This window comes from Clostridia bacterium (genome assembly GCA_026414765.1).
Taxonomy (GTDB): domain Bacteria; phylum Bacillota; class Clostridia; order Acetivibrionales; family DSM-27016; genus SKW86.
In genome coordinates this window covers 1-57,671 of sequence record JAOAIJ010000052.1, presented here as the reverse complement: position 1 = coordinate 57,671, position 57,671 = coordinate 1, and the positions used below count along the sequence as shown (strand labels likewise).

The 57,671-nt window shown below is 38.7% G+C and carries 38 protein-coding genes and 1 rRNA gene (1 of these 39 running past the window's edge); 10 read left to right on the top strand and 29 right to left on the bottom strand.

Going from position 1 to position 57,671, the window contains the following annotated elements; genetic code table 11:
- The 3 genes from N3I35_19230 to N3I35_19220 form a co-directional block, all read left to right on the top strand.
- Nucleotides 1-117 carry the 3' portion of a hypothetical protein gene (locus N3I35_19230; GenBank protein MCX8132214.1) on the top strand. The gene continues 99 nt to the left of window position 1, outside the view, so 117 of the gene's 216 nt are visible here — the last part of the coding sequence; its start codon lies off the left edge, out of view; the stop codon is at nt 115-117.
- A gap of 101 nt (nt 118-218) precedes the next feature.
- Nucleotides 219-737 carry a putative toxin-antitoxin system toxin component, PIN family gene (locus N3I35_19225; protein MCX8132213.1) on the top strand — a complete coding sequence of 173 codons (519 nt, stop codon included), beginning with the start codon at nt 219-221 and terminating at the stop codon, nt 735-737.
- Between the two features lie 28 nt (nt 738-765).
- Nucleotides 766-1,446: an IS3 family transposase gene (locus N3I35_19220; GenBank protein MCX8132212.1), complete on the top strand. Its 681-nt coding sequence runs from the start codon at nt 766-768 to the stop codon at nt 1,444-1,446.
- 185 nt (nt 1,447-1,631) lie between these two features.
- Here the strand turns inward: N3I35_19220 and N3I35_19215 are convergent, their stop codons facing one another.
- Nucleotides 1,632-2,096, bottom strand: a complete 465-nt coding sequence (locus N3I35_19215; GenBank protein ID MCX8132211.1) for a hypothetical protein — start codon at nt 2,094-2,096, stop codon at nt 1,632-1,634.
- Nucleotides 2,097-2,301: 205 nt separating this feature from the next.
- Between N3I35_19215 and N3I35_19210 the strand changes: the two genes are divergently transcribed.
- A complete protein-coding gene (locus N3I35_19210) occupies nt 2,302-4,329 on the top strand; it encodes a thioredoxin domain-containing protein (GenBank protein MCX8132210.1) in 2,028 nt (675 codons plus the stop codon).
- Between the two features lie 79 nt (nt 4,330-4,408).
- Here the strand turns inward: N3I35_19210 and N3I35_19205 are convergent, their stop codons facing one another.
- On the bottom strand, nt 4,409-6,529 hold the full coding sequence (locus N3I35_19205) for a hypothetical protein (GenBank protein ID MCX8132209.1): 2,121 nt from the start codon (nt 6,527-6,529) through the stop codon (nt 4,409-4,411).
- Nucleotides 6,530-6,648: 119 nt separating this feature from the next.
- Nucleotides 6,649-10,170, bottom strand: a complete 3,522-nt coding sequence (locus N3I35_19200; protein ID MCX8132208.1) for a diguanylate cyclase — start codon at nt 10,168-10,170, stop codon at nt 6,649-6,651.
- A gap of 324 nt (nt 10,171-10,494) precedes the next feature.
- On the opposite strand from N3I35_19200, the gene N3I35_19195 reads away from it, so the two are divergent.
- The 4 genes from N3I35_19195 to N3I35_19180 all read left to right on the top strand — a co-directional run bounded on the left by N3I35_19195 (nt 10,495) and on the right by N3I35_19180 (nt 13,903).
- Nucleotides 10,495-11,502, top strand: a complete 1,008-nt coding sequence (locus N3I35_19195; GenBank protein ID MCX8132207.1) for an ATP-binding cassette domain-containing protein — start codon at nt 10,495-10,497, stop codon at nt 11,500-11,502.
- Nucleotides 11,499-12,326 carry an ABC-2 family transporter protein gene (locus N3I35_19190; GenBank protein ID MCX8132206.1) on the top strand — a complete coding sequence of 276 codons (828 nt, stop codon included), beginning with the start codon at nt 11,499-11,501 and terminating at the stop codon, nt 12,324-12,326. The genes N3I35_19195 and N3I35_19190 overlap by 4 nt, the downstream gene beginning before the upstream one ends.
- Nucleotides 12,327-12,330: 4 nt before the next feature.
- Entirely contained in the window at nt 12,331-13,122 is a 792-nt protein-coding gene (locus N3I35_19185; protein ID MCX8132205.1) for an ABC-2 family transporter protein, read from the top strand.
- Between the two features lie 136 nt (nt 13,123-13,258).
- Complete coding sequence (locus tag N3I35_19180; protein ID MCX8132204.1) at nt 13,259-13,903, top strand: putative ABC transporter permease; 645 nt, start codon at nt 13,259-13,261, stop codon at nt 13,901-13,903.
- Nucleotides 13,904-13,942: 39 nt separating this feature from the next.
- On the opposite strand, the gene N3I35_19175 is transcribed toward N3I35_19180, so the two are convergent.
- The 5 genes from N3I35_19175 to N3I35_19155 all read right to left on the bottom strand — a co-directional run bounded on the left by N3I35_19175 (nt 13,943) and on the right by N3I35_19155 (nt 18,746).
- Nucleotides 13,943-15,001: an ABC transporter permease gene (locus tag N3I35_19175; protein ID MCX8132203.1), complete on the bottom strand. Its 1,059-nt coding sequence runs from the start codon at nt 14,999-15,001 to the stop codon at nt 13,943-13,945.
- Nucleotides 14,994-15,773, bottom strand: a complete 780-nt coding sequence (locus N3I35_19170; protein MCX8132202.1) for an ABC transporter permease — start codon at nt 15,771-15,773, stop codon at nt 14,994-14,996. Before N3I35_19170 ends, N3I35_19175 begins: the two co-directional genes overlap by 8 nt.
- Before the next feature lie 12 nt (nt 15,774-15,785).
- Entirely contained in the window at nt 15,786-16,721 is a 936-nt protein-coding gene (locus N3I35_19165) for an ABC transporter ATP-binding protein (protein MCX8132201.1), read from the bottom strand.
- Between the two features lie 190 nt (nt 16,722-16,911).
- Nucleotides 16,912-17,562 carry a response regulator transcription factor gene (locus N3I35_19160; protein ID MCX8132200.1) on the bottom strand — a complete coding sequence of 217 codons (651 nt, stop codon included), beginning with the start codon at nt 17,560-17,562 and terminating at the stop codon, nt 16,912-16,914.
- A 41-nt stretch (nt 17,563-17,603) separates the two neighbouring features.
- Nucleotides 17,604-18,746 (bottom strand): sensor histidine kinase, encoded by a 1,143-nt coding sequence (locus N3I35_19155; protein MCX8132199.1) that lies wholly within the window; start codon nt 18,744-18,746, stop codon nt 17,604-17,606.
- Nucleotides 18,747-18,985: 239 nt separating this feature from the next.
- Here N3I35_19155 and N3I35_19150 point away from each other — a divergent pair, with 239 nt between their 5' ends.
- The gene (locus tag N3I35_19150; protein MCX8132198.1) at nt 18,986-19,735 is read left to right on the top strand and encodes a peptidylprolyl isomerase; all 750 of its coding nucleotides are present in this window, start codon (nt 18,986-18,988) and stop codon (nt 19,733-19,735) included.
- A 39-nt stretch (nt 19,736-19,774) separates the two neighbouring features.
- Here the strand turns inward: N3I35_19150 and N3I35_19145 are convergent, their stop codons facing one another.
- From N3I35_19145 to N3I35_19050, 20 genes are all read right to left on the bottom strand, one after another.
- Nucleotides 19,775-21,313, bottom strand: coding sequence for a hypothetical protein (locus N3I35_19145; protein MCX8132197.1), 1,539 nt, complete (start codon nt 21,311-21,313; stop codon nt 19,775-19,777).
- Nucleotide 21,314: 1 nt separating this feature from the next.
- Nucleotides 21,315-22,709 carry a HAMP domain-containing histidine kinase gene (locus N3I35_19140; protein ID MCX8132196.1) on the bottom strand — a complete coding sequence of 465 codons (1,395 nt, stop codon included), beginning with the start codon at nt 22,707-22,709 and terminating at the stop codon, nt 21,315-21,317.
- Entirely contained in the window at nt 22,706-23,407 is a 702-nt protein-coding gene (locus N3I35_19135; GenBank protein MCX8132195.1) for a response regulator transcription factor, read from the bottom strand. Before N3I35_19135 ends, N3I35_19140 begins: the two co-directional genes overlap by 4 nt.
- 161 nt (nt 23,408-23,568) lie before the next feature.
- Nucleotides 23,569-23,874: a hypothetical protein gene (locus N3I35_19130; GenBank protein ID MCX8132194.1), complete on the bottom strand. Its 306-nt coding sequence runs from the start codon at nt 23,872-23,874 to the stop codon at nt 23,569-23,571.
- Nucleotides 23,875-24,041: 167 nt separating this feature from the next.
- Nucleotides 24,042-26,405 (bottom strand): ABC transporter permease, encoded by a 2,364-nt coding sequence (locus tag N3I35_19125; protein ID MCX8132193.1) that lies wholly within the window; start codon nt 26,403-26,405, stop codon nt 24,042-24,044.
- Nucleotide 26,406: 1 nt separating this feature from the next.
- Complete coding sequence (locus N3I35_19120) at nt 26,407-27,165, bottom strand: ABC transporter ATP-binding protein (GenBank protein ID MCX8132192.1); 759 nt, start codon at nt 27,163-27,165, stop codon at nt 26,407-26,409.
- Nucleotides 27,166-27,324: 159 nt separating this feature from the next.
- Nucleotides 27,325-28,752, bottom strand: a complete 1,428-nt coding sequence (locus N3I35_19115; protein MCX8132191.1) for a HAMP domain-containing histidine kinase — start codon at nt 28,750-28,752, stop codon at nt 27,325-27,327.
- Nucleotides 28,749-29,450 (bottom strand): response regulator transcription factor, encoded by a 702-nt coding sequence (locus N3I35_19110; protein ID MCX8132190.1) that lies wholly within the window; start codon nt 29,448-29,450, stop codon nt 28,749-28,751. Before N3I35_19110 ends, N3I35_19115 begins: the two co-directional genes overlap by 4 nt.
- 196 nt (nt 29,451-29,646) lie before the next feature.
- Nucleotides 29,647-30,930 carry a homoserine dehydrogenase gene (locus N3I35_19105; GenBank protein ID MCX8132189.1) on the bottom strand — a complete coding sequence of 428 codons (1,284 nt, stop codon included), beginning with the start codon at nt 30,928-30,930 and terminating at the stop codon, nt 29,647-29,649.
- Between the two features lie 636 nt (nt 30,931-31,566).
- A complete protein-coding gene (locus tag N3I35_19100; GenBank protein ID MCX8132188.1) occupies nt 31,567-31,962 on the bottom strand; it encodes an FMN-binding protein in 396 nt (131 codons plus the stop codon).
- Nucleotides 31,963-32,015: 53 nt separating this feature from the next.
- Nucleotides 32,016-41,336 carry an SDR family oxidoreductase gene (locus N3I35_19095; protein MCX8132187.1) on the bottom strand — a complete coding sequence of 3,107 codons (9,321 nt, stop codon included), beginning with the start codon at nt 41,334-41,336 and terminating at the stop codon, nt 32,016-32,018.
- 57 nt (nt 41,337-41,393) lie between these two features.
- Complete coding sequence (locus N3I35_19090) at nt 41,394-42,560, bottom strand: MFS transporter (protein ID MCX8132186.1); 1,167 nt, start codon at nt 42,558-42,560, stop codon at nt 41,394-41,396.
- Nucleotides 42,561-42,577: 17 nt separating this feature from the next.
- Nucleotides 42,578-48,727: an amino acid adenylation domain-containing protein gene (locus tag N3I35_19085; protein ID MCX8132185.1), complete on the bottom strand. Its 6,150-nt coding sequence runs from the start codon at nt 48,725-48,727 to the stop codon at nt 42,578-42,580.
- 427 nt (nt 48,728-49,154) lie between these two features.
- Entirely contained in the window at nt 49,155-49,844 is a 690-nt protein-coding gene (locus tag N3I35_19080) for a response regulator transcription factor (protein ID MCX8132184.1), read from the bottom strand.
- Nucleotides 49,841-51,316: a HAMP domain-containing histidine kinase gene (locus N3I35_19075; protein MCX8132183.1), complete on the bottom strand. Its 1,476-nt coding sequence runs from the start codon at nt 51,314-51,316 to the stop codon at nt 49,841-49,843. Before N3I35_19075 ends, N3I35_19080 begins: the two co-directional genes overlap by 4 nt.
- 85 nt (nt 51,317-51,401) lie before the next feature.
- On the bottom strand, nt 51,402-52,154 hold the full coding sequence (locus tag N3I35_19070; GenBank protein ID MCX8132182.1) for an ABC transporter permease: 753 nt from the start codon (nt 52,152-52,154) through the stop codon (nt 51,402-51,404).
- Nucleotides 52,154-52,882: an ABC transporter ATP-binding protein gene (locus tag N3I35_19065; protein ID MCX8132181.1), complete on the bottom strand. Its 729-nt coding sequence runs from the start codon at nt 52,880-52,882 to the stop codon at nt 52,154-52,156. Before N3I35_19065 ends, N3I35_19070 begins: the two co-directional genes overlap by 1 nt.
- 75 nt (nt 52,883-52,957) lie before the next feature.
- A complete protein-coding gene (locus tag N3I35_19060; protein ID MCX8132180.1) occupies nt 52,958-53,869 on the bottom strand; it encodes a hypothetical protein in 912 nt (303 codons plus the stop codon).
- A 179-nt stretch (nt 53,870-54,048) separates the two neighbouring features.
- Entirely contained in the window at nt 54,049-54,465 is a 417-nt protein-coding gene (locus N3I35_19055; GenBank protein ID MCX8132179.1) for a secondary thiamine-phosphate synthase enzyme YjbQ, read from the bottom strand.
- 265 nt (nt 54,466-54,730) lie between these two features.
- The gene (locus N3I35_19050; protein ID MCX8132178.1) at nt 54,731-56,368 is read right to left on the bottom strand and encodes a family 14 glycosylhydrolase; all 1,638 of its coding nucleotides are present in this window, start codon (nt 56,366-56,368) and stop codon (nt 54,731-54,733) included.
- Nucleotides 56,369-56,692: 324 nt separating this feature from the next.
- Here N3I35_19050 and N3I35_19045 point away from each other — a divergent pair, with 324 nt between their 5' ends.
- The gene (locus N3I35_19045) at nt 56,693-57,346 is read left to right on the top strand and encodes a CBM21 domain-containing protein (protein MCX8132177.1); all 654 of its coding nucleotides are present in this window, start codon (nt 56,693-56,695) and stop codon (nt 57,344-57,346) included.
- Between the two features lie 84 nt (nt 57,347-57,430).
- Here the strand turns inward: N3I35_19045 and rrf are convergent.
- Nucleotides 57,431-57,547, bottom strand: a 5S ribosomal RNA gene (rrf, locus tag N3I35_19040).
- Nucleotides 57,548-57,671 lie beyond the last annotated feature (124 nt).

The following is a 57,671-nucleotide window of genomic DNA, read 5'->3' as shown; positions in this document are numbered from 1 at the left end:
AAGCTGCTTGACTTCCTTGATACCGTGAATGAAAGGGCTGAAAAGTTCTCCATTTCAATGGATGAAATCACAAAAGAGGTTGAAGAAGTCAGGAGCAACAACCATGGAAAAATATAAAGTCGTAGTTGATACAAATATATTTGTGAGTGCATTCCTCGGAAGTAAAAAATGCAAAACTGATTGTCAGGGACGTATTTACGGGGCAGTATTCACTTATCATGTCCCATGAGCAATTACAGGAAGTAAAGACCGTTTTGCAACGTCCTAAGTTTAGTAAATATATTCATCCCCATGAGCTTGACGAATTTATTAGCCTGTTAAGCTTAAAAACCATCGTACCTTCAAACTACGGAAGGATAAATGACTGTCGAGATGAAAAGGATAATATGATACTGGAAGCAACGGTTTATGGAAATGCCGATTTCATTATAACGGGTGATGAAGATTTACTCATATTAGACCCATACCGTTGGATTAAGATATTAAGTCCTGTCGCATTTAGTAAAATGGCTGAAGAACTTGATACCCACTATTCTACAGTAAGAGACTGGGTAAAGTATTATAAGCAGGATGACAGTAATGCCTTCCCTGGCAGTGGCAACTTGAAACCTGAAGATGAAGAACTTAGAAGGCTTCGTCGTGAGCTTGCAGATCTCAAAGAGGAGAATGAGATATTAAAAAAGCTGCGGCCTACTTTGCGAAAAATCAGAAATAACAAAGTTAAGATTTATCCATGAACACCGCTTCAAATTTCGGATTGCAAAGATGTGTAAGGCCCTTAATGTGTCAAGAAGCGGATATTATGCATATTTGAATAGGCCTGAAAGCAGGCGCAGCCAAGAAAACAAAAAGCTTCTTGAAACTATCAAGCAGATTCATGAGGGCAGTCATAAAATCTATGGTGCACCACAGATTAAGAGGAATTTACCTGATGATCAGAATGTAAGTTTAGGGCGTGTAGCAAGGATTATGCGAGCTAACGGGATTCGTTCAAAGACAGTCAAGAAGTACAAGGCAACTACAAACTCTAAGCACAACCTTCCGGTAGCAGAAAATCTATTAAACCAGTGTTTTACAGCAGAAAAATCAAATCAAAAATGGGTAAGTGATATTACATATATCTGGACTGAGGAAGGCTGGCTATATCTTGCAGGAGTTATGGATCTTTATGGACGGAAGTTGATTGGTTGGTCGATGGACAGCCGTATGAAAACAGAACTTGTAGTATCTGATTTAAAACAAGCTATTGGAAGAACAAGAGCATCAAAGGGATTATTAGTACATTCAGACCGTGGCGTCCAGTATGCTAGCAAGGAATACCAGAAGCTTCTTGAAAAGCACGGTATTATATGCAGTATGAGCCGAAAAGGCAATTGCTATGATAACGCTCCAATGGAATCCTTCTGGGGTAAATTAAAAGGAACCGGCATAATAGCAATTAGGTGAAAGAGTGAGATTGAGAGATTCTCATTGTCTACAATTGCGGAGTAAGGCCACTTTTCAGAAAGCCAATAGACAGGAAGATAAACCTATCTTCCTGTCTATTGGCTATAGCTGACCTGTATTCAAAGAACTTGTCATTGGTTCCACAACGGTCATGGTATCTAAAAAAATATTAAGGTAAAAAATTATTAATCTCCATGCTTTTTATTAAATAATTCGCCTTCTTGCCATTTTTGATATAAATAAATCAAAATTGCTACCCCTGTCATTATAAGGTAGGTTGTAAAGGCCGACAACCAGCCTGTTGCCATTCCGAGTCTTCGTTGAATAGGATACCATCCCCATATATATAATGCGTCCAATATCAGGTTAGTAGCTAAATATAGCCAGAACCTGCCATATGTAAACCTGAAAATCCAAATTGTTATCACTAAATATGCACTGAAAACCCAAGGTACATTTGCAACCTTGTCCCATCCAAAAAGCCCGGATTCTCTCCACCAATTGTAGTAATATGCTGCTTGATAAATAAGTGTATTGATAACTGTTACAAACAAAGCTACAGGCATAAACCTTCGTAAATTGGTTTGTCCGATAAAAATTAATGTGAACCAGGGCACTATAAGTAATGACCACAAGATTATTTGCTGCATGTAGTTAAACCTCCCATTATGGAACTGTATTTTAATATTCTAAAGATTAATTTAGTTTTCTATACATATTAGATTATCAAATTAAACAATTACAACTTTAATTACAATAAATAATGTTTTTTGCTGGTAATCTGATTTTTCGTTAAATCGAACTTTGACAATTGGGGAATAGTAAAATGAATAACTTTTTAGGAGTTGAAAACAAATGAGCGAACATAAATATACAAACAAATTAATTAATGAAAAATCCCCCTACCTGCTCCAGCATGCCCATAATCCAGTAAATTGGTATCCGTGGAGCCAGGAAGCTTTTGACAAGGCAAAACAGGAAGACAAACCGATATTTCTTTCCATAGGTTATAGTACTTGCCATTGGTGCCACGTTATGGAGCGTGAATCCTTTGAGGATGAAGAAGTGGCAGAAGTACTTAACAACCATTTTATATCTATAAAAGTAGACCGCGAGGAACGTCCAGATGTAGATCATATATACATGACTGTATGCCAGGCTCTCACGGGTCACGGCGGATGGCCGCTTACAATTTTTATGACACCCGATAAAAAACCCTTCTATGCAGGCACTTATTTTCCCAAACAAGATAAGATGCGAATGCCCGGACTCCTAACTCTATTAGACAGGGTTATCCATGCCTGGACAAATGACAGGGATGCACTGATACGCTCAGGCGAACAAATTACAGACTCAATAAAGGACGATCACACTAATAATGAAGAAAAAATCCCGGAAAATATAGGTCGTGAAGCTTACTCGGATTTTCGTTCGGATTTCGACAGTATTTATGGAGGGTTTGGTGGAGCACCCAAGTTCCCTACTCCCCACAACCTGTATTTTCTTTTACGTTATTGGTATATGACTAAGGAAAAGCAAGCACTAGAAATGGTAGAAAAGACTCTGGACTCTATGCACAGGGGAGGAATCTACGACCACATAGGATTTGGCTTCAGCAGGTATTCTACCGACAGAAAATGGCTGGTTCCTCACTTTGAGAAAATGCTGTATGATAACGCGCTTTTAGCAATAGCTTATCTGGAGACTTATCAGGCAACCAAGGACACCAGGTATGTAGAAACCGCAAAAGAAATATTCACCTATGTTCTGAGGGACATGACCTCTGCAGAAGGTGGTTTTTATTCTGCAGAAGACGCTGATTCAGAGGGCGAAGAAGGTAAATATTATGTATGGACCCTTGATGAAATTAAAAAAGTCCTTGGTGAGGATTCCGGTAAATACAGCGAGTATTATGGCATAACAGAAAAGGGTAACTTTGAAGGTCTTAATATACCAAACCTTATTGACAGTACAATTCCTGACGAAGATAAGTGGTTGATGGAAATATGCAGACAAAAGCTTTTCGATTATAGGGACACCCGTATACACCCCTATAAGGATGATAAGATATTAACGTCATGGAACGGTATGATGATTGCAGCTTTGGCCATGGGAGGGCGTATCACTGCAGAAAAAAGATATACAGCGGCTGCTGAGAAGGCTGTTGAATTTACCTACTCAAAGCTTGTCAGAAAAGACGGACGATTACTTGCAAGATACCGTGACGGGGAATCAGCCCATCTTGGCTATGTCGACGATTATGCCTTTCTCATATGGGGCTTGATTGAGCTTTATGAGACTACGTACAACCCGGATTATCTAAAGAAGGCGGTAAAACTCAATGATGATCTTTTGAGCCTCTTCTGGGACAACGAAAACGGAGGCCTGTTCATATATGGAAACGACAGTGAACAGTTGATTGTAAGACCAAAGGAAATCTATGACGGTGCAACACCATCGGGAAATTCTGTAGCAACAATGAACTTCCTGCGTCTTGCAAGGCTCACAGGCAATCATCAACTGGAGGACAAAGCCCAGCAGCAGTTTAAAACTTTTGGTGCCAACGTATCCAGAGTACCCAGAGGCTACTCCTTTTTCCTTACAGCGCTGTTATTTGCCCAATCATCAGCTAAGGAGGTTGTATTGGTAAGTGATAAGGAAACACATGATATTGACAAGATGGTAGAAATCATTCGTGAAGAATACAGGCCCTTTATGCTAACTATGGTTTACTCCGATGAATACAAGGAGATAAAAGAACTGGCTCCTTTTATTGAGGATTACAAAGCAATCGGTGGCGGAGCAACAGCTTACGTTTGTGAAAATTTTGCATGCCAGGCACCAACTACTGACATAGGACAGTTTAGGGATATGCTGCAATAACTCACGTGTGCTGTAAATCGAGGTGTTCATCAGGGAAATAGACTTGTTGAACACCTTTACTGTAAAAAAACAGATATACCTATGGGTTTCCACTTTTGGTAAGTTCCAGATATACCGGAATCAGTTTTCCTTCTTTCAGCACATATCCGGTTTTCTGCGTATAGAAGTAGCCTCCTTTGAACAGCTCTGCATTTTCTTTTGTCACAAGTGTCTGCATCCCTGAATTATTTTGCCCAAACTCTACAGACCTCAAATGTAAAGGGACCTCTTTAGAGAATAATTCCTTAGGTTCCCCGTAAAACCTTATAGTATTGTCATTTACAGTAAAACTGATTTTTTTACCAAACTCAGGATAACCAACATCAACCCTTCTCCCACTCACTTTTACCTTTTTGTCAGGCCTTTCCACTGATAATTTAAGAAGCTTGTCAGCTTTATATTCATACGGATAGAATTCTTCATATGGAGCCCAGTCTGCGGGTTTTATTGCAGAACTAACAATTGCAGCTTTTGTTTCATTGTCAACTGAACGAAGCATATTAATTACCGGTTTTGTCCTGATACCACTTTGGGCATTATCAAATAAAACTTCCTCTTTATCACCGATAACAATACTCAAGACAGGACTAATACCAGAATAATCCATATCAATATTCCGTCTGAGGAAAATATTTTCATAAATCTTATCACCGTCCAAATCTTCATGCAATTCCGCAGTATCCAATATCAATCCTTCCTGCGTGAAATCCACGGAAGCATTATTCTTATCAAATCTCAAGCTGGTCCATAGATTATCCTTTTCGCTCCATAGTTTATAGAGTTTTCTGTTGTTTTCAAAATAGAAAATATTGGTCTTCGAATTGTAATGTATGTCGTGTGAATCGCTTGTCCTGATAGTGAAATCATACTCATCGTAAATTTCCTTATCACTGTTCTCTGCAGCATACTCTTCAGCCCAATCGAGAATATATCTGAAAGCATTGAAAAACTTCTCTTCCGCAAGGTAAAAATCAGCTTCATTCTTTGGCTTTATGAATAAATATCTCTCCCCGGCAGTATCAGGATACTGAATCCTCCATGGTTCCACTATGGTTTTCCGGCCTTCAGCAGCAAGCTTTCTTACTCTTTCGAAAGCTTTCTTTGACTGTTCCGGGTTGAACCCCTCTTCTAGCGGAGCCAGACTCTTCGGATATAACTTATTCCACTTCAACGCATCATTGGAGGTGATTATTGTACCAGCATCGCCAACAGCAATATATTTATTTCCATCCCATATAATTTGACTTAAAACCGACCTTGTTATGCGTGGTGCAGGAGTCCACGCCATCCCGTCAGCTGAGGCTAGTATTATCCCCTTTTGGCCTACAGCCACAAACTTATTCCCACCCCAGACAACACCCGAAATATATAGAGTGTAGTAATCATCCACTCTTTCAATCATATCAATCTTTAAACCTTTATCTACCCAGTTTATCCCATCCTCAGACACCATCAAAGCCAGATGGTCTCCAACAGCAACATATCGTTTGCCGCTCCATGCAAGATCAAAAAACATACCCGTACCCAAAGAGTGCGAAACATTAATTTGCCACTTGTTCAGATCTGCAGAAGACAATATGCTGTTGCCGCTCCCTGCAGTGATATATTTTTTCCCATCCCATAAGACGCTTGACATAGAATATGAATATCCTCTATCCGTGTTATTATTTAAAGCTGCATCAGGAAACTCTTTTACAGACCACTTCCTGCCATCAATTGAGACCAGAATACTTCCAAAACTGATTGCAACATACTGCTTGCCATCCCATATAATCCTTTGAATACAAGAATTTGTACCCGACTTTACAGCTTCCCAGCTTTCACCGTTTTCCGAAAGTAACACTGTCCCCTGGTCACCCACTGCTACAAACCGGTTTCTTCCCCATACAATTCCCCATAGCCCCTTATCGGTACCGGACTGTACTTTATTCCATGTGATGCCGTCAGCAGAATTAAGTATTTCACCCATAAAGCCTACAGCAACATAAACACCTTTTTCGCTATACGCTATCCCTTTTAGATCGGCAGTGCTTACTGGGGCCGGATATGGTGTTTGTACCTTCCTCGTTGTAGACTCTGAAGCAATTGAGGGCTCTTGTGTCTGAAAACTGCTGCAGCTTGCCAAGACTAAACATAACAGTATGCCAACAGTATATTTCATTCGATCACCCCCCATTGTTTCTGTTTGATTAATCCATTTAGTGATAACTCATACTAAGCATATCAAATCTTAGAGGGGCAAAGATTAAAGTAAAGTTAAAACTCTGTGTGGAAAGGTTCCTACGCTACAGCAACACGGTTTCTCCCTGCTTTTTTTGCTTCATACAAGGCATTATCTGCCGCTTCGATTATTGTATTCAAACTGCCGGTGGACTCTTTGAGAGAACATAGTCCCAAGCTGACAGTTACCTTTATGTTTTCATCCTTTTCATTCTGTATTCTGTGATATTCAACAGACTTTCTGATTTTTTCCGCAAACTGTAATGCTTCCTCTGCTGTCATACCGGATAGCAGTATTATGAACTCCTCTCCTCCATACCGGCCTATAAGTCCATTATTATTCATACTTTCAATACATAACTGTGCTACGGATTTCAGAACCTGGTCGCCAAAACGGTGGCCATAATTGTCATTTATCTTCTTAAAATTATCTATATCCATCATAATCAGAGAAAGAGGTTGGTGTTCTCTGCAGCTTCTTTCAAACTCATTTTCTGCCAGTTCGAAAAAGTGCCTGCGGTTGAACAATCCTGTAAGGCCATCAGTAGTCGCAAGTTTCCTTATATCTTCAAACAGCTTCGCGTTTTCAAAGGCAATACCTGCCTGACCAGCAAAGTTGAATACAAGCTCTCCCAGGTAATCACTAAAGACATTGACCTGACTGTGTCCCAATGCAATGATACCGGATACCTGATAATTGTAAATCATCGGAATACAGATAAAGGAACGGATGCCTGTATTAAGGACAAAGTCCCGGTAAGCAGCATCATTTTCAGTGTTTCCTATAATTACAGGTTTCTCGCTATCCAAAACCGCTTTAAGAACATGGCTTTCATTTATTTCGAAACCATTTTGCGCATTCTTTTCTGAATCAACCCAGCCCCTGTTTGCAATCACAGCGAACCGTCCCCGATCTTTTAAAACAATCAAGGCCTGTTCGAAAGGAACTATATCCTGTATACTTTCCAGAACACGCTTTGCCACCTCTCCTACTTCCAATGTTGAGGAAAGTGTCCTTGTAAAATCGTTCAACCTTTCTGCCAGCAAGCGGCTTGTCCATTCCATCTCCAATTTGCGTGCATTTGTAATTGAAAACTTTACAGAAGACCGCAATGTCAGCAATGTATTTACGCGCGCCAACAGTTCAGCTTTATCAAAAGGCTTTGCCAAATAGTCATTAGCTCCGGCTTCAAAGCCCGCCGTTATATCCTCCAGTTGGCTTTTTGCAGTAAGCATCAGTACAGGAAGCTCCAAAAGCGAATGCTTTTCTCTAATAATGCGGCAAACCTGGTAGCCTGACATTCTTGGCATCATGATGTCAAGAATCACCAGGTCAAAACCCGGATCTGCTCCATGGATAAGATTAAGAGCCTCTATACCATTACTTACAGCTGTTACCGAATATTCTTTCAGTGAAAGCTGATTTGTTAATACCTGAAGATTAACAGGTTCATCATCAACAATAAGAATCTTATAGGAGTTTTCCGATATCATTGAGTTTGGCGTTACCAAAACATCCTCATGTACATGTATGAGTTCAGGCCGCTTTTTATATCTGTCACTAAAATCATCTTTGGGACTGTATTCCCGTATATCATTGCAAACCGGCAAAGTAAAGTAAAAGGTTGAGCCCGTTCCCGGCTTGCTTTCAAGAAATATTTTGCCACCATGCAATTCTACAAGCAATTTTGTAATATGCAATCCCAATCCCGTTCCTCCGTACTTCCTTGAGACGGAGCTGTCTACTTGCTCAAATGGCTTGAATATATCCTCAAACCTTTCTTCAGGTATACCTATGCCTGTATCGTATATGCCCACTTCTATCATTCCATCCTTCTTCTGTGCAGATACTCCAACCTTCCCGGACTCAGTAAATTTCACTGCGTTTCCAATGAGGTTATGCAAAATTTGCTCCACCCTGCTCTCATCAGCAAATACCAGTGGAATATCTTCAGGAATGTTATTCTGCAGCTCAATAGGCTTTCCTGATGAAAGAGGTTTGGTCAGATTTAATACAAGCTCTGCTACCTGACGCAAGTCTACAGGTTTGTATTGAAGCTCCAAATCATGGTTTTTGAGCCTGGAAAAGTCCAGTATGTCCTTGACCAGATTTGCAAGCCTCTTACCGCTTGAAACAATTATGGACAGGTTATGGACCTGCTGCTTGTTTAACGGTCCCCCAGCACCCTCCAGCATGGATTCGGCTATTCCCAAAATTCCGTTCAATGGGGTTTTCAGTTCATGGGAGGTATTAGCCAAAAAATCATCCTTCATTTTATCAAGCCGTATCAGCCGCTCAGACAGGTCTTCTATACCGCTAAATGCGTGAGAAACCCTTTTAGCCAGTATAACCGCTTGAAAAAACACAAAAACAATAAGTCCGAATGGGGTTAAGGTTATTGTCTGGATGGCTTGCATAGCAGCCAGAATATCATTGACCACAGTGATATAAAATATTGTCATTCCTATAAGCGATACCAGCGCACCTTCCCGCTTCCTTATATATGCAAGTACTATCCAGATAGTGGAAGCTATCACAAGATACAGGACAAATGCCTGGTAAAAAATTATTGTAACCGAATAAATACGAAGCGGAAGCACAATAACCTGAGCTACAAAACATATTGCCATAATCTTGGTAATTGCTACATGGTTTTTGGGAAACTCATGTGGAAAGAGAGTTTTAAAAAGTAACACAAAGAAAAGTGTACATAAATAGAAGCTTATGAATTCAATCTTACGGGCAACCCCCCACCCTACACCATAAAAAATGTCGCTATAGTATATTTCAGAGACAATCAGACTTCTTACTGCAATTGTCAGACATGTAAGGCCGAAGTACAGCATTGCCTTGTCTTTTCTCCTCATCATATAAAAGCATATATAATAGAAAGCAATAATTGCCAAAGAGCCGATAGAAAACAACTCAAGAGCCAGCCATTTTTCTCTGGTCGAATTGACCTGCTGCTGCGATCCGAATACAAAGCCTATCCAAGGTCCTCCCTTATCATACCAGTAGTTGGCTATTTGCATAACCAGCTCTACATTTTTTCCCTTTATCAGAAAAGGATACGCCCCTGGTTTAAATTCAGGCACAGCTTCTGCAGCATTTCTTCCCACCTTGCCTGCCGAGGTTATAAGTACTCCGTTTACCCACAGTTTGAAGGCTGAAGATATACTGGCAGCTTTTATTGACAGAAGATGCTCCCCATCTTCTAAATTGATAACCAAACGAAATGTAGCATATCCCGAACCTTTGATTTTCTGCCCGTTTACTGTCATGCCGTTCCAAGGGGCAGGAACACTGAAATATTGCGGAATCATACCAGTTTTTTTATTGCCGAAATCTTCAGGAGTCAATAACTGCTCCCAGTAGAATTCCCATTCCCCATCGAGCCTAACAGTTCCGTTCTTATTAAAATCCCATTGTGAAAGGTCAAGAATACCATTTTTTGCATAGGGTTGTTTATTTTTTTCCGTTATATTTGATGTGCAGCCACTGAAACTGAGCATTAACAAAACAATACTCGTCAAAAGAATAACAGAAAGCTTTGTTACTATCTTTTTCAAACTTATGTCCAAAAAGATCACCCCTGATTAGTTTGCTTTGCTGTTTGCTATTTGGTCAGAAAAGTTACATAAAAACTTCCTTACTATGAATTTTATCATCTTAAGCAGTAAAATACAATAAGACAAGGCTGTATTTAGCATTGTTCAGAACATAAACCCTACCATATTTAGACCATATATATTAACTTTATACATACATATTGACATTCTGTTAATTTATAGTAAAATATTCTAATACTCAAATTTTGTCCCAGGTAGTTTGCATTACATACTAATTAGGCATCAAGATAACTTTTTCAGTATTTTTATATCAACAAAAATATATGGGGGCACATTATGATACATGTAGAAAATCTGACAAAGGATTTCAAAACTTACATAAAGCAGCCTGGCTTTTTAGGAACGGTAAAGGGACTGTTCAGCAGGGAAGTAAAAATCAAGAGAGCTGTTGACAATATCAGTTTCGATATAGAAAAAGGTGAAATGGTAGGATACATAGGAGCAAACGGAGCCGGAAAATCTACCACTATAAAAATGATGACAGGTATATTGACGCCTACTGCCGGAACATGCAACGTTAATGGTATTGTCCCCTATGAAAACCGTAAGCAGAATGCAAAACACATCGGAGTAGTATTTGGTCAAAGGACTCAGCTTTGGTGGGATCTACCGCTTACCGAAACCTTTTCTATTCTTAAGGAAATATACGATGTTGATGATAACTCCTATAAATACAGAATGTCCTTTATGAATGAAGTTCTCGATATCGGGAGCTTTATATCCAGCCCTGTCAGAACCCTCTCATTGGGGCAAAGGATGCGTGCCGACCTTGCTGCAGCACTCATACATAATCCAAGAGTTCTGTTTCTTGACGAACCGACTATTGGCCTTGATGTAATGGTAAAGGAAAAAATGCGTAATGCCATAAAGGATATCAACCGTGAATTTAAAACAACAGTAATACTGACTACACATGATATGTTTGATATAGAAGAACTTTGTAGCAGAATGATCATTATAGACAAAGGTTCTAAGATATATGACGGCAGCATCGAGGAAATCAAAAACCAATACGGATTTATGCGTACACTTCAGATGGATGTGACAAATGCCAACTCTGCAAGAAATATTGATATAGCAAGAGAATTTAAGCTGGATCCGGAGGATGCAAGAACCTGGATAGATGGTAACAGCCTCTTTGTTGAATTTAATAAAAATAAAGTTCTTATTCCAGAAATCGTTTCTCATGTGATGACACAGGCACAAGTTGTAGATATGAATATAAAAGAAACCGAGATAGAAGAAATTGTAAAGAAAATCTATAAGGATGGGGTAAAATCATGAATGCACTAAAAAAATTCATACGTCTCTACCTGCCCTTTGGAAGGAGTGTAATACAAGCACGGCTTTCTTATAGGATTGATTTCTTTTTATTCGTATTTGGAGGCTTATTTAGGGTATTTGTATTTTATTACCTGTGGAAAGCAGTTTTCACCAATTCAACCAGCTCTACCATAGCAGGTTTCACACTGGATGAAATGATCTCATACATTTTCATAAGCGATATTACCGGCAGACTTGTTTCATCCCAGGCTGACAGAACTGTATCAGAAGAAATCAAGCAGGGTTCTATTGCAATAAATCTTGTACGCCCTATAAATTATAGCTCAAGACTGTTATCAGAAGCTATAGGAACAGTTGCCTGGCAGTTTATCATGATATGCCTGCCTATCTGGTTGGGCTTTGCTGTAGTAAGGTATGCATCTGGAGGTCACCTTCCACCTGATATACTTACAGTTACTTTATATGTATTCAGTATTGTGCTGAGCTTCCTAATACTATTCATGCTAAATTTCTGTTTTGGAATGCTGGCTTTTTACACAACTGCGACATGGGGTCTGAGTAACCTCAAACTCGGTATTTTGAGATTTTTTTCAGGAGAACTGATACCTATTGCTTTCTTTCCTTTATGGCTGCAAAATACAATGAATTTTCTGCCATTCGGTTCGATGAATTATACTCCTGTCATGATTTATCTTGAAAAGTTCACCGGTATGAGGGCACTGGCTGCAATTGGCATACAATCAGTTTGGGTTATTATTATGTTGTTACTCAGCAGATGGGTATGGAGCAGAGTAATACGCAGACTCACTGTTCTTGGAGGTTAAAGACATGAAAAAATATATCCGGTTGTATTTCAAATTTCTACTGCAATATTTAAAAATATTGATGGAGTATAAAGGTGACTTTTTTATAGGATTAGCATCCTTCTTTGTTATACAGGCTTCAGGTATAATTTTTATTTATATAATTTTCCAGAGGATTCCTCATCTGAATGGGTGGAACTTTTACCAGATAATGTTTATCTATGGCTTTGCACAACTTCCGAGAGGTGTTGACCATCTATTAACGGATAACATCTGGCATTTAGGTATCAGGTTAGTACTCCGCGGAGACTTTGACAGATATCTCCTGCGCCCGCTAAATCCATTATTCCAAATTATCGCAGAGATTTTTCAGCCGGATGCTTTCGGCGAATTGATAGTTGGTACAATACTGGTTTTCTGGTCTGCTTCAAATATGGATATAGATATGAGTGCCTTAAATATATTACTTTTTATAGTTTTAGTTTTATTTGGTGCATTAATTTATACATCAGTAAAGCTGCTTTTTGGGTCATTTGCATTCTGGATAAAGCAAAGCCATTCTATCATGTGGATGGCATATACCACCAGTGACTTTGCAAAATACCCAATAAGTATATATTCAAGAGTAATACAATGGACGATTACCTTCATAGTCCCTTTTGCTTTTACGGCATTTTTCCCAGCCAGTTACTTTATCGGGAAAAGCAGCCTTCTGGTGGCTGCCGGAGGTACTATTATTGTATCAGTAGTGTTATTTGCTGTGGCATACATGGTTTGGCGAAAGGGTATGTCTATTTACGAAAGCACAGGCAACTAATATACAGATTCATTTCTTAAGTCACGGAGCTTCAGGCTGCAAAATGATATGGAATCTGTCCACCTTTTCTATCAGTAACATCACTTTGTTTTAACTCATAAGATATAGAAGAGGTCTTCAGGCAGGATGTGTCCCCATGTCAGATACCAGTTTTTCCGGTAACAGATTTTATAAATTGATTATTTACTTTTTAGTCTATTCCTTCGTAGGATGGTGTATAGAGGTCATATACGTATCCCTCAGCGAGGGCCGTCTGGTAAACAGAGGATTCCTGACAGGCCCTTTCTGTTGTGTATATGGATTTGGAGCATTGTCCGTAATTATGCTTTTAAGACGGTGCAAACACAATATATTCTTACTTTTCTCCTGCGCCGCCATATCCACCACGCTAGTAGAATATGTGTCGGCATATATAATGGAAAAGGCTTTTAATCAAATCCTGTGGAATTATAGTAATGAACCTTTCAATATTGCAGGAAGGGTATGTTTGAGAAATGCACTTATCTGGGGAACAATTGCTGTCATAATGATATATGCAATTCATCCTATTATCAGATATACTGCCCGTGAAATCTCAAAAACAATTAAGCCTATTATAATATATCTTATCATTATTTACTTCATATCCGATTTCTTATTATCCTCACTAATGGCTTCCGATACTGATTCGTATACTAAGCTGATTTTCAGATTACTAAATGAGATAAGCAATAATGTGCGCTATATCAAAAATATCTTCTTCAAAAGTCTATTATGTTTGAGAAACGGAATACCAGTATAAAAGTCTGGCTAATAGTGTCAGGCTTTCTTACTGTTTATATTATAGATCTTCCTCAACAGGTTTCAGCACTTTCACACCGAATGTGAAAAATGCAGCTCCAAAAAGCAGTAGTATTAGCAGGTTAATCTTAACATTCACAAGTGTTCCGCCTGCCGCAAGCTTATCAAATGCTTCCATCACCCATTTTTGAGGCATGAAGTTAGCAATCTTTTTCATCGTATCATTCATGAACTGTATGTTGAAAAAACTTCCTCCCAGCATGCATGTCATTGTTGCAAGCAGTGAGTTAGCTACTGCGTATATCTGGCTGCTTCTGATAAAACCAATAAGTCCTATGCTTAGTCCCATTACTGATATAAGGAATGCAAACATTATTACAAACACATAGATTACAGGCATCTTCCAGTCAATATCCAGAAGGTACTTAGTAGCAACCAGAAACAGGATGATTTGTACAACTCCCAGTACTATATTTGCAAGTACGTTTCCAAGAACCATTTCATACTCTTTTAAAGGAGCACAAAAAGTTCTCATAAAGGTCTTCTTCCCCTTGTCTTCCAGTATTATTCCCATCCCATTTCCCAGAAACAGCAGCATAAACATCGTCAAGAATCCCATTGCCATTCTCGGGGTATCAGTATTGTTTATTTTAGCCTCCGGCTTATTTTCTATCTCCACCTTTTCACCGGAATATATTCTTCCGATGTATCCGTTTATAAGTCCGTCCAGTTCCATAATTACACTTTCATTCTGACGGCCTATCAGCTTTACTTTACCCACATTTTTGTTTTCAAGCTTATTGGCAAAATCTTCAGGCAGAATAATGCCGGCTTTTATTCCTTTATTTTTCACCTGGCTTTCTATAGTATTTTCATCTAAAGTTACCACACTGAATTTACCTGTATTTTCAATTGCCTGTATGAGCTGATGCCCGGGTGCAGAGACATTGGCAATCCCTATCTTGTATACTGTTTTTGATCCTGACATGGCTACAGCAAGTATTGCACCTATTATGGGGAAAATTATCAGGAACCCTATAGCAGGGATTTCTTTAACCAATCTTCTTATTATGTTTAAAGCAATAATTATGCTATTCATATATATTTTCCCTCCTGTTTACTATACATGCCGCAATCAATAATACGGTCCCGATCACAGCCAGTACTGCAAGGTTTGTTACAACATTCCATATGGGTTGCCCATCCATCAGCTTGGCATATGCGTCAAAAGCCCACTTATTTATGGTAAACCTGCTTGTAGCGTCAAACTGCTCATCAAGGCTGAACCCCCCGGATAAAAACGTCATAAACATTATAAGGAAAATCATGACACCATTGGCTACTTTAAAGCTTCTAAACAACCCGGAAAATATAAATCCCAAAGCTGTTGATACATATAAAACAAATAATGTTACCACAAATACCCCCAACCAGGATTCACCCCAGTCGATTCCCAAAGCAATTCTGCTGAGAGTAATTATAACTGCTGCAACCAGTGCAGTCACTAATACCTGCCCTATCAGGTTTCCCAGAACTATATGGCTTTTCCTTACAGGTACAGAAAAAATCCTGACCAAAATATTTTTTTCCCTTTCCTGAATAAAAAGAGATGCCCCAATAACTCCGGTAACTAACAAGAACTGTACCAGTGTCGAAGCTGCATTCAGACTTGTCAGCGAAATCTTTAAACCTACCAGTGTCACTTCCACAAAACCCTCTGCTTTTTGCCCTGAATTGTCAACATTAAAACTTCCCAGTATGGTTTTCATAATAAACATCTGAAATAAAGGTAAGCCTACTAAAATCAGCATCATTACAGGATTTAGCAGCATCGTTTTTATCTTTTTAACAGCTATATGCCATACGGCCATCCCTTTCACCTCTCAATCTCTTAGATTTCTTCCGGTTAGTGCTAAAAACACACTTTCCAGGTCAGGTTCCTTAAGACTTATGCTCTTCACCCTGACATTGCCTTTAGAGAGGACATACAGCACATCCTGCAGATTTTCCTGGGTATTTGACGTACTGATTTCTATCATATTCTCATTCAATACTACATTTTTTACCCCATGAACCTTTTTAAGCTCCTCAATAGGATTAAAACGTATATCGGTAGCTTCAATGGCAATTAATTCATCTGAAGCCACCTGCTTTTTAAGTTCGTTCTTTACTCCGCAGGCTATCAGCTTGCCATGGTCAATAATTCCGACTCTATCGCACAAGCTCTCGACTTCTTCCATATAGTGGCTTGTATATATGATTGTCGAGCCTCTCTTATTAAGCTCTTTAACAGACTCAAGTATATGGTTTCTTGACTGAGGATCGATACCCACAGTCGGCTCATCCATAATAATGATCTTTGGCTGATGGACTATGGCACATGCTATATTTAGTCTTCTTTTCATACCACCAGAAAATTTCTTTGGTTTTTCTTTTCTTTTATCTGTCAGACCACAAAACTCCAAAGCTTCATCTACCCTGTCTTTCAGCAGCCTTCCTCTTATACCGTAGAGTTTTCCGAAGTATTCAATATTTTCTTTTGCAGATATATCCTCATATACAGCTATATCCTGCGGTACTAGCCCGAGTATCCTTCTAACCTCTAATGATTCCTTTCGGATATCCATTCGGTTTATGCTTATCTCTCCGCTATTTGGTTTCAGAAGTCCCATCATCATTTTTATAGTGGTACTTTTGCCCGCACCGTTAGGGCCAAGGAGTCCGAATATCTCTCCTTCCTCAATAGTCAGATTAATATTATCTACAGCGAGGTAATTTCCATATCTTTTTACCAGATCTTTTATCATTATCAATGCCATACTATCCCCCGTCCTTTCAAAACTTTCCCTTACAATTATATAATAACTCTCCCTCCACTTACCTTCCATGCCCTCAAGTCATTTCATGAAATGACTTGAGTCATTCTAACAAAGCTTAGCAAAAAAAAGGTTAAAGCGATTTTTTGTTTCACTTTAACCCACATCATTGATTTATTTTTATGAAGCTACCTTACAGCCTCCCACCTTTCAGATAAAAAATTGCTATCTGAGTCCTATCCCTTAGTCCAAGCTTTTCAAGTATATCTGATATTTTGTTCTTAACCGTACCTTCACTTAAATATACTTTATCTGCAATTTCCTTATTAGTCATCCCATCTGATATCAGCTTTACAATATCTTTTTCCATATCCGTCAAATCGCAAATGCTTAGATTATCCATGACCTTACTCTGATTTTCCTTATTAAGCATACCTGACAGCTTCAGAGCTACATCCGGATGTATTAAAAGATTTCCCTGATATACTATCTTTATTGCTTCTATGATTTTATCAGGGGAGATACTTTTCAGCAGATATCCTTTTGCTCCATTTTTCAATGCCTCGAATATATATTCATCATCATTAAAAGTGGTGAGTATTATTATCTTAACATCAGGCCGCACTTCGATTATCTTTTTTGTGGCAAGTACCCCATCGCATACCGGCATTCTGATATCCATCAGAATCACATCCGTTTCCGGTACCGATAAAACCCTGCGGTAAGCCTCATCACCATTGCTGCAAGTACCTGCAACCTTTATGTCCTGCTCCAATTCAAGAATGATTTTTAAGCTGTTGGTTATCAGATCTTCATCATCTACAAGTAATACATTTATTGGCATCTGTTAATTCCTCCCGGCCCTTCAATAAAGAAATATTAGATTTATATACATTCATTGCTGACAGGTATAACCGTTCTCACCTCAAAGCCATTGGCTGCGGAAATCATGAGCTTTCCTCCCAGAAGTGATACTCTCTCCTCCATTCCCTTTATGCCTATCCCATTTATTACCTCCTTACAGCCGCTCCCATCATCCTTAACTGTCATCTCTACACTTTTTTCCAGGTATTTCAGCACTACTTCAATTTTTTTCGCATTTCCATGCCTTACTGCATTTGTTATTGCTTCCTGACAGTTTTTATACAGCGCAATTTCCGCGCTTGGATATAGTTTTACTGGTGCTCCTGCAATACTAAAGGTGACATCTATACCGGTTGCTCTCCTGAAATCTTCAATCATTTGCTGAATTGATAATATCCTGTTTGTATAATCTTTGGGATTTATATTTCTTACTGTCTGTCTCAGAATTTCCACACATGCTTCCATGTTCTCCCTCACAGAATAAATTATATGTTTTCCCTTTTCGCTATCCACTTCCGCTACCCTGATAGCGGCATCCAGTTGCATTAGCACTCCTGTAAGCTTATGTCCCAGTGTATCGTGTATTTCCTGCGAAATCCGGTTTCTTTCCTCAAGCTGTGATACACTTTCAATCTTTTTCATATACTCTTCAAGCCTTTTCTTGGCATCTTCCACCTGATAACTGTATTTTCTGTTTTGATCATATAGCTCTTCAACCTCTTTAAAACTACTGTGCAGCTTCTTTAACTGCATGGCAAAGACGAATGCAATCACGAACACTGCTGTAATAAGAAAAACGGATTCAATACTTTTTGACTTGATGAAATACCCCAGCATACCCAGAATAATAGTAATAATAATGTATGCTTCACCTTGCAGCAAAGTCAGGCTGTCCAGTATGGTTACCAGCAGAAGCAGATACGAAAGACCGGTATAGCTGTTGTTCAAATAGTATATCAGACCCAGGTCAACAAAAATCGAGATAATGATCAGCTTATCCCTAAGAAAGTTTACTCTTACTTGGGAATTAATGATAAAAAGCAGCATTAAAGCCATATAGGCAGAAGTAGAGAGATCAGCGTTACCCCATACAGTACCTGAAGCAGCCATAGAAATGATAAACAAGCGCGCAAAGACCTCAGATTTAAATTTACCTGCTCCCATCATCATCCCCCACTATTACAAGATTAAACTCTGTTAAGATGTTATATTTAATATAACATCTTAACAGAGTTTTTTCCATGCGTAAAAGTCATAAGAGTAAAATATGTTTATTGGACATATAGCTGGTTTTTTGATATGATATACACCGCATCTACATTTAATCCGACGCAGTATTAATTGTTATTATTCAATATAGACGTTTAACTGTAGGCAACTATTTTTATAAAGGAGACTAAATCATGAGCAACAATCAGGTTCTGGCAACAGTGGGAGACAGACAGATTACCCAAGGCGACGTGGAATTTTTACTCAAAACTCTTGACCCCCAATCTTCAAAGAGGCTCGATTCACCTAACGGAAGAAAGAGGGTATTGCAGGAGCTTATCAATCAGGAGCTGTTCTTTCTTGACGCCATTGAAAAGGGTATCGATAATGATGCTGCATACAAAGCAGAAATTGAAAAAATGAAAACAAGCTACCTAAAGCAATATGCCATAAGCAAGTTACTTGCCAATATCACAGTAAGTGATAAGGAAATATCTGACTATTACGAGCAAAACAAGCAACTATTCGTTAATCAGGAAAGTATAAAAGCAAGTCATATTCTGGTTAGTTCGGAGGAAAAGGCATCGGAAATCTTAAGTGAAATAAACGGCGGACTTTCATTTGAGGAAGCAGCTGAAAGATATTCAAGTTGTCCTTCAAAATCCAATGGCGGTGATCTTGGTTTCTTCACACGTGGCAGAATGGTACCTGAGTTTGAAAAGGCGGCATTTGAAACCGATATAGGTCAAGTAAGCGGACCAGTAAAAACACAATTTGGCTACCACATTATCAAGGTTCTGGATAAAAGCCCTGTGTCTGAAAAATCTCTCGATGAAGTAAAAGGACAAATTAATCAGCAATTGATCGCTGATAAACAGGAGTCGGTTTTCTTTACCAAGGTCAATGAACTGAAGGAAAAGTATGAAGTAAAGATTTGCGAGTAGCAGGAGAGGCAGTCCAATTAACGGAACTGCCTCTATTTTTTACCTTGCTTCTTTTGTTATGTTATTCTTGATAAATATGCTTTCCCATCTGTTTACATAATAATCAACAGCCCATTCTGCCATTACTACTGATTCTCCCTTACCAAGATTGACTTTTTTCAGAGGAACTTCCGACAGTTTCTCACCTGAGATCCCGTATATAAGAATCTGGTCTTTTGTCTGAATAACAGCCATATCATTGTTTGGTGAGGTGAAAGCATCTACAGCTTCCGGTATCCGGTCTTTTACATGCGTCCATTGCAGATTAAGAATATCATAGGCAATCAGCTCCGTTGGCGGTATTAAATTTATATTGAAATCTATAAAGGGAATTTGCGCTTTCTGGCCAAAATTCAACCTTCCCTTAAAGAACCAATGACCAGTCTTTCTGTATAATCCAAAATTATTCTTATAGCTTTCTTTGTCAATATCCCTTAATTGCGGATCACCATAGGTTTCAAGCAGGTTATTTACTGCTCTTTCCATAGCCATTCTTCCATTTTCTCCCGCAATATCAGTTATGTCAATTCCCTCTGTGTTTGCTATACTGTCAACAGGTAATACCTGAAGTTTATTATGGCTCCATGTTTTTGTATTATTTTTATACCCTCCGCTGCCTGCATTTTCTATAGCAACATAATCGTTGCCTGCATACTGAATAGCTTTACGGATAACTCCATCCTTATCTACCCAAAACTCATTTTCCTCCACATCTTCTGCCTTTTCAACCAAAACGTTTTTTGATATGCTGTAAGCAACAAGTATGTCTTCCAAACTTTTTTTGCCTGCTTTTTCATGTACTTCCAACTTCCAAAAGCCATTTTTACGTGGAAGAAATAAATTCTTTGCTTCCAGTACCGGACGTACATAACCGTTATCGTATGCTATCCAAAGGGTTTTATATGTGTATGCATTTATACTGTCTGACTGTTCATTTCTTTCTGTCTTAACAGGCGTACGTATCCCAAGCAAAATACCTGACCTTAAGGATTGCCTTTCTTCTGCTCCTCGCTTTATTATGGTTTCACTCCTGCTTAGTGCCTCTCTGGTCAGGCTCCCATCAACATCGGAGTCTATTTTTCTCAGCCAGAAATAATCATTATCAATATTAGCAACAAATCTGTCTTTTCCAATTTTCGCAAATTCATACAGGAATTTATCCTGAGAAAACACGGTAACTATCTGTGTATTTGAATCCTTTATTCCCAGCTTTTCTACAGGCCCACTAAACTTATGAAGGAAGTATTCTTCCGCGTTTACCTGCTTAACCTTATAACTGATATTGTTAAAAGCCGCATCGCCAACAGTAATTGAGTCCTGCGAAAATTTAGCCGTTTTTCCTATCCAATCATCTGATTTGTTTATTGCCTTATCATCACTCTTGTTTATGCATTCTTCGATTAGCCATTTCCCCTGAATAGGTATTAAGCTGTTTTGCGGAGCAACAATCCTGTTACTGGTATCCAGTGATGTGCTACCGCATCCAGTAAAGTTTGCAAATATCAAAACAATAACCGTTAATAAAAAAAACTTCCTCAATTCAATCCTCCTTCATTATAGGTAAAGAAATAAAGGTTTCCGTTCCTTTATTCAATTCACTCCTGATTTCAAAAGAGCCGTTCATAAGCTTAATAATTTCATCGCAAACGGAAAGCCCTATACCATTTCTTGATTTACTGTTCTTCCCCTTATAAAACTTTTCTTTTACTTTCGGAAGCTCTTCTTCCGATATGCCGCAGCCATTATCTGAGATATAGAAAAGCATTTCATTTTCTCCTATATATGCTTTAAACATCACCCTGCCGCCTGCTGAGGTAAATTTGAGTGAATTATCCAGGATGTTGATAAATACCTGTTTTAGTCTGTTTTCATCAGTATAGATATCCGGAAGGTTTTCCTCACATGAGACCACAAATTCAATTTTTTCTCTGTCAGCTCTAGGTTTTAGCTGTTTACTTACATGTTCCACAATACTCTTGATATTCACTTTCTCTTTTTTCATAGCTATTTTCCCAGAAACAAATCTTGAGAAATCAAGCAGTTCCTCTACCATTGAAGTAAGCCTGTCTGCCTCCTTCTCAATTATCTCCAAGCCATCCTGCAGCATCTCTTTATCGTCCAAGCTTCCCTCTTTTAAAGTAACAGCCCACCCCTTGATAGAAGTGAGAGGAGTTCTGAGCTCATGTGATACTGAAGAAATAAATTCGTTTTTCAGCTGCTCCCGTTTTTGTATCTCATCTGCCATGTAGTTTAGAGTGTCTGACAACTTGCCTATCTCATCGTCATTTTTCTTAACGCTCTGAACATTAAAGTTACCTGCAGCCATTTTTTCTGCTACCTGCGTAACTTCTTTCAGTGGATAAATGATTGAGTTCGAGAGCAGAAGACTTACAATGCTTGATATGATGATGACAATAGCACCTATCATGAGAAAAACGCTTTCTACCCTCCCTACATCTTCATTTACCAGTCTCAGGGAACTAATAAACCTTAAAGCCCCTACGACCTCATCCTGTGACTTCAGTGGGTATGACACTACCATAACTTCTTCCTTATCATAATCAACCTTACCCACCCAAAACCCTTTTTTCCCACTTAACGCATCCTTTACATCCGGCATTTCCACCTGCTTTTCGGGGATCACACCGATGGAATCCATAAGAATCTTACCTGCACTGTCAACAATCTGGACTTGAGCAGTAGAGGACTTCCAGAATGTGTCTACGTCATTCATGACATTATCCTGCAGGCTTGCATCGGAAAAGTACTTGTTATACAAACCGCTGGCTATCTTTATCTGGCTGTACATGTTGCCTTCAAGATTTTTATAGTAATTCTGTTTTACAATGTTTGCAATAAGTATTTCCAATATTATTACAGTAATAATAACAACAAAAATCGAGTTCAAAGCGAGTTTTCTCTTTATACTTATCATGATAAGCCCTGCCACCTGTATCCAAATCCCCAAACTGTTTCTATAAAAGCAGGCTCAGATGGATTATCCTCAATCTTTTCTCTTAATCTTCTGATATAAACATCAACAGTTTTCAGATCTCCGAAATAATTCTTCCCCCAGACTTCGTTAAGAAGCTCATTCCGGCTAATAGCCTTTCCGGAGTTTTTCATAAAAACTTTGACTATAGAAAATTCCGTAGGGGTGAGTTCTATCTCTTCACTGTTCTTAAAGAATTTTTGTGCCTTTAAATCCAGTGACAGGTTTTTAAAGAAAATCGTTTCGGATAGATTATTTTTTACATTGACAGATCTTCTTAGTATCGTCCTGATTCTGGCAATCAGTTCAAGAGGATTAAAAGGTTTTACCATATAGTCATCCGCACCCAATTCAAGCCCTGTAATCTTATCCATATCCTGACTTTTTGCTGTAAGCATTATTATAACCATTCCAGGCATGTCCTCCCTGATTTTGCGGCATACCTCAAAACCATCAATACCAGGGAGCATAATATCAAGGACAACTATATCCGGATTGAACGTTTTAACCATAACGATAGCTTTTTCACCTGAATCAGCCTCAATAACATGAAAGCCATTTCTTTCGAGATTAATGGTAATAAATTTTCTTATGGAAGCCTCATCCTCGACAACTAAAACTTTTGCTCCAACCTCACTCACATTATCACTCCATTTGATTCAATATATAAGCAAAATCAGGATGTAAATTCCTTTAATATATACTTAACGGCTCTAAATTTAATGGTTGTTTCAGAGCCGTTAATACATATTTTATAATAAAATTCTAAAATATTCTATTAATTAATGTTTCCAGATTTATGTCATATCATATTCAGACCATGTTCTTTCATATTTGCTGATTGAAAACTTTTTGGCGCTGCAAAAAGCATTTTGTGGGTTGTTTTATAAATAAGCATTGCAAGTCTGCTGTCGCTTTTCTCGTTTCTCAATTCCTTGTATACTTTTATAAATATATCCTGAGTAAGTTCGCTGGCTTCTGTTCTGTCACCGGTTGCAGCAAAAACAAGACTGAAGATTTTCTTTTCATAGGATTCTATAAGCTTTTCATAAGCAGCAACATCACCTTTTTGAGCCATAAAAAATAAACTCTTCTTATCGTTTTTCATAAGTGAACCCTTCTTTAACCGCATGAACTGTTTTTACACAAACTCACACAATTAAAATTTATTCCACTTATATAATACTTTCTTCGTTAACTCAAATAATTAACAAATAGTTAAAATATATTCATAATTCAAAAGCCTGTATACCAATTGGGGTATACAGGCCATCCTTACTCTACTATAAGGCTTCTCGGACTTATCCCGAGTATTCTGCCCGAAGGAATCCATGTGCTTATCCCTGTCAATATCAAGCATAAAGGAATTGAAGCTATTGTTCCTATAGCTGATATATTGAATGGAAATTTTACTACACCTTGGCTCACAAGCATTGCACCAAGAATATGAGGAGAAACTGCAAGCCCGATAGGTATTCCGATTAATAAACTTAAAACTGCCAGTATCAAAACCTTATATACCATCGACGCCCTTATCTGCTTCGGAGTCATCCCGATAGATTTGAATATTCCAAAGCTCTTCCTGCTCTCAAAAATATTCATAAGCGTGGAGTTGAAAATAATTATGAATGAAACCGCCATAAACATTACGCAAACAAATACCACAGGAATTGTCATATTTGAGGTTATGCTGCTCATTGTAGAAGTAAATCCGTTTTCCGAAAATTGTATGTCAAGTGCCTCTCCATATTGCGCTTCATATTCTTCCGCAAATTTCCTCGAGTCTACCCCCTCCACTAGGTTCACCGCATAACTTGAAAACTGAAAGTCTTTGTCAAGCTCCCTTATTAATGAGGCCTGCAGCCTGTATCCCTGTCCTGAGTTTGAAATTGTTTGGTAAACACCTGTAATCAGAAATGTTATCTTTTTCCCATACAGATACATGTCCAGGTAATCCCCCACTGTCCTGCCATAGTGTTTACTGGTATTGACTGCGATAGATATCTCATTATCGCTTTCAGGGTTTCTTCCTTCTATGTTTACCAGGCCTATACTGTGCATATCTCCGTCATATATATTCCCATAGAGATTCCTGCTGGATTTATTCTTTGATGACGGAGTTGCAGATGCTGTGACATAACCTACCGGAACTACTGTTTCCGCACGTCTGTCGTCCTTCAGTTTTTTCACAAGCTCATCATGGGAAAGCTGATTCATTCCTGAATTACGGTATATATACATCTGACTGTTGTCAAATCCCCAGTAAGATGAGTCCTTTCCCATATTAATCAAAGAGTTGTAAATATTTACCGAAAACACCAGGACAAAGACAGTAATTATAGTAGAAGCAAGCATAAACAGTGATTGTCTTTTATTTGCTGCCATTTGCTTTATTCCCAGAATCAACGTTACAGGAAGAATTTTTATAAACGGCAGGGTTTTATTCTTCTTAAACGAATACTGCTTCTCAGGCGCACCAAAGCGTATTGATTCTGCCGGCTTTATTTTTCCCGCCTTCAGTGAAATACTAAATGCTGTTATGGTAGTAAGAGAAACGATTGTAACAAACGTCAAAGTTATCGGCAGAAGCATAGAAAAGCCAGTATTGAAACCAAGTGAAATAATAAGACTTTGCATAAGCATCCTTATAGTTAAATAGCTGAACCCGATTCCAAATGGAGTTGCCAGTACAGCAAGGAGTGAATATTGGCCTGAATAAGCCATAATCACGTTCTTTGATGAAAAACCCTGGGATTTAAGTATTCCGATAGTTTTATAGTCTGCCAATATTGCCCCTGAAATAGTAAAGGACATAACAAATAATACAACTACGACGATTACAATAGAGAATATCAGCATTATGGTTCCTATGATTTTCAGTATGAATGTATAAATAAATTCCAGTGCCTCAAGGTCAAGCTTGCTTCCCATGAAAGGACTTCCGAGAAATTCCTCAAACTTTTTCCACAGCGCAGGTTCTGTAGAATAATCCTCAAACCTTATACCAAGCATGTAAGCATTCATCTCAAAATCAGGAATAATTCTTTCCAACTCCCCAGGTGCAACCCATACCCTCACAGGGTTAATCAATCCTGAGCTGAACTGTGGGTCTACTACTATTGCAGACACTTTCATGTCTGCGTTTCCGTTTTTTGTAGGTATAGATATTGTATCCCCAACCCGGATATTATTTGTAGATGCAAAGGTAGTCGGTACCCATATTTCTCCCTTTGAAGGATTTTCTTTACTTTCTCCTTGTACTATGTCGAGTTTATCCTGTAGTACTTTTACCGAGGGTCTTTCTGTAACTTGTGTACTATTGGAAACCTTTTTCCCTTTGAAAACCATCTTGTCCTGCATGTCATAGAAAGGCAGCAATTCAGTAGTTGTAACCCCCTCCTGTTTCCTCCACCATTCCATTACTTTCTTCTCATCATGCATACTGCTTCCAAATCTTAATAAATCCTGGGATGAGTTAAGCTTACTGCACATAGCTTCATATGGCTTATTCATACTGCTCATCAGACCTATGGCAGTTGAGAACAGAAGTGAGGACACCATTATCGTAATAAGAATCAAGATACTCTGTACTTTCTTTTTCTTTATGTTTGCTAACACCATCAGCATTATGCTTCTCATCTTACCACCCCTTTTCAGTCAGGTATGAAAATATTTCTTTTTCTCTCTTCTCCAGACTGCTTTCTGAGTATTTCTCAAGCCTTAAATCTCCACCGATTCTTCCATCTTTGATAAATATGATTCTGTCTGCTCTGCAAGCCGCTTTTATATCATGAGTAACCATAACGATTGTCTGTCCTTTGGAATTGATACCGGTAAGAATATCCAGAACATTTTGACCCTGGGATGAGTTCAGACTGCCTGTAGGCTCATCTGCAAAAAGTATCTGGGGTGAGTTGATCAATCCTCTTGCTATGGCTGCTCTCTGCTGCTGCCCTCCTGATACCTGAGAAGGCAATCTGTTGACCTGGTCGCCTAATCCCATTATTTTCAGAAGTTCTTTTGCTCTTTCATCAACTTTCTTTCTGTCTTTTTCGGCAAGATAACCTGTTATTGTTATATTTTCCAATAGTGACAGATTCGGTACAAGATTTATTGCCTGAAAAATAAAGCCTATATTTTTTCTTCTAAATTGTGCTGTCTTTCTTTCGTTTAAAGCATCCACACGTTTTTCTTCAAACCATACTTCTCCGGCAGTAACGCTATCCAGTCCGCTTAACAGATACAAAAGTGTGGATTTTCCCGAACCTGAACTACCCATAATTACGGTAAAATCCTTTTCAAAAATTTCAAGATTCATATTTCTGATTGCGTGGAACTGCTCTCCGTCACTTACATAGGTTTTGCATAAATTATTGGTTTTCATTATTGCATTTTTCATCTATATGCACTCTCCTTAAGACTTTTTGTTAGCTTACTGCCTACAATACTAATGATAGAAAATAAAACTTAACAAGTCCTTATACAAATATTAAGAATTTATTAAGCATACATAAAGGGATGTATCCCTAACCGGACTACATCCCCGTAAATAAATCGGCTAAACCTTTGGAATCGTAAATGTAAATGTACTTCCTTCATTTATACTGCTTTCTACAAAAATCTCTCCTCCATGCTGCTCTACAATATATCTGCATATGGATAAACCCAGTCCTGAGCCTTCAAAATCTCTTGTAAACCTTTCACCCCTGTAAAACTTGTCAAAAATGTGTGGCAGCTCTTCCTGGGAAACACCATAACCCGTATCACTTACGGTAATCTTAAGATATTCTTTTTCTAAAAATGCCTTAAACCGGATATTCCCTCCTGGAGGTGTGTACTTCTTTGCATTTTGTATTAGATTCACTATTACCTGTTCGATTCTTGAACTGTCCATATTAACCAGAACATCTGGAAACGGTTCATCTACTGTCAGTGCTATAGGACTGTTTTCAAACTGAACTTTCAGCGGTTCCATAACTTTTCTCAATATCTGTCTACAGTACATTTCTTCCATATTCATTTTGAACTTTCCAAGTTCCTTTAATGAATGCTGCAATAAATCTTCAATCAGCTTTGTCAGACTGTCTGTTTTATTTTTTATAACCGACAGATACCTGTCTGTAGTCTCCTTGTCCTTGGCTATTCCATCCTGTAAACCTTCCACATATGCCTTAATGGATGCTACGGGTGTTTTCAGTTCGTGAGATATACTGGCAATCAGTTCCTTCCTTGCTTTTTCATATTCTGATTGCTTGCGCAAAGACTCTTTAAGCTCCTCCTTCATCATATCAAAGGCCTTAGTGAAAGCTCCCAATTCATTATCCTTATCATATCTGATACTAAAATCAAGATCGCCTACAGCTATCTGCCTTGCTGACCTGTTAAGGCTATTCAATGGATCTATAATTCCCTGCGATACCTTAATAATAAATAATAGTATAAAAACAATAAGACAAAAAAAACCTATAAAAACAGGACTTAAAATATAAGCTGCTTTATTTTCCCGTTTCATGCTCATAACAGACTTGACCGGTATTGAGAATATCGCATTTGCTGCCTGCTTCCCTTCTATTACTATAGGAAAAGCAAACCGTATATTTCCTGGATTCTCTGCACCAAATGCCGCATCAAAGTGAACAAAAGTTTTTATATCAATCTTTTTCCCATTTAGGTTAGCCTCATTTTCTTCAGAATCAAAAACCACGATTCCGTCTGTATCGACAACTTGCAGCTTTGAACCGATTTCTTCAAGCATTGCCTCTATTGATTTTTTTAGTTCATTGTCTTTTCCTAAAAAGCTATAGCTTGACTCTATTTTTGACATGATACCGCTGGTCAGCACTCTTGCTTCATTAAACCTGAAAATCTCCTTATTGCTGTCAAAAGCATCAGCAGCCAGCTTGTAAGTAAATGCTAAGGATAGTGCAAGCAAAATGAAAATGAATATAAAAGCATAATACAGCTTGGCCTTTGTGTTTATTTTCATGCCTCACCGCCATCAAATTTATATCCGACTCCCCATACAGTCTTTATATATATTGGTTCTGAAGGGTCTTTTTCTACTTTTTCCCTTATCTTTCTTATATGCACAGTTACAGTGTTAATATCACCATACTCATCAAAGCCCCATATCTGGTTGAATAATTGTTCCCTTGTAAAAACCTGCATCGGATGATGCGCCATATAGCTTAACAATTCAAATTCCTTGGCAGCCAGTTCAACCTTCCTGCCGTCAATCATTACTGTATATGATTTATCTTCTATTATCATACTTCCAAACTTTAATGTACATGACTGCTGGTTTGGAGCAGACAGGTGGATATATCTCCTTAATTGGGCTTTTACCCTCGCAACCATTTCACCTGGGCTGAAAGGCTTTGATATATAGTCGTCTGCTCCCAGTCCAAGACCCAGTATTTTATCAATATCACTGCTTTTTGCACTTAGCATCAGTATGGGTATGCTTGACTGGGAACGTATCATCCTGCATACTTCCATTCCATCTATTTTAGGAAGCATAACATCAAGTATTACAAGCTGGGGGTCAAAAAGCTTAAATCCCTTCAGCGCATCCTCTCCATCAAAAGCCATATGTACGGTAAAGCCTTCTGTTTGAAGATAATCACGCATTATTTCTGCCAACTCTTTTTCATCATCTACTACCATTATTCTCTCTTGTGACACAGACATTCCCCCTGAATTTATACTAATAAAACAATTATAACAGCAAGCTATGCCAGTCTACAACATCAGCCCTGCTTTCGCAACTTCCTTTTTCTCTCTTGAGTCATTGCGTTTCAGGAGCTTTAACTGGATATTAATCCGCTAAAAAACAAAAAAGCAAGCTTATGTTGATTTAAGCCTGCTCATCAATTAATAATTACTGTTCTACTCGTATAGTGTTTTCTATGCTGACTACATCGCATTCATTTCTTATATCATTAATGGCATTTATCATTGATAGTTCATTTGCATGATGTGTGACAAAGATCAGAGGTACTTCAGCCTTATTGTGACCTTTTTGGATCACTGATGCTATGCTGACCCCATATTTGCCGAATATTCCCGAAATCTTTGCCAGTACCCCGGGTTTGTCCTTCACTGTCATACGCACAAAAAATTCCGTTTCCCAGTTTCTTTCGAAATCAACCTTATCAGAGGCGTTTATACCGTTGTAAAAGGTATTATACCTGTGTTTTCCGGTCTGGTGACAAGCTGTTATAATATCAGAAATTATTGCGCTTCCTGTAGGCAGATCCCCTGCACCTCTTCCATAGAACATCAGGTTTCCTACAGCATCACCTTTTATGAAAACAGCATTGTATGAATCCCTCACTGCTGCAAGCGGATGATTGAGAGGTATGAATGTAGGATGAACTCTTGCTTCTATAGTATCCCCGTTCTTCTTTGCTATAGCCAGAAGCTTGATAGAATACCCCAGTTCTTTTCCATACTCTATATCTTCAACAGAAATACCTGTAATTCCCTCTCTGAAAATACTGTCCAAATGTACCCGTGTATGAAATGATATTGATGACAGGATAGAGAGCTTATACATTGCATCCCAGCCCTCTATGTCAGCAGTTGGATCAGGCTCCGCATACCCGAGCTTTTGCGCTTCCGCCAGTACATCACTAAAGCTGCGCCCTTCTTCAGACATCTTTGTTAGTATATAATTGGTAGTTCCGTTGATTATACTCATTAACCCATATATCTTATTTGCCTGCAAAGATTCCTTCACAGCCTTTATCACAGGGATGCCTCCTGCAACACTGGCTTCATAATATAGCCCTGCACCATTCTGCTGCGCTGCTCTTTCAAGCTCATGCCAGTGTTTTGCCATAACCTCCTTGTTTGCAGTCACCACACTCTTACCTTTGTTTAAAGCTTTAATAATATACTCCCTGGCGGGTTCAACACCACCTAAAAACTCTGTAACAATAGAAATTTCAGGATCGTTAATTATATCCTCAATGTTATCAGTCAACAATTTGGGTTCTACGGGAATTTTCCTGGGTTTATGCAAATCCCGGACCAATACCTTACCAACCTTTAGTTTCAAACCTTCTCTGTGAAATATTTCCTGACCATTTTCCTGAAATATCTTAAATACTCCCATTCCTATATTGCCAAATCCTAAAAAACCGATTTTCACTTCTGCCATTACAGTCTCCTCCGCTTTATATGAAATCCACTTCCAGCTTTTTACTTGTTTTTGATAAAAAGATTATACATATAGGAGCGGGTAAAATCAAGGGAGGTTATGCAAAGTTCCTGATATACACAAACTAATAGTTCTGTGCTAAATAGGAAAAACAATGTCTTGCAGGCCTGTTTTCGATAGCATCAGAAAGATGTATTTTATGGAAATGTCAATTGTTCTCCTTTACAATATATCATAGTACGATTAGAATAGCAGCTTGCAATAAACATGAAACAGTATAATCAGTGAAGTAAAAAGGCATACCACTATATGAATATGCCTTTTATACAGGTTTGGTTTTGTATATTTTATCAATATACCGGAAGCTGTGCTTAAAAGCAGAAAAAACAAAGATAAAAATCCGGATGTAAATATTCCTGAGAAGGCCGGCACTAAATGGAACAAGGCGATTAATAAAATAGAATACCCTAAATAACAATGTGATTTTATTGCAAAAAGCTTTATCCCTTGTTTTTTGTGCGATTTTAATATACCATAAGCTATGCCCGCAATAAAAAGGACTAATGCGAGAAATCCTGTAGATAAAGACATACCGGCCCTCCAAAATACACCTAACATTTATAATACCGGACTTGCTCAATTGCCAGAATCTAATGCGTTCTCAATTGCTTTCAATATGACCTTGCTGCTGTTTGTAGCACCTGAAACAGTATCGACCTCAAGTGACTGTGCTGATACTACTTTACTAATAATATTCAGGGCCTTACTGCCTCTCTCATTTTTATGCCTGTCGATTTTTATTTCCTTAATCTTTTTATTTTCAATTGTGACACTTACATCTACAGCAACCAGTATAGCATCGAATGACCCGTTGTAAACACCGTCTTTGAGCTTTGACAAATCTGGATTTGCAATAACTATCTCTGAAATGATTTTTTTATACTTCCATGTTTGGTACAAGTATCTGCCCCCAAGGGCGGCTCCGGATAATAGAACAACACAGATTATTCCGATGATAATTTTTTTATACATATTTTCACACTCTTTTCTAAATTTTTATTTATATTGTAACGCCTGATAAGGCCTTAGCTGATTTTACTCAGATCCCTTCTTAACTGTTCTATACAGGATATTCTTTCAGTATCGTTTATGCTTTCAAGAACATTAATTTTTTTCAGTCCTGGCTTTGTTAAAATTACACTTGAAGTATCATTTTGATTTCCGGTAACTGATTGATAGTATTTTTCGCCGGCAAATTCAGCTTCACCGGTTACCTCTATTGCTTCATCCTCAAAAGAAACTCTGTACTCGGCATTTTCAAAAGGATACGTGGGTAACGGCACCCTTCCCGGTGCACCTGCGCTTAGCTTTGAAGGATTAAAACCGACACCTGTAGTATAAAGCTTTGCCATAACAATCAGTATTGATTCAATAGAATTCCTTCCCATATCCATTTCTATCCATTGCAAGTTTTTAACCTTCATTTTTTCAAATTCAATACCTTTAGACTTATTACTACCTAAATAAACGACAGCTTCATCCTTATTAAAAGTTTCTCTGCAATAATCTACAGATGATTTTTCACCAGTTGCCTTATATGTATGTGTAACTAAATCAAATACATTTTCCTTATCGGCTGTTCCCAAAGGTGTAATGACAGGACACATAAGTATGCTGCCGGTGCTTCCCCCAATATCATTATCCTTATAATCACTCCTGTTCATAAGGAATCTGGCAGCCTGCTTCATAGTAATAATCCCGGTTAATGCAGCTCCAACTAAAATTGCAGTTTCTTCACAGATTATACTCTTGAATCTGATTTCAAAACTACTCATCATTGCACCAAAAGCATATTGCAATGCAAAACTTTCTATAGTTTTTGCCATAGGGTTGCTTCCATCACCGCAGTTTTCATTTTCAAATATTTGCTTGCACTCTATGTATGCACGACCAAAAACTTCAAACCGTTTAATTATTTCATCTACGTCATTTCCAGACAATTCAAAACTGTTATCCAATATCATACTCAGAGGCGTTACTCTGTTAGGATTTGAACGTCCCTGGATTATCTCAGGACATTCTCCGCTGCTTTCAATCTTTGATAGCATGCTTATAAAGTGCTCCCTTGAATCAGTAACAAATGCGTTTTTCAACGAAAAATCCTTCTGGGAATTATTTATTGTAAAGCATACGGAGGACAAATTAAGCTCAGTCTTCTTTTCCATATGCTCTCTGATGTTCCTGGCAATAGTTTTCAGTACTTTTTCATTCCTGCCTGTCAAGAAAACTATGTTATGCTGCCTCGCATCCGTCAATTCAGTAGATATGCTTTTTATTCCAGGTGCCTCTTCAAGTATTATGTGAGCATTTGTTCCGCCGAAGCCAAAAGCATTTACCCCTGCTCTTAAAGGTGTACCCTCTGTTTTCCATTCCTTTGGCTCCTTACTCACTACATAAAATGGTGAATTGCTAAAGTCAATATTAGGGTTTGGCTCTTCAAAGTTTATAGTATGTGGAATGGTCTTAAACTTTAAAGCTAAAGCAACTTTTATAAGGCTTACAAGTCCTGCTGCCGACAGCATATGACCCACCGAAGACTTTACTGATCCTATCCCGCAAAAATACTTCTTTGAGGTAAATGAACGCATCGCATGAGTCATTCCTTCAATTTCTATCGGATCTCCCAAAGGAGTAGCTGTACCATGAGTTTCAATATATGAAACCGTTTCGGGATTTATTCCTGACCTGATATAAGCATCCCTTATTACTTCAGCTTGCCCCTGTGGCCTTGGTGCCGTTAGTCCCTGGGAATGCCCGTCATTGTTTATAGCAGAACCCTTTATTACAGCAAAAATATTGTCGTTATCTTTCAACGCATATTTCAATGGCTTAAGAAGTACTGCGCTTGCCCCTTCTGACAATACCATTCCGTCAGCCCTTTTATCAAATGGATAACATGCTCCTGTTGGAGATAATGCTGTGACCCTGCTTAGGCTTACAAAAGGTGTCGGACTCAGATTCAGATTCACCCCTCCGGCTATAGCCATATCTGCCTGGCCTGTTCTCAAGCTTTCACACGCCATATGAAGAGCTACAAGGGAGGAAGAGCAAGCCGAGTTGACAATAAGGCTTGGGCCTGAAAGGTTCAGGCAATGGCTTACTCTTGCAGCAATCTCATTCAGCCCGTTTCCAGCTACCGCATCTGCTATCAACCTTCCGGGTTTGATCACTTTCAAAATGTTTGACATTACTTCCTTACGCTCTTTTGGATTCATATTTATTAATGCCTGACTTTTTTCCATCTTATTTTTAATGATCATATATGTACGGTAGCCGGCAAAATGCTCCATATATGTATTTTGCTCAGAACCTACAAAAACACCGATTTTGTTTGATTTGTATTTTCCTCCGTAACCCGCCTGTTGAACAGCCTCCCATGCGACCTGAAGGAATATCCTCTGCTGGGGATCTGTCGCTTCAGCTTCTATTGGAGACATTCCAAAGAAGATAGGGTCAAAATCATAGGGTTTATCCAGAAACCCTCCATGCCTGCAATAAGTTGCATGAAGCAAGTTTCTATCGGTATTGAAGTTTTCATCTATCGGCCACCTTTCTTCCGCAACCTCTTTTATAGTACACTTGCCGTTCATCAGTATATCCCAGTATTCATCCAGTGTTTTCGCTTCCGGGATTCTAAGTCCGATACCGATAATGGCAATATCCTGAAGCTCATCTTTATTTGTACTGTCATTGCACCTATAGTAATTTTCTTTTACAGCTATTTCACTTTCAGAAACAGTGTAAGTTTTTTCAATATACTTTAATAGAGCTTCAGGAGTCTGGTATTCAAATATCAAAGTTGGATACAATTCCATATCAAGTAATTTGCCTATTTTAGCAACAACCTTTGTTGCGTCCACAGAATTAAGACCCATTTCAAGGAAATTCATCCCCTCATCAATTTTATCTGCCTCAATACCGAGCTCATCTGCTATAACACCATATACAGTAATTCTTATTTCATTTGGCGTTTTGCACAATACTTTCGTTTTGCCTTCTTCAAAAGCAGCTTTAGATTCCGCCCTAAAAGACCTGTTCTCTCTGTATGATTCCAGCAAATCCATTATATGTATAACATTCTGGTCTTTATAGTTAAGAGCCCTAATGAACATTTCCGCAGCTCCATGGGCAGGCAAAGGCTTTAAACCCTGAGATTTTACGGCCAGGGTGAACATATCTCCCGATACGATGCCTTTCCCGTCTGTCTCCCACAATGAATAATTCATGGCAAGTGATTTGCCCGGCGAACCGGTTTTTGCCCTATAACTGCTGAAACAGTCAAGAAAATAGTTGGCAGCAGCATAGTCTGCAATTCCGGCACTCCATTCCTTCCTGGAGGCAGAGACGGAAGAAATTGATACAAAGAATTTCAACGGCTCTTTTTTTGTTACAATGTCAGTTATTATTGTCCCATGTACCTTAGCACCAAGTACCTTTTTAAAGGATTCCAGGTCTTTTTCCAGAAGCTTATAGGAAGTAGCATCCAGTATCCCTGCTGCATGCACGACTCCATGAATAGGACCAAATTCTTCATTTACCTTTCTGACCATTTCAGTCATCTGTTTTTTATCCGATACGTCTGCTGCGAAATATGCAACTCTCGCCCCCATACTCTCCAGGGTTTGAATCAGCGCAATTTTTGATGCCGGTGCAGCTTCCGGCAAACTGTCATTCCATTCTTCTCTGGGTGGCAGTTCTCCCCTTCCTGTCAGTACCAGATTTACTCCGGCACGTTTTACAAGAGCACCGGCTATGGCTCCCCCTATGAGTCCTGTTCCTCCGGTTATCAGGTAGGTTTCACCTTCGCTTATGCATATATCCTCCTTATGCTTTGATATGGAAGCTTTTTGCTGGCTTCTTACAAACCGCTCCTTTTTCCGTATGGCAACTACAGCCTCTGCACTTGGCTTCCGCCTGAGCTCATCGACTATGGTTCTGGCTGCTTCTGTCCCTGAAGCATAGTCTTCCTTGTCAATGTCCAGTACGCTTGAGACCAGGCCTTTGACCTCAAAGTCCAGGGCTTGCCCAAGCACGACAGCTAAAGATTGGTGCGGATTTTGTATATCAGATTCCGCGGATATCCAGAATGCTTTGTTTGTAACAAACATCAAGCGCAGGTTTTCAAAATTCAGTTGCGAGAGCGCTTTCCCAAGCAGCAGTACACTGTATGTACTTGTGCATAAAACCTCATCATTATCTAACAACTCTGAGGGCTGGGCGGTATTCTGGCAGTAATTCCACATATGTATTATTGAAGATATTTTATCTACACTGTAAAGTAATTTGAAATAGTCTTCCTGGCTTGCCGGATTTATTACAAATCTCCGCTTGTCGTCATAACCGAATTCTCTGCCGTAAGTCACATAATAGACAGTATTTTTTTCAGTATTAAAACTCAACTCAAAATCATTCATTGCACCTTCATCATTACCAAATATAATAACAGCTCCGTCATTTATTTGGCTTACCTGTGCAATATTTTCTTGCTTCCAGCACCATTCATGGAGCCAGTTGTCAAACTTGCCTGTAAGACCCAGTAAATGCCTGTCCCCGAAATCCGGCATTAATGTTTTTCTTTCAAACGGATACACCGGAAGAGGTACTTTCTTATGTCCATACCCTTTTTCAAACTCATCCCAGTTTATATTCACGCCATGCATGAACAGCTTTCCAACGGTACTTAAAAGCGTATCCCAGTTATCCTTTTTCCGGTCCATGCCGGCCAGGATATGACTATTTTGAGATGCAAGGCCGCTTGCCATACCTGTTAGAATTTTGTCAGGCCCTGCCTCAACGAGGATATTTACACCCCTATCAAGCATATATTTTATGCTTTGCTCAAATCTCACGGCTCCCAGTATATGGTCAAGCCAATATTGCGCAGTAAACGGCCCGGTGTAGTTTTCAGCCGTTATATTTGATACTACCGGAATCTTCGGTACATTAAAGGTAGTTGCTTCAAGCTCCTTTCTAAAGGCCTCCAGCATAGGGTTCATCATCGGAGTATGGAAGGCCTGTGAAACATTAAGCTTCTTTACAGCTACACCCCTGTTTTGAAGTTTTCTTATAAAATCGTCCATTGCATCAGCTTTTCCTGAAACTACCTGATGTGTGATATTGTAAGCAGCAACCCACAGGGAGCCCTCATAAGTCTGAAGCAGTGCTTCAATCTCAGACCCTTTAGTGAACACTGCTGCCATTGCCCCTGAAACTTTTAGCTCGCCCATCAGCCTTCCCCTGGCAGATACAAGTCTAGCAGCATCCTCAAGACTCACAACACCGGCAACACAGGCGGCAGCCCACTCACCCACGCTATGCCCGAGGATATATGCGGGCTTGACTCCAAAATCAAGCATCAAGCTTCCCAGGGAATAATCTATTGTAAATACTGCAGGTTGTGTTATATTGGTCTGAGCCAGAAATCTGTCATCAGCACTTTCGCCATACATCAGATCTGCTATTCTAGTATTAAGATACGGAAAGAACGCATCTGAGCAACTATCCACGTATTTTCTGAAAGCAGGCAGCTTTTCGTACAATTCCCTTCCCATTCCTGCATACTGGGAACCCTGGCCGGTAAACATGAGAGCAGTTTTAGGAGACATGGCCGGAGTAGCTCCTTCCAAATCTGCTTTATTTAACTTTTCAACCAGCTCTTTGGTACTGCCGGCGATAACATAGTGACGATGCTTAAACGAAGACCTCAGCAAATTCTCGGTGTAGCATACGTTGCCAATCAAATAATCATCATTCTTCTCAAGGAAATTTGAAAGCTCGCATATTTTCCGTTTTAAGGAAGCCTGCGTGTTTGCAGATAAACATAACAAGTGCTTTGGCTTTTCCACGTATCCTTCCGGAGAAATCCCGGAATCTACCGGTTTTTCCTCCACAATAATATGGCAGTTTGTCCCTCCGAAACCGAAGGAGTTGATTGCTGCACGCCTTGGAACACCAGCTTCAACGTCCCAGTTTTTAGCTTCATTCAGGATGTAAAATGGTGTCTGTGTAAATTTTATCATTGGGTTTGGAGTTGAAACATTTGTCTGAGGCGGAATTTTTTTATTCATAAGTGCCAGTACTACTTTTATAAAACTCCCCACACCTGCTGCACTTAACAGGTGACCGATATTTGCCTTGACAGACCCTACAGCAATGGTGTTTTTCCCCAAATTCCAATATTTGAATGCATTATCAAGCGCCCTTATCTCACTGGGATCTCCAATTTTAGTTCCCGTGCCGTGAGTTTCCACATACTGGACACTGGCAGGACTTAAATCGCACCTGTTATATAGTGATTCTATAACCTCTCTTTGTCCATCCGGATTCGGAGCCATAACCCCGATTGAATGCCCGTCGTTATTTATTGCACTGGCTTTTATTACAGCAAGAATATCGTCCTTATCCTGAACGGCTTTTTTAAGAGGTTTGAGCATAACAAGACCGGCACCCTCACCCGGAACAAAACCGTCTGCATCTACATCAAAGACTTTTGACGAGCCGCTGGTGGATAAAGCCCCTGCACTGCTGAAATATACATATGGTGTAGGTGTAAGCAAAAGGTTGACCCCACCTGCAATGGCCATTTCACATTCACCTCTTTTCAACGATTCACATGCCAGATGAATAGTTACAAGAGATGATGAACATGCAGTATCCAGAACCAGGGCCGGACCTTTGAAGTTAAATTCCTGTGATACCCTCGCAGCAATCATGTTCAGAATATTATCTACAAGTATATTGGGATGGGCTTCCGTCACACCCAGTTTGTTCCTCCACTCTTCCATAATTGAATCCTGCTGCACTTTCGAAAGTGCGGAAAAGCTTTCAAAGTTTTGCAGATTTGCTTTATTCAGTGTGCTCAGATGATATTCGTAATATGAATTTGTGCTTGCACCTATATACAAAGCTATTTTTCTGCCGTCAACCTTATGACGCGGGTATCCTGCTCTTTCAATCAGTTCAAAAACCAATTCAAGAATCATCCTTTGTTGAGGGTCCATGATTTCCGCTTCTTTTTCCTCTATGTTAAAAAGCCCATGGTCAAAGTCATATATATTATTAATGAATGCCCCGGTACGGCAGTATGTTTTTCCAAATTCGGCTGTAGGACTGTAATAATCATCAACATTCCAACGTTCCGGAGGGATATCGCCTATGCTGCATTTGCCATTCAAAATATTGTTCCAGAATTCTTCGGTACCGGAGGCGTCAGGGAAGCGGCATGCCATTGAGATAACTGCTACGTCATCATTTTCATTCAGATTATCCTCTCCTGTTTTCCTTGCCTCCGGCAGGCTTCGTATATTTGCCCCCCTATTGTTATAAATATTTGAAATGTACTCCTCCATATCCCTGACGGTACGGCATTTTATCAATAAATCATGGGTCAGTCTTAATTCAAGTTCTTCTTCCAGCAAGCCTAAAACCTGAATAGCCTTTACTGAGGTGCCACCTAAGGAAAGAAAGGGCTGATCGTAGGAAATAGTGCTTTCAGACCTCTCCAACACCTTCGACCAGATACTTCGGATAGTTTCTGCAAGCATTAATGTATTTACAGGTTTCTCCCGTACTTCATCTCCGGATTCACAGCTCAGCTCGGCAGCATCTATTACTTTCCCTGCATACTCATTATTCCTGAATGATTCTACCAACGCAAAACGCTGTATTTTTCCGCTTGTTGTTTTTGGTATCGTGGGTACTGATACTACATGGTCTATAGGTATTCCAAACACTTCGTTTACATGCTTGATAATTTTTGAGTAAAATACTTTTATACGCTCTTTCTTAATATGGAGGGTTGAAAACAAAGCCACCTTTTCTCTTTCTTCCGTTTCATCGTGCCATCCGCAAGCGATAATCTTTCCAGATTCTACACCTTCCAGTTCTTCTATTACAGCCTCAATATCATGTGCAAAGAAATTCTGTCCATTAACAAATATTATATCCTTCAAACGTCCTACCACAGTAAGGCGTCCATTTATCATAAACCCTGTGTCCCCGGTTTTTAGCCAGCCGTCCTGGAAGGCTGCTCTGTTTGCCTCAGGATTATTTATATAGCCAGAGGTAACATTGTTTCCCCGTATCTGTATCTCCCCTATATATCCTTCATGTATGACAGCGCCTTTCTGATCCACTATCCTGATCTCCATACCGCTTACAGGGTAGCCCTCGTCAGCTAACAGCAGTGCGCCCTTATGCTGCCTGTCTATATATGTAACATTTGATTTTGAAACAAGATTTTTTCTGTTCAAAGAGTGGATAAGAGGCTCCTCATATGGTGTTGGGAAACTAACTGCCAAGCAAGCCTCTGCCATTCCATAAACAGGGTACATTGCGTTTTTCTTCAGCCCATAAACAGAAAGTTTTTCCATAAACTCTTCCATTAGCGATACAGCTATCGGCTCAGCACCGTTAAACAAATGTTTCAAGCAGGACAGATCCAAATTTTCCATCAGTTCCGGTTTTAATCTGTTCAATACTAGCCTGTATCCGAAATTAGGCGAGCCCGTAGTTGTTATTCTGTGCTTTGAAATAAGCTGCAGCCATAGATTAGGCTTTTTAACAAATTTATAGGGCGTCATATTGAACTGGTCCATTCCAACCCCTGTCATAGTAAGGTGAAAACCAATCAGACCCATATCATGGTGGTACGGCATCCATCCGAGAGATTTATCTTCGCTTGTTAACTGAGCACTTGCAGCAATTGCTTCTATATTGATCAATAAGTTGTTATGGGTTAAAACAACACCTTTCGGAATACTGGTGCTTCCTGAACTGAACTGAATGAATGCAGTTGAATTCTTATCAGCAAGGCTCATCTTCCCCGCTTCACTACTACCATCGAATTTATAAACATCAGCAATTTCAATCTCTCTGTTTCCAATAGTTTTTTGAATTTCTTCCTTGCTGTCCGACAAATTTTTGTCCGATAAAACCAATGGCTTCCCCAAAACGTTCCAAACTGCCTCCAACTTTTTCAAAGTTGAATTCATTACTTTTGTAGAAGTAGGATAAATGAGAGGTGCAGGGATAATACCTCCCAATATGCATGCCCAAAAGGTAGTGACAAAATCAATGCTGTTGTCCATTAACACTAAAACATACTGCCCTGCCTTTATACCTGCCTTTTGCATACCACCTAAACGCTGAAGCGCTTTCTGAAGAATTGCTTCATATGTCAAAAACAGCTCCGAGTCATCTTCCTGAATAAATGTTATTCCTTTGCCGTTTCGCACAGAATCAATAAGCAAATATGCAATGTTGCCCCTGTCACAGAATATTCCTGTAATATCTGCTCCTTTTGACTGGGACAACTTTAATTCCCTGTTTATTTTAGAACTTTTCATTTGGTTACCCCCATTTATCAGCTATATTAGCTATAACCCTTTTAACTTTTAGTTAGTTTAAGCTTTTCCCTTTGAGATAAAATTCTTAGAATACATGCTAGGTATGACCATATATGCTAACATGATTATAAAAATTAATAAACTAATGCTGAATATATAGTTGTTGCCTAAATACCTCATTGCAACAGACGATAAAAACGGACCTGCCGTTGAACCAATGCCATAAGCAAAAGTAAACAAGGCTGTTCCTGACAACAGTTCCTCCTGGGAAAGGTCCTGGACTGACAGTGCTAGAGAGAGTGGATAAACAGGCCCGATTGTAAAGCCGGCAATAAATGAAAATATTAATTTGCTGCTGAAACTGTCAAAAGCCATAATACCTGCAACAGCAAACAATGAAGCAAATATAGCTATCCCCAGACATTTTTTCCGGCCGATTCTGTCTGCCATGTAGGTTATAGGTATAGTCCCGAGTATACTTCCTACTATAAATATACCTAATGCATATCCCACCTGTGAAAGTTCGAAATTAAGCCGGATCATAAAGAGAGGATAAAGTGACACCAGAGTGGTTTCGGAAAAGCCATATGCGAAGGCTCCAAATAGGGCTACAGTTATTTTTGAAAATATCTTTCCTTCACTATATGCCGGTATTGTCAGCAGATTTTTTAGCTTGAAATTGATTAAAAAAGCTGAAATACAAAGGCAAAGCGCTCCTGTTAAGAAAGCCATCCATGTAGATTTCTCATAAATTCTCGGGCCAATTACGGCACTGATAACAAATCCTACAGCAAAGCAGAAGGAGTAAATACCGCTGACCAGTGCTTTGCTGCCGCTTTCAGTTACATTATGCATGACTGTTTGAATACCCACCATATTAAGGCTGATACCTGCCCCCATAAGGCTCATCAGCAAAAACCATAAAACCTTGTTATTTACCAGGGGAAAACCTATTGAAGAAGCAGCTGTCAGCAATAGTCCCGATATCAGCATCCTTCTTACATCTTTTCCTCTAAGCTTTTTATAAATAAGCATTGAACCAAGAGCCATAAATAGAAAATATGAAGAAGAAATTGCCCCAACCCAAATGTTTCCTACATTGTTTTTTGTCATATGGGTGGTTGCAAGAGGGTTTATAACCCCCATTGCAAACCCTGTCATCAAAGCTACACAATACATAACCCATTTATTGCTTCCAATGAGTTTGTCATAATCTATTCTCACGCCATCAACCTCTCATATCAAGTAACATTCCTCTTATCCTGCAATATTGTTTTAAACATATCCGTTTGCCGGGAACCAAACCAGTACATATCCTGTTTGCCATATACTTTTATGGCTTCTCCGGTAATGTAATCAGACATGGAAGAAGCCAGAAAAACAGCCGTATCGGATATCTTCTCAGGAGGAATAGCCCCGTTTCTTAATGCTTTCGGTGCCATGCCGGTATCCACCAATGCAGGGCAAATAGCATTAACCTGAACGTTTTGGAGCTTTAGCTCTTCAGCCAGGGATTTTGTCAGCCCAAGTACCGCATGCTTTGATGCACTATAGGCACTCATTAGCGGATACCCGATAAAGGACGAATCTGAACCTATATTGATGATCTTCCCCTGATTTCTCTTTGTAAAATGCGGAATGACAGCTTTACAAAAATTATATGTCCCAAAGAGATTCACCTCAATGATTTTCCGCCATTCATCAGGTTCAATATCATTAATAGCTGCAAGCTTTGTGATTCCTGCATTATTTACCAGTACATCAATTCTTCCGAACTCGCGCAAAATTTTCTCTACAGCACTGTTAACATCAGACAGCTTAGTGACATCAACCGGAATTATCATTGGCCTTCCACCAAGCTTTTGTATTTCACCTGCCGTTTGTTCCAAATCTTCCTTAGTCCTCGATACAATAACTATTTCAGCGCCTTCCCTAGCCATTGAAAGTGCAATGCTTCTACCAATACCCCTTCCCCCTCCTGTTACAATTACAACTTTGTCTGAAAGCAATCCCTTGCTGTATTTTGAGTTGTTGACTGTCTTGTTCTTATCGCATGATACTCCCTCAACAAATCCTATAAGCATTTTAAGGGACTCCATATATTTTTCACCAAGCTGCTTTATGGTATCCGCACTATATAGATTCCTTGAGTATTCAATTTCCACATTCAAGCTTCCGTCTACTATTGAAAAGAAAAATTCAATTATGGATATCCTTTTTTGTTGGGGTAGTGAGTACCTTCTATCCTTTCCATTTTTGTAAAACTCAAAAACGTCAAATTGGGGCACATCCCTGTTGCCAAGGTAATTTGCCCTGACAGGGGTCAGCTTAATATCAGGGCACATGTATACAGGCAAGTTCTCAGAAACAACATCATAGCTTATACCGTTCATAGGAACCTTTTTAAGTGTTCCCTTAATTTTTTCAACTAAACTTGCCCAGTTTTCATTCTGGTCAATTTCAATACCTAATGGAAAGTTAACTGCAAAATTGCCTGCTGTCTGGAAAAATGTATTATCTCCGCCAACATCCCTCCCATGCACTCTGTGGCTTACTATAACTTTAGACTGCCGGTATTGTTCTCCCAACATCTTATAAAGGGGAGCAAGCAGGATTGAATAGACATTGCTGCAAAAAAACTTCTTTGCATTGCTTAATATTTTGGCGGTTTGCATATTATCAAGTACAAATTTTTCTGTATCGGCAGAGCCTTCGTCATTAGAGCCCGGTGCAAAATCTGTAGGAATACTGAATATCTGTTCTTTTGAAGGGAACATTTTCGTCCAATAGTCAATGTATTCCTTCCATTTTCTACTTTTTTCCGATTCTACAAGCTCTACAAATTCTCTGAAAGATCCAGGAGTTTGAAGTTTAATTTTCTCTTCCGATAAAAGATGATAGTAAATTTGCCATAACTCTTTAAACAACAGGCTATTCGTTACTACGTCAGAAATAAGATGATGCCCGACTATAACCATGTCATGCAGATTGTCCGGGGTCTTAATCGCTATAATCTTCCACAGAGGCCATTTGTCAACACTAAATACTTGAATTGTATCCCTTATCAGTGCATTAACCGCGTCATCAATCTGCTTCTTATTCATGTGGGACGCATCAAGATATTCAACATTTATGTATTCGCCCTGAGGCAGTATTTTCTGGACCCACCTGGACCCCTTGCGGCACAATATGCTCCTTAAGGCATCATGTCTGTTTGTAAGCATAGTTATTGCCTTGTTGAATGCACAGTAATCCAATGACTGTTTAAACAAAAATCTAGTGTATCCTGTCCAGTTGTAGGGGTAATCGAAGTAGCTCATTAGCCAGTTTTGAGCCGGTGCGAGCGGTATAAAAACTTCTTTTTCTTCATTATTGCCAGCCTGAGGACTTTCTTTTTTGACCGGAGCTGTTAGCGGCTCTATTTCCCTTGCCCCTCCGCTTTTGTTAAAGTACAACTCCTTAACCGCCCTTCTGTCAAGCTTGCCGTTCGGATTCTTGGGAAGGCTCTGCACCCATTCTATCCTGTGAGGGATCATGTAATACGGAAGTTTATTTCCTATGTAATCTTTTATTTCGGAATCCGCAGTCATCTTTCCTGACAAGTAAGCCACAAGCTGACTTTGTCCTTCACTGCTTTCAACTGCAATAACCGCTGCTTCATTTATATTGCAATGACTGCTTAAAACTGTCTCTATCTCACCCAGTTCAACTCTAAAACCACGTATTTTTACTTGGTTATCAATACGCCCGTGATACTCAAAGCTTCCATCTGCTCTTTTTTTTGTCAAATCCCCGGTTCGGTAAAGATAATCACCCTGTATTTCTTTAAAAGGGTTGGGTTTGAAAGCTTCAGCCGTCTTCTCCGGATTTTTTAAATATCCCTTTGCAAGCTGTATGCCTCCTATCCATAGCTCCCCGATCTCTCCTTCACTCAACATCCTCATGTTTTCATCAAGGTTAAGAATATTAACGTTGTCTATAGGCTTTCCAATAGGAATCTGGCTTTCCCCGTCAGAGCCAGGCCTCTTATCAATGATATGATATGTAACATCTATTGAAGCCTCTGTCGGGCCGTACAGGTTTGCCAGCTTGGTGGACATACCATGTTTGTCTATCCACTCCTGTATATAGGACATAGGGAGGGCCTCTCCGCTGAAAATCAGCCAGCGCAAATCTTTAAAATAATAATCTTCATCTTCCAAAGCATGAACAAACTCGCCAAAAAGCGACGGTACAAAATGCATTATGTTTATTTTAGTATCTATCAGCCACTGGGCAAGCTCCCAGGGATTTCTTACTATCTCCTTTCGGACAGGACATAATGTACCACCGTACATTAATGGCCAATACAGCTCCCATACAGATATATCAAAGCAGCATGAGGTTTTTTGCGCCACCCTTTCGCCCGGCTTTAAGTTGAATTTTTTTTGGTGCCATTCCAAACGGTTCATATATCCCAGGTGATTAAGCATTACCCCTTTTGGATTTCCGGTTGATCCGGAAGTATAGAGGACTACCATCAAATCATCCGGGCTGCTTTCGTACTCTGGCTGAATTGCGGGAAATGCCATCCATGCATCTTTTTCGACCAGTCCGATCGATTGGAATTCCTGACGTTTGGTTAGATTGTCAAGAAAAATTAGGCTTTTGATACCTGGACAATCTTTTATCAAGCCCTTTACCTGCTCCGCTAGTGTTTCTTCTGTAAGCAGCACATTAAGCTCAGAATGGTTTATGATATATTGAATCCTTCCTGTCGGATATGATGCATCTACCGGTACGTAAGCAGCTCCTGATTTTAATATGCCAAGCATGCCTAAAATCATCATAGGTCCGGGCAAAGTCATGATTCCGACAATAGTTCCTCTTCCTATCCCTTTACTTTTAAGACAATTTGCAAGCTTGTTTGTGATGTGTTCCAGCTCTGAATATGAAATGCTTTGTTCCTCAAAAAGTACTGCTTGTGCATCCGGAGTTAATCTGCATTGTTCAACTACTTTCAAATAGGGAATTTGAATATTGGTTTTATCATTCTTTCCGTTGGCGGAAGTAATATTTTCATCCAGCAGCCACGACATTTCCCTAAGTGTCCTGCAATTAAACAGACTCTTTCTATCCAAATTTTTCTTTACCTTGCTTAACCTTGCAACTATACGGATGCGTTCAAGCGAATCTATGCCGAGCTCTGAATCAATATCTTTGTCCAAATCAAAATTTCTGAATTCTCTTTGGCATATCTCTCCTGCTATCCTGCAAAGCTCTGCTTCAACCTCTTTGCTGCAAGTCACAGGCGTTAATACTGTCTGACTAACCTCCCCGTTTTCTTCACTCACCTCTGCAAGTTCATTAATGTTGTCTACTAATCTGTTCATATGTACATCAATATATGCTTCATCAAAAAAAGTACTGTCATAATTTGAAGTGAGTAATATCCTTCCATGGAACAATTCCACGAGGATATCAATTGTTCCGGGATTTGTACATGTATATGCTTCATAATCCCTAACTTCCAGACTTCCATAAAGTTCTTTTATATATGTATTCCCTACAAAAGAAAGATATAGGTTGGATTTAACCGAAGAACGTATAATTGAAGCAACTGTTTCAGGTATTTCACCGTCTATCAGCATCTCATTCTCTTTTGCTGCGAAAGCGGCTTGATATGTCTGTGCCCTGTCTATCCCTGATGCCAATCTGCTCTTTATCTCTGTGTTTACTCTTTCAATCAAGTCTTTCCATGTTTCAGTGTCGCTTTCGACATAGAAAGTTAATGCCATATTTTGGGCAAATGATCCTAAAATACCTGTAGCATCAGCATTTGGATATACCCTTCCGCCTGTAGGCAGGTTTATAATTATTTTTTCCGTGCTTTCTTCGAGCTGTTTGATGGTTTTTAAATATGCACTGACTAAAAGTACAAATAGCGAAACGTGCCATACTTTAGTATTTAAAATAAACTTCTTAGTAACGGTTTCATTAATCCAGTACTTTTTTACTTTTGTTTTAATGGGTGTAAACGGTTCTGGCAAATCAAGCTTTTTATCTGATGGGTTAAAGAAGTATTTTTCCTTTCCTTGCTGCCTTAAGTAACTCTCAAGTGCACTATTCTCTTCAGTGCTATTCCACGAATTCATATCTTTCACTAAATCATTATACCCGGGCACTAAAACAGCCGGCGGCAAGTCTGCCATTCTGCCATCAAGCTTTGCTGCATAAATTTCCAGTAATTCTTTTAATATTTGCTGATTTCCAAGCCCATCTGAAATTAGATGTATAATTGACAGAATAAGATTGTAGCTTCTGTCTCCTGTACGAATTACAGTTATCTTATGTAAAGGCCATGAAAATAAATCAAACTTATGATTTAAGCTTTTTTCATATGTTTCTTTCAGGAATTGCTCATGTTCGCTGTTATTAAGATATCTTACATCCTCTACCGGAATATCCGGTAGAAGAAAGTTGTTTAGGACTTTCTGGCTGTATCCCTTAAAGCTTTTAGCCCCCGGTAGCTTCTCAAACATCACGCGTAGTGACGGATGCCGAAAGATTAACTCTTTCCAGGCATCTTTCAGGCAGGTTATATTTAATTCACCGTATATCATTACTCCCGAACTGATTGTAAGCGTGGATATTGTCTGATAACACATTAGAAAAGGGTACTGGGAATTTAAGATTTGCAGATACTCAGGCTGCTTTCCTCCGGTAGATCCAGCCTCCGAATTTATTACATGATTCTTGTTTTGTATATTTGCTGATTTTTTCCATTTTTCGAAGATTTCAACAATATCTCCCACGGATTGCATTGCCATCAATGACGCTGCTGGATACTTGTCTTTGAATTCTTCCATTTGTTCGGGTGGGACCAGCTTAATAATCTCATTCATCAATGTTATCATCTTAATTGAATCCAGCCCCAAATCTGCCTCAAGGTACATATCATTGTCCAGATGCTTAGTTGTGTGTCCTGTAACCTTCGATATAATTTCATAAACCGACTGTTTGATGTCGGCGTTGACTGGTGCTGCTTCACTATAACTATGAAATACATTATCATTGTCACTTAAAACAGGCATTCCCGGACTGTCTTTGTTTTGTCCCGCTTGTTCATCGGCAGCCTGCTCATACCATTTTTCGAAGATTTCAACAATATCTCCCACGGATTGCATTGCCATCAATGACGCTGGGGGATATCTGTCTTTGAATTCTTCCATTTGCTCAGGTAGGACCAGCTTAATAATCTCATTCATCAATGTTATCATCTTAATTGAATCCAGCCCCAAATCTGCCTCAAGGTACATGTCATTATCCAGGTCCTCAGTTATGTGCCCTGTAACCTTCGATATAATTTCATAAACCGACTGTTTGATGTTATCCCGTGTTAATTTCAACATAATTACTCTCCATAATCCTAATTTGCATTTTATTTTTTATAAAGCCTGTACCATAACAAGCCGTTCTCAAAGTATGTGCATATATGCTTTAGATATTTCGTGCAATATTACAACACATTTTACATTATTTGCCTATAATTTAATACAGAAATATTACTAATAAAACAATATTGGGTTAATTGTGCGTTAATTATTTCCATAACATATTGAATATCTCTTAACATATAGCAGAAATCAATCTCATGTATTCGGGATAATCTTTGCATCAAAAAAGACCTCGCATGTTCTTTAAATCAAACCTGCAAAGTCTTGTTTCATCTATATCTAATATATTCTCAAATCAAGTAGTTCTCATTTTCCAAATAATTCGTCCGTTATTAAACCCGGGGTGTTCTGGCTCGTATATCTTTGACCTTGCTTAAGGCTCTCAAACCTTAAACCTGTACCCTGCACCCCATATGGTTTCAATATACTGGGGGTTTGAAGAATCAAGCTCTACTTTTTCCCTTATTTTCTTTATGTGGACAGTTACAGTAGCTATATCACCTATAGAATCCATACCCCATATCCTGTCAAATATTTCTTCCTTGCTGAAAACCCTGTTGGGATTAAGCGCCAGAAACACAAGCAAATCGAATTCCTTAGTAGTAAGAACAACTTCAGTGTCGTTAACGAAAACACGCCTTGAAGCTTTATCTATTCTTAACCCTCTGATCCTTATTTCCTCATCTTTTTGCTTATTATTTCCTACCAGACGTTCATACCTTGTAATGTGGGCTTTTACCCTTGCTACCAGTTCACTGGGACTGAAAGGTTTAGTGATGTAGTCATCGGCTCCGAGACCCAAGCCTCTTATCTTATCTATATCTTCCTTTCTTGCAGATACCATAAGAATAGGTGTGTTTTTTTCATTCCGGATTTGTCTGCAAATTTCAAACCCATCAATTTTAGGCAGCATAAGGTCCAATACAATCAGGTCGAATTCTTCACCAACAGCTCTCTTTAAACCTGTATCACCACTATTCTCAATAATAACAGAAAAGCCGTTTATTTCGAGATAATCCCTCTCCAGTTCTGCAATACTTGCTTCATCTTCAATTATTAATATTCTTTTCATGTACTCACACCGCCCTGAGCCAGATTTAGTACTTTCTTCAAAGTAAAAAATATACTGGTACCTTCGTCCAACTTACTTTCTACCCATATATCTCCATTATGTCCTTCAATTATCTGTTTTGCAATAGCCAATCCCAATCCGCTTCCTCCGGTATTTCTGTTTCTGGATGGGTCAGCTCTGTAAAATCTATCAAATATAAACGGTAAGTCTTCTTCGCTGATTCCCTGACCATTGTCCTTTATCTGTACCCTTACCGCAGTTTCTTCCTCTTTGAGAATTACAGCTATTTCTCCTGTATCCTTATCCATGTACTTTATTGCATTCTGTACAATATTCGTAACAACTCTTTTCAGTTTTTCCCTGTCGGCAGTTATTTCCGTATTCTCCGGCAAATCACTAATAAAATCGAGTCTCATTTTCCTTTCCTGTAGATCCATTTGCAATTCTTCAATGCAATCTTCAAAATACTGTTTTATGTTAATCTTTTCAAAATTAAAAGGTATCTTCTTAAGGTCAAGTTTTGAAAACAGGAATAAATCATCTATAAGCCTATCCATATCTGTAGCTTTTGAATAAATAGTCCTTACATATTTGTCAACTTTTTCAGGTGAGTTGGCTACACCATCCATAATACCTTCAACATACCCCTTTATTGCTGTTATAGGCGTTTTCAGGTCATGGGAGATACTAGAGATCAGTTCTTTTCTGTTTTCCTCATATTGAAGCTGAAGTTCAATAGAATCCTTAAGCTTTTTCCTCATTTCTTCAAAAGCTACGCAAACCTCTCCTATCTCATCCCTTGAACTGACTTTAACTTCAAAATTCAGGTTTCCGTCCTTTATCTGTTCTGTCCCATGCTTTAAAACTTTCAAAGGTTTGATTATACTTTTTGAAACGAAATAGGTTATTACGCCATTTGTTAACATCAATATGATGAGCACTGCCCAGCCAAGTGCGTGAATATACTCACCTATAAACTCTCCTATCTTGCTGAAGTCGGCAATGATAAAAGTACTCCCTTTTGTTCCATCCTTAAAAACGAAATCGTGCTGCTTTACGCTTAATTCCTTATCCCCTATTTCTATGGAACTAAAATGATCGCTTATACCCGATCTGTGCTTCGGAAGTTTGTTAATTACTAGAGATTCTATCTTTATCCCATTTGTGTAGATTATGTCTTCCCCATGCCTTACCAGAAAATCAATGTTAACAGTTTTAAATTCTTTTCCTATTTTATCGACATATTCCTTATCCTTGAGTTTTTCGGAATCATAGGAAGCTGTCCTGTCAATCTCAGAAACCAGACCGATAACCTTTTCAGGTACATCTTTCAGGAAATCAGACCCCAATCGCTTGTCATACATCATTCCCATGAATGATGCAAAAAGTATCAAAGCTGCAATTATTGACAGCGCTATAGGTATTATTACCATTGCAAGATATGATAACACTAGCCTGACCCTGATAGACATCTAAAACCCTCCATATCTACTATGCCTCATCTCACCGTACACCCCGTTAGATAGAAGCTATCCCTCTTTGCATGCTGTACTTTCACTAAAACTCTTTTCTTTCAAACATCAGATAACCTGAAGCTAAAAATATTATACTATATGAAAACATAAACATAAATACGCTAAACAGCTTACTGATAGAAACCGAGCCAGAAAGCCACAGTAAATGCCAATCCATGTTTGATATAGGTGTAAGTCCTGATATATCTGGAACAGCAACAGCTGCAATTTTTATTATGATAAATAATAAGACGGATATTACTAGTGTTCCACTGCTGCTTTTAAAGAATTGCGAAATGAATGCGGCTGCTATTCCCAATAAAAGCATAGGAACAATTGCAACTATATATGCGGCAAAATTTTTAAGTATTGCCTGTAAAATATTTTCTCTGCCTTCAAGAAACAGTCCTAGAACTGTTGACACAATATACACAATGCCTAAATAAACCGAAATGTATATAGCTATTGAAATGATTTTTGACATATAAACCTTAAATCTGGTTATTGGACGGAGGAGTGCGATCTTAATTGTCCTTTCGCCTATCTCTCCTGAAAATAAATCAGCAGCTGCCATAACAACAAACAAAGGTAAAAAAAGTCCCGTAAAATACCCCAAAACCGTGATAGGAAAATCTATTGCGTTGATTGGATTTATGCCGAGCCCGGATTGAAAAAAAGAAACAAGTATCAGTGATAAAATCGGAATTAATGCAGAAAAAACCAGCAGCATTACACTCTTTTTTTTCAATAACAGCTTGGTGATTTCACTCAAAATACCAGCTTTTAATGCTTCCATCAGTTTAGCCTCCTTTGCCCTTTTACCTGCTCAATGAAAAAATCTTCAAGGGTTGAATGGTTATTTAGCAGTTCCTTCACTTCTCCTGTTTTTATCAATTTACCCTTTTCTATGATTCCTACCCTGTTGCACACCATTTCCATTTCGTGAATAAGATGACTTGAAATAAAAAAGGTAATACCATGCTCCTCAGCGAGGTTTTTGATAATGTTTCTTATATCTACCATTCCTTCTATATCCAGACCGTTTACCGGTTCATCCAGTATTACAAGTTCAGGGTTGGAAAGTATTGCTGAAGCCAATCCCAGCCTTTGCTTCATCCCCAGAGAATAATTCGACACCTTTTCATTTTTGACAGAACTCAAGCCTACAAGATCAAGCACCTCGTCAATCCTTGATTTTTTCACTTCCTTATAAAATCTTGAAGCTATCACGAGATTTTTATATCCGCTTATATAGTCATAAGCTTCTGCCGTCTCTATTATACAGCCTACTTTTCTCATAGCCTTTTCATAATCAGTAGAAATATTATGACCAAATACCTTAACCTCCCCTGCATCCGCCCTGCACAAACCTGTAATGATTTTCATGGTTGTTGTTTTGCCTGCTCCGTTGGGTCCCAAAAAACCAAAAACATCACCCTTGTATATATCAAAGCTTATACTCTCTATCCCCCTTGAATTCCTGTACTTTTTAGTCAGATTTTTTACTTCCAGCACTTTTTCCATATGCATTATCTCCTTAATAAAGCTCTATTTATTAATAGTGCTCCCTGTTAAGGAGCACTATTAATATTGCCTGCCCTAATCCCTGCGATGTTCTCTTTCAAACTCTTCAGGATCAATATTCTGAACCTGTTTTCCTGTCAGATCCACAACATCCGGGGTAGTTATTCCGAAGTCTGAAAAATCCATATTAATGCTTAATACAACTTCATGCTCAACCCCTGATGCATCCTTACCCTGAACCGTAATGTTTGTCAACTGGCTGTCTATTATATTATCCTTATTAATATCAGCATCAAAATCTACACTGCTTATTCTGATATCATCAACAAGTTTTGGCAGTTCAATGTCCTCAAAGTTGAAATCTTTGCCAAAAGGTGTCATATGCTTGCTATCCCTGTAATTCTCTTTTGAAGCTTCCCTGATCCCTACAGATGCAAGTACATTTACTACTGATGGTATTTGAGTACCAGAAAGTTGAAATGATACATTTTTTGATCCGTCAGCTTTTTCGTTGAGACTAAAATAATTTTTCATGTTTCCTACTAAAGCATCAACTATTGTCTCTCCTGCTTTGCTATCCTCGTAGTTATATTTATTTTCATAATCTCTGTCAGAATGTCTCTTACTGTGCTCTTTGTGTTCGATTACATAGTAAATATCACTTTCACCATCTCTTATCACTGTTTTATCAGCTTGTACATAAGTTTCCATTATTTTTTCCTGACTATTTGTCTTAACTGATGTAACACTGCTCATTGTTTCATGGTTTGACTTAATAATTGCACTTGCTTCTGCCAACACTTTACCATTATCTTTTATTGATGCATCCAGTCTTGTAGAAAAACTCTTAGACTCAAAAGATTTTCTTAATGCATCCTTGTAGGCCTCATACCCGGAATTCCCTGTTGCACCGGCAAAAGCTGTTGTTACCAGCATCATAACGCCAAGTACAATACATGCTACCGTCAATGCGATTTTCTTTTTCATAATATCTCTCCTAACATAATTCAAATTTGTTTTGCGTGTGAATTTCCTTTCACATTTTTATCATAATCCTTGGATATAAACTGCCAATAAAGCAAATATAAAAATTTCATAAACTTTTATAAATAAAAATTAAACAGGCGGGTTTCAAAAAATTTGAACCCGCCTGTCTTTGCAAAACATTATTCTCCTATTATTTTTACCAGTCCCCTTTTTCTTCTTTTTCCATCAAACTCGCCATAAAATACCTGTTCCCAAGGTCCAAAGTCAAGCTTGCCATCAGTGATAGCCACGACTACTTCCCTTCCCATAATAGTACGTTTCAAATGGGCATCCGCATTATCTTCAAACCCATTGTGATAATACTGATTATACGGTTTCTCTGGAGCAAGCCTTTCCAGAAATATTTCAAAGTCTTTGTGAAGTCCGCTTTCATCGTCATTTATAAAAACACTTGAAGTTATATGCATAGCATTGCATAATAGCATTCCATCCTTGATACCACTTTCAGAAAGACAATCTTCTATTATAGGAGTAATATTTTGAAATTCCCTCCTCTTACCTGTTTCAAACCAAAGTTCTTTTCTATAGCTCTTCACTCTTTACCACCTTTTCCTTAATTTTATCGTACCTATTAAAGAATACATATTATGTAAGGATATGTCAAGTTTAAGCAACAATTATCTATTTATCAATAGTTTCGTTAATATGCCAGCAGTTTTTATAGAATACATTTAGTAAACAAGCTGCTTAGAACAAAGTTGACTAAAGCCGTTTTTGTAGCATGATGAAACAAACAATAAAAAAAGGATGCCACTGCCCCTAGGGGCAGCAGCATCTGTAAAATACAAGTATTAACTCAGTTTAGTTAGTCCAAGTCCATGTATAAGAACCGCCAGCGGCAGGTATTGTGTAAACTTTATTGTTTCCACCTTCCCATACGACGCCTGTTGAACTCTTTTTAATACCTTTGAACTCATAGGTGACACCTGCTCCGAGATAGCAGGTTCCAACCCACTGTCCGCTGGCATTTTTGGTGAGCTGTAAAGGATAAGTACCTGTAGTCCATTTACCTAACTCCCATCTGCTGCCTGATACATACACAGTCTGTCCTGTAGCAGCATTAGCATTATTGATAGTAAAAGTTACAGGTACAGGTTTCAAAACAAGAGCGTCTTTAAACGGTGCCATTTCACTGGTAGCTGTACCGTTGCTGCTAACTATATTTGCAAGTCTCAAAAGCGTAAAGCCTGAGAAATTGTAGTTAAACGCCATTTCAGCACAATTCTGGTATGCTGTAGGATTGTTTGAAATTGCCAAAGCGTTTTCTCCATTTATTTTTATACCCTTACTCTTAGCCAAATTTGCAACCTGTATAACCAGGGTTTTCGGCATAGAGTAGTTAGGTGAAGTATTTGAATCTGTCATTTCAAGACATGTAAACGTCAAATCCAGGTTTGATGTCTTGAACTGGTCAAGTATAGTACTGTAGTTGTAATATCCGGCACAGTATTCGGCACAGTGAGGCATGGTAGGATCGCTGTATCTCCAGTGTACTCCGGAAATTTTTGCACCGATTCTGACTCCAAACACAGTATCAAAACGTGCATGGGCCTTTGAAGCTATAGTTGCCAGATGTTTTGTAAGAGAACCCTGATACCATGTTAAGAAATCTTTACCGTAATTGCTCTTATACCCGTTGATAAAGAAGGTATCTCCATCACTTGGTGGATTTATCTGTGTGAAACTTGTCAGACTTGTACCCCAAGCAGTATTGAGTGCAGCAATTGTCCCGTATTTTGTCTGCATAGCATTACGGAAATTTGTTTTTGCAGTCTCAGTATAGCACTCAAGATATCCGCGTCCCGGATAATTCCAGCCATGGGAAGGATTATACGAAGGGTATCTTAATTCACCAGACGATCCTGCTGAGAGATAAATCTTAGCGATTATATCTTTGTATCCGCTGAAATTTGATGCGAAGGAAGCGTACAATTCATCATACTGCTGAGCTATGCCTGTCCACCATGGAGCTATAGCCTGCTTATCCATGTTTCCCGCTTCATCTTTATATTGCATTTTATCAGCAGTATCCTTTGTCCACAGCCATGCGGGAAGAGGAATATTTACATTATCGCCTACATTACCACCACACTGATGTGTAGAAATAATCGGAACCCACTTTATTCCTGCTGCACGGACTGTATCTGCATAAGTTTTATAGTAGCTCCAATCAAACTGATTGTCTGCATTTGGTTCTACATAACCCCACCATACATCTGTAGTAAGTGCATACACGCCATTGTTCTTAAGGGTAATCAACTGGTTTTTAAATGCGGTCCAGTCAGTAATCTTTTCCAGCGGAGCCATTACATATGCCTTATAATCCGATACCATGGTTGCTGATGAGATCAATGTTGAGGACAACATCAGCATGAGACTTATAATAACGACTAAAGTTAATTTACCGTACTTTCTTATATCTTTTCTAAAAACCTGCATATTATATCCTCCTATGTTTTTTTTTGGGTACCCTAATATACAATCTACCATATTGTAAATTTTTTGTTAATATTTAACACTATTATGTATAATTTATTGAACAATTTCATATTTTTTTAAACATTTTTACTTAATTTTGCTTTTTATATAAAATAATACATTTTTGATATAAATATTTTTGTCTTTTTTTCATAAATTAACATATAATAGCATTATATTTAGCTATATTACTACTTCGATTCTTACGTTTTTTTATGATAAGATTTACTATATGGTTTTCTGCAAATAAAATATTTACTAAATAAATAATGGGGTGCATTGTTAATGTATATTACTTCCAGTAATACCGTTAAGCTTTTACATGCAAGATCACCTGAATATAACCCATGCTCCGCGTTTTTTGCTGAAGGCTATTTAGCAGTACAAAACCCGGATGGTGCTAAAAATATTTATGTTCATTATACTTATGATAATGTGTTATGGAATACCGTTTCTGCCAGCCCCAGGAGGGTAGTCTACGGTATCTATGACGTGTGGTATTTCCGCACTCCGCCTACTTATTCCAGCAGTTGCTGCTGCTTTACAATTGATAGTTGTTTTGATGAATCCTACGGGAAGAATATTGGATCAAGCTGCTACAGCTTGAGGTGGTACTCACCTACAATCATATTAGCAGAATCTGTGCTAAACCTGCATTCAATAATTATAGTTGACGGAACCTTCACAGGCAGGGTTGTAGTAAAAAATCTTGTGTATGATAAACTTGTAACAGTCCGCTATACAACTGACGATTGGGTAACATGCAAAGAGGAAGCAGCATTTTTTAGTCAGTGTCTATCTGATGATTTAGAAATTTGGGATTATAAAATCACAGTGCCTTGCGGTTCATCACTCAAGTTCGCAATATATTGCCTCATGAATGGTATAACCTATTGGGATAACAATTTTACTGATAATTACAGTTATTCTATACCGTAATAATTAATTATCCGGTTCACTTATCAGTATTTTTTTGTATATGTAAAAAAGACTCTATGGTATAACCATAGAGTCTTCATATAAATCTGGCAGAGACCTACTTTCCCGGGGCGCTTCCACCCAAGTATCATTGGCACTGAGAAGCTTAACTGCCGTGTTCGGTATGGGAACGGGTGTGACCTTCTCGTAATAACCACCAGAAAGCTCAAATCGTAATAAGCTTCGTACTGCTGCGTCAGACTTCCTGTCCTCCGGTACTCATTTATATTTCATAAACTCCGTTCCTCGGCAGTCGTCTTCCTTGCATTACTCGCTTCTGACGATT

Bases quoted from the DNA above. Each gene is read 5' to 3' on its own strand.
- N3I35_19120 (MCX8132192.1), bottom strand. From the start codon at position 27,165: ATGAAAAATGCAATAATGAAAACCAATAATTTATGCAAAACCTATGTA.
- N3I35_19150 (MCX8132198.1), top strand. From the start codon at position 18,986: ATGAGCAACAATCAGGTTCTGGCAACAGTGGGAGACAGACAGATTACC.
- N3I35_19050 (MCX8132178.1), bottom strand. From the start codon at position 56,368: ATGCAGGTTTTTAGAAAAGATATAAGAAAGTACGGTAAATTAACTTTA.
- N3I35_19195 (MCX8132207.1), top strand. From the start codon at position 10,495: ATGATACATGTAGAAAATCTGACAAAGGATTTCAAAACTTACATAAAG.
- N3I35_19205 (MCX8132209.1), bottom strand. From the start codon at position 6,529: ATGAAATATACTGTTGGCATACTGTTATGTTTAGTCTTGGCAAGCTGC.
- N3I35_19095 (MCX8132187.1), bottom strand. From the start codon at position 41,336: ATGAAAAGTTCTAAAATAAACAGGGAATTAAAGTTGTCCCAGTCAAAA.
- N3I35_19105 (MCX8132189.1), bottom strand. From the start codon at position 30,930: ATGGCAGAAGTGAAAATCGGTTTTTTAGGATTTGGCAATATAGGAATG.
- N3I35_19045 (MCX8132177.1), top strand. From the start codon at position 56,693: ATGTATATTACTTCCAGTAATACCGTTAAGCTTTTACATGCAAGATCA.
- N3I35_19115 (MCX8132191.1), bottom strand. From the start codon at position 28,752: ATGAAAATAAACACAAAGGCCAAGCTGTATTATGCTTTTATATTCATT.
- N3I35_19160 (MCX8132200.1), bottom strand. From the start codon at position 17,562: ATGCCAATAAATGTATTACTTGTAGATGATGAAGATCTGATAACCAAC.
- N3I35_19070 (MCX8132182.1), bottom strand. From the start codon at position 52,154: ATGGAAGCATTAAAAGCTGGTATTTTGAGTGAAATCACCAAGCTGTTA.
- N3I35_19185 (MCX8132205.1), top strand. From the start codon at position 12,331: ATGAAAAAATATATCCGGTTGTATTTCAAATTTCTACTGCAATATTTA.
- N3I35_19140 (MCX8132196.1), bottom strand. From the start codon at position 22,709: ATGATAAGTATAAAGAGAAAACTCGCTTTGAACTCGATTTTTGTTGTT.
- N3I35_19060 (MCX8132180.1), bottom strand. From the start codon at position 53,869: ATGAAAAAGAAAATCGCATTGACGGTAGCATGTATTGTACTTGGCGTT.
- N3I35_19165 (MCX8132201.1), bottom strand. From the start codon at position 16,721: ATGGCATTGATAATGATAAAAGATCTGGTAAAAAGATATGGAAATTAC.
- N3I35_19175 (MCX8132203.1), bottom strand. From the start codon at position 15,001: ATGAATAGCATAATTATTGCTTTAAACATAATAAGAAGATTGGTTAAA.
- N3I35_19215 (MCX8132211.1), bottom strand. From the start codon at position 2,096: ATGCAGCAAATAATCTTGTGGTCATTACTTATAGTGCCCTGGTTCACA.
- N3I35_19190 (MCX8132206.1), top strand. From the start codon at position 11,499: ATGAATGCACTAAAAAAATTCATACGTCTCTACCTGCCCTTTGGAAGG.
- N3I35_19125 (MCX8132193.1), bottom strand. From the start codon at position 26,405: ATGAGAAGCATAATGCTGATGGTGTTAGCAAACATAAAGAAAAAGAAA.
- N3I35_19065 (MCX8132181.1), bottom strand. From the start codon at position 52,882: ATGGAAAAAGTGCTGGAAGTAAAAAATCTGACTAAAAAGTACAGGAAT.
- N3I35_19080 (MCX8132184.1), bottom strand. From the start codon at position 49,844: ATGAAAAGAATATTAATAATTGAAGATGAAGCAAGTATTGCAGAACTG.
- N3I35_19170 (MCX8132202.1), bottom strand. From the start codon at position 15,773: ATGGCCGTATGGCATATAGCTGTTAAAAAGATAAAAACGATGCTGCTA.
- N3I35_19155 (MCX8132199.1), bottom strand. From the start codon at position 18,746: ATGGGAGCAGGTAAATTTAAATCTGAGGTCTTTGCGCGCTTGTTTATC.
- N3I35_19210 (MCX8132210.1), top strand. From the start codon at position 2,302: ATGAGCGAACATAAATATACAAACAAATTAATTAATGAAAAATCCCCC.
- N3I35_19100 (MCX8132188.1), bottom strand. From the start codon at position 31,962: ATGTATAAAAAAATTATCATCGGAATAATCTGTGTTGTTCTATTATCC.
- N3I35_19225 (MCX8132213.1), top strand. From the start codon at position 219: ATGTCCCATGAGCAATTACAGGAAGTAAAGACCGTTTTGCAACGTCCT.
- N3I35_19220 (MCX8132212.1), top strand. From the start codon at position 766: ATGTGTAAGGCCCTTAATGTGTCAAGAAGCGGATATTATGCATATTTG.
- N3I35_19180 (MCX8132204.1), top strand. From the start codon at position 13,259: ATGTCAGATACCAGTTTTTCCGGTAACAGATTTTATAAATTGATTATT.
- N3I35_19075 (MCX8132183.1), bottom strand. From the start codon at position 51,316: ATGTCTATCAGGGTCAGGCTAGTGTTATCATATCTTGCAATGGTAATA.
- N3I35_19085 (MCX8132185.1), bottom strand. From the start codon at position 48,727: ATGTTGAAATTAACACGGGATAACATCAAACAGTCGGTTTATGAAATT.
- N3I35_19130 (MCX8132194.1), bottom strand. From the start codon at position 23,874: ATGAAAAACGATAAGAAGAGTTTATTTTTTATGGCTCAAAAAGGTGAT.